At 64.0% G+C, this 56,090-nt stretch carries 54 protein-coding genes and 1 other RNA gene (2 of these 55 running past the window's edge); 35 read left to right on the top strand and 20 right to left on the bottom strand.

Annotation, left to right across the window (positions count from 1 at the left end; translation table 11 throughout):
* From aspS to NP825_RS11390, 5 genes are all read left to right on the top strand, one after another.
* Positions 1-771 carry the 3' portion of an aspartate--tRNA ligase gene (gene aspS / locus NP825_RS11410; RefSeq protein ID WP_257543473.1) on the top strand. Its footprint begins 1,011 nt before the window's first position, so 771 of the gene's 1,782 nt are visible here — the last part of the coding sequence; its start codon lies off the left edge, out of view; its stop codon occupies positions 769-771.
* 113 nt (positions 772-884) lie between these two features.
* The gene (locus NP825_RS11405; protein WP_257543471.1) at positions 885-1,757 is read left to right on the top strand and encodes an alpha/beta fold hydrolase; all 873 of its coding nucleotides are present in this window, start codon (positions 885-887) and stop codon (positions 1,755-1,757) included.
* 77 nt (positions 1,758-1,834) lie between these two features.
* A complete protein-coding gene (locus NP825_RS11400) occupies positions 1,835-2,620 on the top strand; it encodes a polyphosphate kinase 2 family protein (protein ID WP_257543469.1) in 786 nt (261 codons plus the stop codon).
* 55 nt (positions 2,621-2,675) lie between these two features.
* A complete protein-coding gene (locus NP825_RS11395; protein WP_257543467.1) occupies positions 2,676-3,212 on the top strand; it encodes a J domain-containing protein in 537 nt (178 codons plus the stop codon).
* A gap of 298 nt (positions 3,213-3,510) precedes the next feature.
* Positions 3,511-3,768: a hypothetical protein gene (locus NP825_RS11390; protein ID WP_257543465.1), complete on the top strand. Its 258-nt coding sequence runs from the start codon at positions 3,511-3,513 to the stop codon at positions 3,766-3,768.
* A 23-nt stretch (positions 3,769-3,791) separates the two neighbouring features.
* Here NP825_RS11390 and mtgA read toward each other — a convergent pair whose 3' ends face one another.
* Positions 3,792-4,469, bottom strand: coding sequence for a monofunctional biosynthetic peptidoglycan transglycosylase (gene mtgA, locus NP825_RS11385; protein WP_257543463.1), 678 nt, complete (start codon positions 4,467-4,469; stop codon positions 3,792-3,794).
* Between the two features lie 100 nt (positions 4,470-4,569).
* Between mtgA and NP825_RS11380 the strand changes: the two genes are divergently transcribed.
* Entirely contained in the window at positions 4,570-5,364 is a 795-nt protein-coding gene (locus NP825_RS11380) for a transporter (protein ID WP_257543461.1), read from the top strand.
* Between the two features lie 88 nt (positions 5,365-5,452).
* Here the strand turns inward: NP825_RS11380 and rpoH are convergent, their stop codons facing one another.
* A complete protein-coding gene (rpoH, locus tag NP825_RS11375; protein WP_257543459.1) occupies positions 5,453-6,355 on the bottom strand; it encodes an RNA polymerase sigma factor RpoH in 903 nt (300 codons plus the stop codon).
* 80 nt (positions 6,356-6,435) lie between these two features.
* Entirely contained in the window at positions 6,436-7,392 is a 957-nt protein-coding gene (locus NP825_RS11370; RefSeq protein ID WP_257543457.1) for an RluA family pseudouridine synthase, read from the bottom strand.
* Between the two features lie 270 nt (positions 7,393-7,662).
* On the opposite strand from NP825_RS11370, the gene NP825_RS11365 reads away from it, so the two are divergent.
* The 7 genes from NP825_RS11365 to NP825_RS11335 all read left to right on the top strand — a co-directional run bounded on the left by NP825_RS11365 (position 7,663) and on the right by NP825_RS11335 (position 14,433).
* Positions 7,663-8,307 (top strand): histidine phosphotransferase family protein, encoded by a 645-nt coding sequence (locus NP825_RS11365; RefSeq protein WP_257543455.1) that lies wholly within the window; start codon positions 7,663-7,665, stop codon positions 8,305-8,307.
* Between the two features lie 111 nt (positions 8,308-8,418).
* Positions 8,419-10,803, top strand: coding sequence for a chemotaxis protein CheA (locus NP825_RS11360; protein WP_257543453.1), 2,385 nt, complete (start codon positions 8,419-8,421; stop codon positions 10,801-10,803).
* Positions 10,800-11,237, top strand: a complete 438-nt coding sequence (locus tag NP825_RS11355; RefSeq protein ID WP_257543451.1) for a chemotaxis protein CheW — start codon at positions 10,800-10,802, stop codon at positions 11,235-11,237. The genes NP825_RS11360 and NP825_RS11355 overlap by 4 nt, the downstream gene beginning before the upstream one ends.
* 72 nt (positions 11,238-11,309) lie before the next feature.
* Positions 11,310-11,684 carry a response regulator gene (locus tag NP825_RS11350; protein ID WP_257543449.1) on the top strand — a complete coding sequence of 125 codons (375 nt, stop codon included), beginning with the start codon at positions 11,310-11,312 and terminating at the stop codon, positions 11,682-11,684.
* Positions 11,685-11,694: 10 nt separating this feature from the next.
* Positions 11,695-12,807: a chemotaxis-specific protein-glutamate methyltransferase CheB gene (cheB, locus tag NP825_RS11345; RefSeq protein ID WP_257543446.1), complete on the top strand. Its 1,113-nt coding sequence runs from the start codon at positions 11,695-11,697 to the stop codon at positions 12,805-12,807.
* Complete coding sequence (locus NP825_RS11340) at positions 12,804-13,676, top strand: protein-glutamate O-methyltransferase CheR (RefSeq protein ID WP_257543444.1); 873 nt, start codon at positions 12,804-12,806, stop codon at positions 13,674-13,676. The genes cheB and NP825_RS11340 overlap by 4 nt, the downstream gene beginning before the upstream one ends.
* A gap of 67 nt (positions 13,677-13,743) precedes the next feature.
* Positions 13,744-14,433, top strand: a complete 690-nt coding sequence (locus tag NP825_RS11335; RefSeq protein ID WP_257543442.1) for an N-acetylmuramoyl-L-alanine amidase — start codon at positions 13,744-13,746, stop codon at positions 14,431-14,433.
* Between the two features lie 30 nt (positions 14,434-14,463).
* Here the strand turns inward: NP825_RS11335 and NP825_RS11330 are convergent, their stop codons facing one another.
* Positions 14,464-14,982, bottom strand: a complete 519-nt coding sequence (locus NP825_RS11330; RefSeq protein WP_257543440.1) for an energy transducer TonB — start codon at positions 14,980-14,982, stop codon at positions 14,464-14,466.
* A gap of 403 nt (positions 14,983-15,385) precedes the next feature.
* On the opposite strand from NP825_RS11330, the gene rnpB reads away from it, so the two are divergent.
* Both rnpB and NP825_RS11320 read left to right on the top strand, forming a co-directional pair.
* Positions 15,386-15,785: RNase P RNA component class A (gene rnpB, locus NP825_RS11325), an RNA gene on the top strand.
* Between the two features lie 72 nt (positions 15,786-15,857).
* A complete protein-coding gene (locus tag NP825_RS11320) occupies positions 15,858-16,013 on the top strand; it encodes a hypothetical protein (RefSeq protein ID WP_257543438.1) in 156 nt (51 codons plus the stop codon).
* 6 nt (positions 16,014-16,019) lie between these two features.
* Here NP825_RS11320 and NP825_RS11315 read toward each other — a convergent pair whose 3' ends face one another.
* The 3 genes from NP825_RS11315 to NP825_RS11305 form a co-directional block, all read right to left on the bottom strand.
* Positions 16,020-16,670, bottom strand: a complete 651-nt coding sequence (locus NP825_RS11315; RefSeq protein WP_257543435.1) for a hypothetical protein — start codon at positions 16,668-16,670, stop codon at positions 16,020-16,022.
* Between the two features lie 103 nt (positions 16,671-16,773).
* A complete protein-coding gene (greB, locus tag NP825_RS11310; RefSeq protein WP_257543433.1) occupies positions 16,774-17,256 on the bottom strand; it encodes a transcription elongation factor GreB in 483 nt (160 codons plus the stop codon).
* Between the two features lie 5 nt (positions 17,257-17,261).
* Positions 17,262-19,289, bottom strand: coding sequence for a lytic transglycosylase domain-containing protein (locus NP825_RS11305; RefSeq protein ID WP_257543431.1), 2,028 nt, complete (start codon positions 19,287-19,289; stop codon positions 17,262-17,264).
* Positions 19,290-19,389: 100 nt separating this feature from the next.
* On the opposite strand from NP825_RS11305, the gene dapA reads away from it, so the two are divergent.
* The 11 genes from dapA to NP825_RS11250 all read left to right on the top strand — a co-directional run bounded on the left by dapA (position 19,390) and on the right by NP825_RS11250 (position 32,807).
* Positions 19,390-20,265: a 4-hydroxy-tetrahydrodipicolinate synthase gene (dapA, locus tag NP825_RS11300; protein ID WP_257543429.1), complete on the top strand. Its 876-nt coding sequence runs from the start codon at positions 19,390-19,392 to the stop codon at positions 20,263-20,265.
* Positions 20,266-20,275: 10 nt separating this feature from the next.
* Positions 20,276-20,761: an SsrA-binding protein SmpB gene (gene smpB, locus NP825_RS11295; RefSeq protein ID WP_237838242.1), complete on the top strand. Its 486-nt coding sequence runs from the start codon at positions 20,276-20,278 to the stop codon at positions 20,759-20,761.
* Positions 20,758-21,384: a DUF2062 domain-containing protein gene (locus NP825_RS11290; RefSeq protein ID WP_257543424.1), complete on the top strand. Its 627-nt coding sequence runs from the start codon at positions 20,758-20,760 to the stop codon at positions 21,382-21,384. Before smpB ends, NP825_RS11290 begins: the two co-directional genes overlap by 4 nt.
* An 86-nt stretch (positions 21,385-21,470) precedes the next feature.
* Positions 21,471-23,525 (top strand): M13 family metallopeptidase, encoded by a 2,055-nt coding sequence (locus tag NP825_RS11285; RefSeq protein WP_257543422.1) that lies wholly within the window; start codon positions 21,471-21,473, stop codon positions 23,523-23,525.
* Positions 23,526-23,620: 95 nt separating this feature from the next.
* On the top strand, positions 23,621-25,993 hold the full coding sequence (locus tag NP825_RS11280) for a response regulator (RefSeq protein ID WP_257551382.1): 2,373 nt from the start codon (positions 23,621-23,623) through the stop codon (positions 25,991-25,993).
* Positions 25,986-26,339 carry a response regulator gene (locus NP825_RS11275; RefSeq protein ID WP_257543419.1) on the top strand — a complete coding sequence of 118 codons (354 nt, stop codon included), beginning with the start codon at positions 25,986-25,988 and terminating at the stop codon, positions 26,337-26,339. Before NP825_RS11280 ends, NP825_RS11275 begins: the two co-directional genes overlap by 8 nt.
* Positions 26,340-26,550: 211 nt before the next feature.
* Positions 26,551-27,624, top strand: coding sequence for a recombinase RecA (recA, locus tag NP825_RS11270; RefSeq protein ID WP_257543417.1), 1,074 nt, complete (start codon positions 26,551-26,553; stop codon positions 27,622-27,624).
* 626 nt (positions 27,625-28,250) lie between these two features.
* On the top strand, positions 28,251-28,877 hold the full coding sequence (locus NP825_RS11265) for a glutathione S-transferase family protein (protein WP_257543415.1): 627 nt from the start codon (positions 28,251-28,253) through the stop codon (positions 28,875-28,877).
* Positions 28,867-29,460, top strand: a complete 594-nt coding sequence (locus tag NP825_RS11260) for a hypothetical protein (RefSeq protein WP_257543413.1) — start codon at positions 28,867-28,869, stop codon at positions 29,458-29,460. Before NP825_RS11265 ends, NP825_RS11260 begins: the two co-directional genes overlap by 11 nt.
* 210 nt (positions 29,461-29,670) lie before the next feature.
* Positions 29,671-32,337: an alanine--tRNA ligase gene (gene alaS / locus NP825_RS11255; protein WP_257543411.1), complete on the top strand. Its 2,667-nt coding sequence runs from the start codon at positions 29,671-29,673 to the stop codon at positions 32,335-32,337.
* Positions 32,334-32,807 (top strand): SRPBCC family protein, encoded by a 474-nt coding sequence (locus NP825_RS11250; RefSeq protein ID WP_257543409.1) that lies wholly within the window; start codon positions 32,334-32,336, stop codon positions 32,805-32,807. Before alaS ends, NP825_RS11250 begins: the two co-directional genes overlap by 4 nt.
* A gap of 315 nt (positions 32,808-33,122) precedes the next feature.
* On the opposite strand, the gene NP825_RS11245 is transcribed toward NP825_RS11250, so the two are convergent.
* Both NP825_RS11245 and NP825_RS11240 read right to left on the bottom strand, forming a co-directional pair.
* The gene (locus NP825_RS11245; RefSeq protein ID WP_257543407.1) at positions 33,123-33,536 is read right to left on the bottom strand and encodes a holin family protein; all 414 of its coding nucleotides are present in this window, start codon (positions 33,534-33,536) and stop codon (positions 33,123-33,125) included.
* Between the two features lie 54 nt (positions 33,537-33,590).
* Complete coding sequence (locus tag NP825_RS11240) at positions 33,591-34,166, bottom strand: glycoside hydrolase family 108 protein (protein WP_257543405.1); 576 nt, start codon at positions 34,164-34,166, stop codon at positions 33,591-33,593.
* 72 nt (positions 34,167-34,238) lie between these two features.
* On the opposite strand from NP825_RS11240, the gene NP825_RS11235 reads away from it, so the two are divergent.
* Positions 34,239-35,216, top strand: a complete 978-nt coding sequence (locus NP825_RS11235) for an NADPH:quinone oxidoreductase family protein (protein WP_257543403.1) — start codon at positions 34,239-34,241, stop codon at positions 35,214-35,216.
* Between the two features lie 98 nt (positions 35,217-35,314).
* Positions 35,315-35,656 carry an EF-hand domain-containing protein gene (locus tag NP825_RS11230; protein ID WP_257543400.1) on the top strand — a complete coding sequence of 114 codons (342 nt, stop codon included), beginning with the start codon at positions 35,315-35,317 and terminating at the stop codon, positions 35,654-35,656.
* Positions 35,657-35,695: 39 nt separating this feature from the next.
* On the opposite strand, the gene NP825_RS11225 is transcribed toward NP825_RS11230, so the two are convergent.
* Complete coding sequence (locus NP825_RS11225; RefSeq protein WP_257543398.1) at positions 35,696-36,439, bottom strand: sulfite exporter TauE/SafE family protein; 744 nt, start codon at positions 36,437-36,439, stop codon at positions 35,696-35,698.
* 203 nt (positions 36,440-36,642) lie between these two features.
* Here NP825_RS11225 and NP825_RS11220 point away from each other — a divergent pair, with 203 nt between their 5' ends.
* Positions 36,643-38,025, top strand: coding sequence for an oxygenase MpaB family protein (locus tag NP825_RS11220; RefSeq protein WP_257543395.1), 1,383 nt, complete (start codon positions 36,643-36,645; stop codon positions 38,023-38,025).
* A gap of 13 nt (positions 38,026-38,038) precedes the next feature.
* Here NP825_RS11220 and NP825_RS11215 read toward each other — a convergent pair whose 3' ends face one another.
* Positions 38,039-39,013 (bottom strand): Coq4 family protein, encoded by a 975-nt coding sequence (locus tag NP825_RS11215; protein WP_257543393.1) that lies wholly within the window; start codon positions 39,011-39,013, stop codon positions 38,039-38,041.
* Positions 39,014-39,113: 100 nt separating this feature from the next.
* On the opposite strand from NP825_RS11215, the gene NP825_RS11210 reads away from it, so the two are divergent.
* The gene (locus tag NP825_RS11210; RefSeq protein WP_257543391.1) at positions 39,114-39,752 is read left to right on the top strand and encodes a TetR/AcrR family transcriptional regulator; all 639 of its coding nucleotides are present in this window, start codon (positions 39,114-39,116) and stop codon (positions 39,750-39,752) included.
* A 51-nt stretch (positions 39,753-39,803) separates the two neighbouring features.
* Here the strand turns inward: NP825_RS11210 and NP825_RS11205 are convergent, their stop codons facing one another.
* Positions 39,804-41,243, bottom strand: a complete 1,440-nt coding sequence (locus tag NP825_RS11205) for an MFS transporter (protein ID WP_257543389.1) — start codon at positions 41,241-41,243, stop codon at positions 39,804-39,806.
* Positions 41,244-41,252: 9 nt separating this feature from the next.
* Positions 41,253-43,748, bottom strand: coding sequence for a TonB-dependent receptor (locus NP825_RS11200; RefSeq protein ID WP_257543387.1), 2,496 nt, complete (start codon positions 43,746-43,748; stop codon positions 41,253-41,255).
* A 511-nt stretch (positions 43,749-44,259) separates the two neighbouring features.
* On the opposite strand from NP825_RS11200, the gene NP825_RS11195 reads away from it, so the two are divergent.
* From NP825_RS11195 to NP825_RS11180, 4 genes are all read left to right on the top strand, one after another.
* Positions 44,260-45,711 (top strand): alpha-L-fucosidase, encoded by a 1,452-nt coding sequence (locus NP825_RS11195; RefSeq protein ID WP_257543386.1) that lies wholly within the window; start codon positions 44,260-44,262, stop codon positions 45,709-45,711.
* A 372-nt stretch (positions 45,712-46,083) separates the two neighbouring features.
* Positions 46,084-47,322 (top strand): tyrosine-type recombinase/integrase, encoded by a 1,239-nt coding sequence (locus tag NP825_RS11190; protein WP_257543384.1) that lies wholly within the window; start codon positions 46,084-46,086, stop codon positions 47,320-47,322.
* Positions 47,323-47,363: 41 nt separating this feature from the next.
* A complete protein-coding gene (locus NP825_RS11185; RefSeq protein ID WP_257543382.1) occupies positions 47,364-47,723 on the top strand; it encodes a type II toxin-antitoxin system RelE/ParE family toxin in 360 nt (119 codons plus the stop codon).
* On the top strand, positions 47,716-48,060 hold the full coding sequence (locus tag NP825_RS11180) for a helix-turn-helix domain-containing protein (protein WP_257543380.1): 345 nt from the start codon (positions 47,716-47,718) through the stop codon (positions 48,058-48,060). Before NP825_RS11185 ends, NP825_RS11180 begins: the two co-directional genes overlap by 8 nt.
* Before the next feature lie 63 nt (positions 48,061-48,123).
* Here NP825_RS11180 and NP825_RS11175 read toward each other — a convergent pair whose 3' ends face one another.
* The 3 genes from NP825_RS11175 to NP825_RS11165 are packed head-to-tail and all read right to left on the bottom strand — an operon-like array spanning position 48,124 to position 51,482.
* Complete coding sequence (locus NP825_RS11175) at positions 48,124-49,017, bottom strand: plasmid partitioning protein RepB C-terminal domain-containing protein (RefSeq protein WP_257543377.1); 894 nt, start codon at positions 49,015-49,017, stop codon at positions 48,124-48,126.
* Entirely contained in the window at positions 49,014-49,907 is an 894-nt protein-coding gene (locus NP825_RS11170) for a plasmid partitioning protein RepB C-terminal domain-containing protein (protein WP_257543375.1), read from the bottom strand. Before NP825_RS11170 ends, NP825_RS11175 begins: the two co-directional genes overlap by 4 nt.
* Before the next feature lie 3 nt (positions 49,908-49,910).
* Positions 49,911-51,482 (bottom strand): recombinase family protein, encoded by a 1,572-nt coding sequence (locus NP825_RS11165; RefSeq protein ID WP_257543373.1) that lies wholly within the window; start codon positions 51,480-51,482, stop codon positions 49,911-49,913.
* 77 nt (positions 51,483-51,559) lie between these two features.
* Here NP825_RS11165 and NP825_RS11160 point away from each other — a divergent pair, with 77 nt between their 5' ends.
* Positions 51,560-51,910: a hypothetical protein gene (locus tag NP825_RS11160; RefSeq protein ID WP_058457432.1), complete on the top strand. Its 351-nt coding sequence runs from the start codon at positions 51,560-51,562 to the stop codon at positions 51,908-51,910.
* A gap of 119 nt (positions 51,911-52,029) precedes the next feature.
* Here the strand turns inward: NP825_RS11160 and NP825_RS11155 are convergent, their stop codons facing one another.
* The 4 genes from NP825_RS11155 to NP825_RS11140 form a co-directional block, all read right to left on the bottom strand.
* A complete protein-coding gene (locus NP825_RS11155) occupies positions 52,030-52,932 on the bottom strand; it encodes an ArdC family protein (protein ID WP_257543369.1) in 903 nt (300 codons plus the stop codon).
* 412 nt (positions 52,933-53,344) lie between these two features.
* Complete coding sequence (locus NP825_RS11150) at positions 53,345-54,268, bottom strand: Kiwa anti-phage protein KwaB-like domain-containing protein (RefSeq protein ID WP_257543367.1); 924 nt, start codon at positions 54,266-54,268, stop codon at positions 53,345-53,347.
* An 8-nt stretch (positions 54,269-54,276) separates the two neighbouring features.
* Complete coding sequence (locus tag NP825_RS11145; protein WP_257543365.1) at positions 54,277-54,855, bottom strand: hypothetical protein; 579 nt, start codon at positions 54,853-54,855, stop codon at positions 54,277-54,279.
* A gap of 11 nt (positions 54,856-54,866) precedes the next feature.
* Positions 54,867-56,090, bottom strand: partial view of a DEAD/DEAH box helicase family protein gene (locus tag NP825_RS11140; protein ID WP_257543363.1) — the 3' portion only. Its footprint extends 1,350 nt past the window's final position; 1,224 of the gene's 2,574 nt are visible here — the last part of the coding sequence; its start codon lies beyond the right edge, outside the window; it ends in the stop codon at positions 54,867-54,869.

Genomic DNA, 56,090 nt, shown 5'->3' with positions numbered 1-56,090 from the left:
AGCCGCAAATTCTTCGACGACATGAACAGCTGGGCGCAGGGCGAGGGTTTTGCCGGCCTTGGCTATGCGACGCGCAAGGGCGGCGAATGGGGCGGCCCGATCGCCAAGAACCATGGCCCGGAGAAGATGGACGCGCTTGCCGCCGAACTCGGCCTCGGCCCCGACGACGGGCTGTTCTTTGCCGCGGGCAAGGAAGCCGTGGCGGCGAAGCTCGCGGGCTTTGCCCGCACTCGCGTCGCCGAGCAGCTCGACCTGATCGATGCGAACAAGTTCGAGATGTGCTGGATCGTCGACTTCCCGATGTTCGAGGCCGACGAGGACACCGGCAAGATCGATTTCAGCCACAACCCGTTCAGTATGCCGCAGGGCGAGCTCGAAGCGCTCGAGACGAAAGACCCGCTCGATATCCTCGCCTGGCAATATGACATCGTCTGCAACGGCGTCGAACTCTCGTCGGGCGCGATCCGGAACCATCGGCCGGACATCATGTACAAAGCGTTCGAGATCGCGGGCTATAGTCAGGCCGATGTCGACAGCAATTTCGCGGGCATGATCAACGCCTTCAAATATGGCGCGCCGCCGCACGGTGGTTCGGCGCCGGGGGTCGATCGCATCGTCATGCTGCTCGCCGACGAGCCGAACATCCGCGAGGTCGTCGTCTTCCCGATGAACCAGAAGGCCGAGGATCTGATGATGGGCGCCCCGGCGCCGGTCAGCGAGAAGCAGCTCAAGGAACTGAGCATCCGCCTGGTGGACGGGCCGAAGGGCTGAACTTGGGTCAAGCGTCTGCCTCATTTTTTCGTCATCCCGGCGAAGGCCGGGATCTTGCCGGTGCGTCCGGTCGAGACGGTGAGATCCCGGCCTTCGCCGGGATGACGATTTAGATGGGGCAACCTCGGGAACACCGGATCGCGACGGCGGGCGGCGATATCTGCTGGTTCGAGTGGGGCGCGCCGGGGGCGGGGGCTTCGGTGCTGCTGCTCCATGCGACCGGCTTCCATGCCCGGCTGTGGGATCAAGTCGTTGCCGCCCTGCCCGCGGGAACGCACGTCATCGCGCCCGATCATCGCGGCCATGGGCGCAGCTTCAAGCCCATCTCGCTCGCGGACTGGACCGGCAATGCCGCGGCGCTGCTGCCGCTTGTCGATCGTTTCGCGGGGACGCCGCTGGTCGGCTGCGGACACAGCATGGGGGGATATGTGCTGACCCGGCTCGCCGCCGAGCGGCCTGATGCCTTTCGCCATCTGATTCTCGTCGACCCGGTGATCATGGATCCCGGCCTCTATCGGGGGCAGGATGCGCTGCCGGTACCCGATCCGGCCGAGCATCCGGTCGCGCGCCGCCGCAACATATGGGCGAGCGCCGGGGAGATGCGGGCGCGTTTTGCCGATCGTCCGCCCTACAGTCGCTGGGAGCCGCAGGTACTCGCCGATTATTGCGACCATGGCCTGCTGCCTGCAGCGTCGGGCGAGGGCTATGAACTCGCCTGTCCGCCGGCGCTCGAAGCTTCGATGTACCAGAATGCGCTGCGCACCGACCCGCACGCCTGGCTCGACGATGTGGCAACACCGGTGACGCTGGTCCGCGCGCCGACGGGCGAGCGCGGCGACGCGATGGATTTTTCGCAGAGCCCGACCTGGACCGGCCTGGGTCCGGCGCTCCATGCCGAGCGCGACGAACTCTGGGACGAACACAGCCATTTCATCCCGATGGAAGCGCCGGGGCGCGTCGCCGAGCTGATCGCCGCCACGCTTTGACGCGTCCGGCTGTGCCGGAACCGGACATAATGCATCGCCCGCTTGGTTCGGCGCCCGCGACTGGATAGGAAGGCGCGATGACCATCTCGCTCTCCGACTATGAAACCGGCGCCAAATATGACGGCGACTATGGCAAGGATCTCGCGGCGCTCGAGGATCGGCTCGAACGATTGCAGGCGGCACATATCACCCACCGCCAGCGCAGCGTCATCATGCTCGAGGGCTGGGACGCGGCGGGGAAGGGCGGGATCATCCAGCGGCTGACCGCGTCGCTCGACCCCCGCTATTTCGAGGTATGGCCGATCGGCGCGCCGAGCGAGGAGGAGAAGGCGCGTCATTTCCTCTGGCGCTTCTGGAAGCGATTGCCCGGCAACCGCGAAATCTCGATCTTCGACCGGAGCTGGTACGGCCGCGTCCTCGTCGAACGCGTCGAGGGCTTCGCGACCGAAGCCGAATGGCGCAAGGGCTATGACGAGATCAACGAATTCGAGGCGCAATTGACCGGCAGCGCCACGCATCTTGTCAAGCTGTTCGTCCACATCACGCAGGATGAGCAGGACAAGCGCTTCGCCGACCGGCTGAACGACCCGTGGAAGCGCTGGAAGACCGGTGCCGAGGATTATCGCAACCGCGCGAAGCGCAAGGATTATCTCGCCGCGATGGACGAGATGTTCCAGCAGACCGACACGCGCTGGGCGCCGTGGAAGGCAATCGACGGCAACAACAAGAAGGCCGCGCGCATCGCCGCGCTCACCCATATCGCCGAAACGCTGGAGGCCGCGGTGCCGATGACGCCGCCCGATCTCGATCCCGCGGTGGTCAAGCTGGCGCACAAGGCGTTCGGTTACGAGGCGAAAGACTAGCTTTTTGGGCCGCCCTGCCTAGCCATCGCGCCTCCCAATCGCTACATGCACCCGCATGAGCCGCGCCAAGAGATCCGACGACTGGGGTTTCCCCCGCTGGCGCCCCTATGGTTCGTCGCGTGAAACGCAGAAGGTTCGGCTGTGCGACCGCCACGGTTGTACCAACCCCGGCAACTGCCCCGCGCCCAAATCGCCGAACAGCCCCGAACGCTGGTATTTCTGCGAAACCCACGCTGCCGAATATAATCGCGGCTGGGACTATTTCGCCGGCCTGTCCGCCGAGGATGCCGCCGAACGCGCGGCGGAGGAAGCGCGCGGCGCGCGCAGTTACGCCCGCGCGCAGCATTATGCCTGGGGCGGATCGGGCGACGGCAGCCGCAGCGCCGACGAGATGCGCGCACTGGAAATACTCGACCTCGAGCCCGACGCTGATTTCGAGGCGACGAAAAAGGCGTGGCGTAACCTGGCAAAGGAATGCCACCCCGACGTCAAACCCGGCGATGCCGAGGCCGCGAAGCGTTTCGCCGCGGGGCAGGCAGCGTTCGAGGTGCTCAAGCAGGCCGAAGAGCGGAAGAGCTGGAAGCCGGCCTGACAAGTCGCGCGCTGAGTGTCGCGGCGCTGGTCGTTTTCCGAAAAAAATTTGACGGGCTGTCACGTTCATCGGTCATCGGCATCCAATTCCCCGTTCCACGACGTGGACAGCGCGTGAAGCTGAAGGGGAAGGAACTATGCGAAAGACCATTGCGGTGCTCGCGGGCGCAATATTGACGACATCGGCTCTGGCGGAACCTCCCGCATTTCGGGATGGCGGCCCGAGCCGAGTCGAAGGCGTCGTTGGCTTGGGATTGACGATTCCGCTCGGCGGTGTGCGACACAGGGAGCCGCCGCGCGTGGAACTGCGCGTTACGCGGGATCTCGTGGGCCTCGATGGTCGCCGCCATTCGAATCTGGCCGATTTTCGCCCTATCGAAAGCCGGATCGGCTTCTCGCTGGAGCGCGGGAGCAAGCTGTTGGTCAACGGTCGTCAGATCGACGAAAGGCAGCGGAACAATATGTCGACGGTGGGTTGGGTTGCCGTCGGCGTTGGCGTCACGCTGATCGGCGCTTTCCTGCTCGTTGCGGATGCCGCGCGCGACGCATCGGACTAAGGCCGATCGATCTCGCAGATCGTCTAGCGATAAACGCATCCATCCAGCCCGTCGCGCCCGACAACGCTGATCCGCGCGCGGATCGAGTTGCCATAGCGGCGGGTGAAGCCTGAGGGGCTGATTGCTTCGCGCTTCTTGGGCAGCGGCAGGATCGCGGCGATGCGCGCGGCCTCCTGCGGGGTCAGCTTGCTTGCGCCATGTTTGAAATAGCGCTGCGCCCCCGCCTCGACGCCATAGGTGCCGAGACCGGTTTCGGCGACGTTGAGATAGACCTCCATGATCCGCCGCTTCCCCCAGATTTTTTCGATCAGGAAGGTGAACCACACTTCCGGCACCTTGCGGAGGTAGCGGGTCCAGCCGCTGCCCTGCCACAGGAAGACATTCTTCGCGGTCTGCTGGCTGATCGTCGAGCCGCCGCGCATCCGCTTGCCCTTCGCGTTGCGCTCGATCGCTTGCTCGATCGCCTCGCGGTCGAACCCGTCGTGGCTGCAGAATTTGCCGTCCTCGGCGGCGATCGCGGCGCGGACCATGTTACGGTCGATATGGGAGAGGCCCGTCCAGTCCTTGGTGATGCCGTTGCCGTCGGTCAGCATGGTGATGGTCACCGGGGGCGGCACCACCGCGTAAAGCAGCACCCAGAGAACCGAGACGAGGATGAAGCCAAGGACGATCTTGGCCGTGGTCTTGAAAAGCCGTCCCATCGTGAATTTCGTGCGCGCCTTGCTTTTCCTTCGCATCAATCCGGCGTAGTCGAGCGGGATGCAAAGGAAAAGACCCGATCATCGCCCCAGGCTTCGCTCGATGGGCCGCGGCTTCGTTCTGCTCGTGGCGTTCGCCGCCGCTTGCCCGGCGATGGCCGACGAGGGGCGCGATCTTTGCCCCGATCGGCCCGGTCTCGGTACCCCGGCCTGCACCGTCGAGCCGGGACGGATCGTCTTCGAACTCGGGCTTGCCGACTGGACGCGCGAGCAGGACGGGTCTGAGCGCACCGACACGATCCTGGCCGGCGACGCGCTGCTGCGGATCGGATTGACCCCGTCGCTCGAGGCGCAGGTGGGATGGACCGCGATCGGCCACATCCGCGAGCGCGACGCGGCGCTCGGCACCGTGCGCCAGCGGACGCGCACGGGCGATGTGACGCTCGCGCTGCGGCAGAATCTGCGCAATCCCGACGGATCGGGCTTTTCGATCGCCGCCATGCCCTATGCCAGCCTGCCGACTGGCGGCAGCGGGGTGGGGGCGGGCGATTGGGGCGCGGGGCTGCTCGTTCCGATCGGGATCGGGGCGGGGCCAGTGTCGATCGGGCTGACGCCGCACGTCGATGCCGCGGTGGACGGCGACGGCGATGGGCGGCATCTCGCTTATGGCACCGTTGCGGGGGTGGGTTTCGACCTGTCGGACACGGTGTCCGTCTCGACCGAAATATCCTTCACCCGCGACCGTGATCCGGCCGGGCACGCGAGCGAGTGGCTGGCGGGGCTTTCGGCGGGGTGGCAGCCCGATGACGACAGCCAATGGGATGCGGGCGTGAACCTCGGGCTCAATCGCGACAGCCCGGACTTTCAGCTTTATGCGGGATATGTGCGGCGCTTTTAGAAGGCGCGCGTCATGGCGAGCGAAGCGAAGAAGTCCAGAGGGTCGTAGACCGCTCCGGATCGCTTCGCATCGCTCGCGACGATGATGCTCAGGCGTTGATGAGGCGGCGGTCGCCCGCGAGCTTGAGCATCGCCTTTTGCAGCTTCTCGAAAGCGCGCACCTCGATCTGGCGCACGCGTTCGCGGCTGACGTCATAGACCTGGCTCAGATCCTCGAGCGTCTTGGGGTCGTCGGTCAGGCGGCGTTCGGTCAGGATATGGCGTTCGCGCTCGTTGAGGGTCGCGAGCGCTTCGCTCAGCAGCGCGTGGCGCACGTCGCGTTCCTCGGCCTCGGCGACGCGTTCGTCCTGGAGCGGGCCCTCGTCGCCGAGCAGATCCTGCCACTGGCTGTCGCCGTCCTCGCCCATCGGCACGTTCAGTGACGTGTCGCCGCCCATCGCCATGCGGCGGTTCATGCTGACCACCTCGTCCTCGGTCACGCCGAGGTCGGTCGCGATCTTCTTCAGATTTTCGGGGCTGAGGTCGCCATCCTCGAACGCGTCGAGATTATTCTTCATCCGGCGGAGGTTGAAGAACAATTTCTTCTGCGCCGCGGTGGTGCCCATCTTCACGAGGCTCCACGAGCGGAGGATGAATTCCTGGATCGAGGCGCGAATCCACCACATCGCATAGGTGGCGAGGCGGAAGCCGCGTTCGGGATCGAACTTCTTCACGCCCTGCATCAGGCCGATATTGCCCTCGCTGATCAGCTCGCTGACCGGCAGGCCATAGCCGCGATAGCCCATCGCGATCTTCGCGACGAGGCGGAGGTGCGAGGTAACGAGCTGCGCCGCCGCTTCATTGTCGCCATGCTCCTGAAAGCGCTTCGCGAGCATATATTCCTGCTCGGGCGTCAGCAGCGGAAATTTGCGGATTTCGGCCAGATAGCGGTTCAGGCTCGCCTCACCGCCGAGCGCGGGCACCGTGGCCGGAACATTGCTTTTATGAGCCATTTTTAGCGTCTTCCCTAAATCTTCAGAGGAGAGAATGCCGCGGTTCAGTCCGTCGGTCGAGATAGATTTTCATTCGAAACTTAAACGCGCAATTCATCGAGCAGTTCCCGCATGTCATCGGGGAGTTCGCTGTCGAGTGCGATCGGGTTACCCGTCACCGGATGAATAAAGCCCAAATGGGCCGCGTGCAACGCCTGACGCGCGAAATTACGAGCTTTTAACAGTTCGGATAACGGCTTCCTGACCCGGCCATAGACCGGATCGCCGACCAGCGGATGACCGATATGCGCCATATGGACGCGCACCTGATGCGTGCGGCCGGTTTCGAGCCGGCATTCGACCAAGGTCGCGCCTTTCAGCGGTTCGATCGTCCGGTAATGGGTGATTGCATGCTTGCCGCGCCCTTCGGCGACCACCGCCATCTTCTTGCGGTTGGTGCTCGACCGGCCGAGTGCGGCGTCGACGGTGCCGTTCGTGGGCATCGGGCGCCCGGTCGCAAGCGCGAGGTAGCGGCGGTCGATGCTGTGCGCCGCGAACTGCCTTGCCAGACCTTCGTGCGCCTTGTCATGCTTTGCGGCGACGATCAGCCCGCTGGTGTCCTTGTCGATGCGGTGGACGATGCCGGGGCGAGCGACGCCGCCGATCCCCGAAAGCTGTCCCGCACAATGGTGAAGCAGCGCGTTGACCATCGTGCCGTCGAGATTGCCCGCGGCGGGGTGGACGACCATCCCGGCAGGTTTGTCGACGACGATCAGATGCTCGTCCTCATAGGCGATGACGAGATCGAGGTCTTGCGCGACGTTGTGCGCGGGGGCCGGGACGGGGAGCCGGATCGCGAGCGTCGCGGGAAGCGCGGCCTTGGCCGACGGGTCCCAGAGCACGGTTCCGGCGGCATCGGCGACGCGGCCGCCCTTGATCAGCGTCTTCAACCGCTCGCGCGAAAGGTCGGGAAGCGCCTCGGCGAGCGCCCGGTCGAGCCGCAGCCCGGCGGCGGCGTCCGAAAGCGTCACGGTCAGTATTTCGTCGTCCCCCAACATTGACAACAATGTGGGGCCGAGGGGCGGAATTTCAAGGCAGCTGGTGTAGCAAGACCGCCCCTCCATTCCGTCATCCCGGCGAAGGCCGGGATCTCGCCCGCTCGTTCTTCCGCACCGGCGAGATCCCGGCCTTCGCCGGGATGACGAAGTTGGTCCCCGGACGGGGCGCGGATAGTCGTCGGTGGGCTTCGCCCTTGCCCTTAACCATGTCCCTGCCTTAGGGAGCAGGCGCGAACCGGAAAGGTCCGGTCTGCGGGGAGCCTGTCCATCATGTCCGACGATCGCGTCGATTTCGCCTCCATGCTGGCCTCGCGGCTGTGCCACGATCTGCTGAGCCCGGTCGGGGCCTTCGCCAACGGCCTCGAACTGCTGGCCGACGAAAAAGACCCCGAGATGCGCGCGCGCTGCATCGAATTGCTCGAACAGAGCGCGCGGACATCGGCGAACAAGCTCAAATTCTTCCGCCTGGCTTTCGGGTCGGCAGGCGGGTTCGGCGAGCGCGTTCCCGCCGACGAGGCGAAGTCGGCGATCGAGGGCATCATCGGCGACCGCGCGATCGAACTCAACTGGATGATCGGCGCCGACCCGCTGCCCAAGCCTGCGGTCAAGATCATCCTCAACCTGTCGCTGCTGCTGGTCGATGCGCTGGTGCGCGGCGGACGGCTCGACATCGGCTGCGAAAATCAGGGGGCGGGGGGCATCGAAATCGCGCTGCATGTCGAGGCCGAGCGCCTGTTCCTCGACGCCGATGTCGAGCGCATCCTCGCCGAGGGCGAAGGCGCGAGCGCGATGACCTCGCGCACCGCGCCCGCGGTGCTGGTGCAGGCGGTCGCGAAGCAGAATGGCGGCACGGTGATGCTGGCGCGGGAAACGCCGACCTCGCTGTTGGTCGGGGCGGTGCTGAAGGAAGGCTGAGCGCCCGATTTTCGGGCGCGAAAATCTTTCATATTCTCCCAAGAGCAAACCCTCCATTAACCATTGTCGGCCATGGTGGAGCCTCGAATTTTTGGGGCGCGCCGATACGCGATGGACGATCTGCTGACTGATTTTCTTGCCGAAACGGCGGAAATCCTTGCCGAGGCCGGCGGGGCGCTGGTGGCGTGGGAGGCGGACCCCGCCGACCGCGCCCGGCTCGATGCGATTTTCCGCCTCGTTCACACGATCAAGGGCAGTTCGAGCTTCCTCGCGCTGCCGCGAGTCACGGCGCTGTCCCATGCCGCCGAGGATGCGCTCGATCAGGTTCGCCGCGGCAACCGCCCTGCGGACGCCGCGCTCGTCACCGGCGTGCTGGGAATCATCGATCGCCTGTCGCAGCTTTGCGCGATGCTGGGGCAGGACGGCGCCGAGCCTGTCGGCGACGATGGCGACGTGATCGCGGCTTTGGCGGCAGACGCTCCCCCAGCACCGATCGACGGTGGCGAAATCCAGCTTCGGCGTGAGGACGATCTGGCGACCGATGCGCAGGGATGGCGAACGATTCGCGTGCCGTTGCCCCTGCTCGACAGCGTGATGACCGGAGTCACCGACATCGTCCTCGCGCGCAACGAATTCGCGCGCATGCTTCGCGACGCGGGCGCCGACCCGTCGCTGATCGCCTCGTTCGACCGCCTGTCGGATTCGATCGCGGGAATGCGCCAGTCGGTCAGCCAGATGCGGATGCAGCGCATCGACAAATTGTTCGCGCCGCTGCCGCGCATCGTTCGCGACCTGGCGCAGGAGCTCGGCAAGAAAATCCGCTTCGCCACCAGCGGCGGCGAGGTCGAACTCGATCGCGAGATGATGGAGAATATCCGCGACCCGCTGATCCACATCGTCCGCAACGCGATCGATCACGGCATCGAGAAGCTCGACGACCGCGTCGCGGCGGGCAAGGATATCACCGCCAGCATTTCGGTTTCGGCGCGCCAGTCGGGCAACCAGATCGAGATCGAGGTGCGCGACGACGGGCGCGGCCTGTCGCCCGACGCGCTGGTCCAGAAGGCGATCGCGGCGCGGCTACTGCCCGCGGCCGACGCGCGGGCGCTGACCCCGCGCGAAAAGCTCGACCTGATCTTTCGCCCCGGCTTTTCGACGGCGTCGAAGATCACCGCCATTTCGGGCCGCGGTGTCGGCATGGACATCGTCAAGGCGAATGTCGAGAAGATCGGCGGCGTCGTCGATCTGCGCAACGATGAGGGCCGGGGCCTCGCGGTCGTGCTGCGCGTGCCGATGACGCTGACGATCATCTCGGGGCTGATGGTCCGCGCGGCGGGGCAATATTTCGCGATCCCGCGCGGCTCGGTGCGCGAAATCCTGCTCGAGACGAACGACAGCGTCCGCATCGAGCGCATTGGTGGCGGCGAACTCGTCACCGTGCGCGGCGAGCCTTTCCCGCTGCTCCGCCTCGAAACCGTCCTCGGCCGCGAGCGCGACCCGGGCGACGATGTCGAGGATCGCGCGCTCGTCCTCGTCCGGCCGGGACAGGGGCAAAGCTATGCGCTCAGTGTCGCGGCGATCCACGACCATGAGGAACTGGTGATCAAGCCCGCCGCGCCGATGATCATGGCGACCGGGCTCTATGCCGGGACGACGCTTCCCGACAATGGCCGGCCGGTGCTGCTGCTCGACGTCCAGGGGATTCTCGCCGCCGCGGCGATCGATGCGTCGGAAACGGGGCGCGGGATGGACCGCGCGGTCGAGGCCGACGCCAGCGCGGCCGCCGAACGCGGCGCCGCGCAGCTTCTCTTGTTCCGCGACGTCGGCGGCCGCACGCGCGGCGTCCGCCTGTCGGTCATCGAGCGCGTCGAGGAAGTGCCCGCGCTGGCGCTCTTCGAAAGCGCCGGCCGCATCCAGGTGCAGATCGGCGACGACATCTTCCCCGTCCACGCCGCACGGCTGCCCGAGGATCATGGCGCGCTGAAGCTGCTCCGCCTCTACGACGGGCAGATGGTGCTCTGCTATCCGATCGAGGCGGTGATCGACATCGTCCGCCTGCCCGACATGACTCAGCCGGCCGCCGCGCCGGGGCTGATCGCGGGCGTGGTGCTGATCGGCGGCGAGCCGGTCGAGATCGTCGACCCCTTCTGGCTGATGGAGCAATATGCGCCCGGTGTTGCCGCCGCCGCGTCGGCGGCGCGCCAGCCGGTGTGCCGCCTCGCCGACGACCGCGACGGCTGGGGCGACAATTTCCTGGCGCCGATCCTTCGCAGCGCCGGCTATCGCGTCGTGCCCGAACGTTCCGACGAGGCGGCCGACGTGCTGCTCTGCCTGACCGACGAAGGCATTTGCGCGCAGGGCGGCGGCGATGTGCCGGTAATCCGGCTGCGCGCTTCGGCAGCGGCGGCGGGCGCCGACGACGACACTGTCTATCGCTACGATCGCGGCGCGCTGCTCGACGCGTTGCGCCGCCATGTCGGGGGAGGGCGCCCATGATGGAAAAACTCTATCTGATCGCGCGCATCGCCGACACGCGCGTCGCGCTGCGCAGCCGCTCGATCCATTCGGTCGTCGCGGTCGGCACCCCGGTCGAGGTGCCCGCCGCGCCGCCGCATGTCGCGGGGCTGTTTGCGCTGCGCAGCCGCGTCTTCACGCTGATCGACCCGCATGTCGTTGTCGGCCTGGCCCCGGTTCCCGCGGTTGCAGGCCAACGCGTCGTCGTCGTCGATGTCGCCGAGCACGGTTATGCGCTGCTCGCCGACGCGATCGAGGATGTCTGTTTCATCGATGCGCCCGAGGCGCGGGTCACCGGCAAGCTGCTTCCGGGTTGGGCGCGCGTCGCCGAAGCGATGATCGAGCATGAGGGGCAATCCTTGCTCGTCGTCGACCCGGCGCATTTTATCACGCTGCCCGCGCTTAAGGCCGCGTGATGCCGGTCGTATTAACACCCTGCACACCCCTTCGCCCTAAGCTGGCGTCAACCCCGGGGGTCGGAGGCATAAATGTCTAAATCTTGTCTGGTCGTCGACGACAGCAAAGTCATTCGCAAGGTCGCACGACATATCCTTGAAAGCATGGCTTTTTCAGTGGAAGAAGCCGCCGACGGACAGGAGGCGCTGACCTTTTGCCGCGCCAACCGTCCCGACGTGATCCTGCTCGACTGGAACATGCCGGTGATGAGCGGAATGGAATTTCTCGGTGCCTTCAACGACCTCGATTTCGGGCGCGAGGATCGGCCGCGCGTCGTCTTCTGCACCACCGAGAACAGCATCGACCATATTCGTGCCGCGATCGAGGCGGGCGCCGACGAATATGTGATGAAGCCGTTCGACCGCGAAACGCTCGAAGGAAAGCTGCAACTCGTCGGCGTGGCCTGAGGCTCGGTCGATGGCGCGCTCCGCCCTTCTTCCAACCGATCCGCAGGGGACCGAACGCCCCGCAGGCCGCAGCGTTCGCGTGATGCTGGTCGATGACAGCCTCGTCGTCCGCAGTATCCTCGAACGCATCGTCGCCCAGACGCCGGGGCTGATGGTTTGTGCCTCGGTGGCCTCGGCGCATGATGCGCTGGCCTTTCTGGCATGCGAACCCGTCGATGTCGTCGTGCTCGATATCGAAATGCCGGGGATGAACGGCATCGACGCGCTGCCGCACATATTGGAACGCGCCGCCAATGCCCGCGTGCTGATCCTGTCGTCGAATTGCGTCGAAGGCGGCCCGGCGGCGATCGAAGCGCTCGCGCTCGGCGCCAGCGACACGCTCGCCAAGCCCGGCCGCGGCAGTTTCTCGGGCCGCTTTGCCGAAGTGCTGACCGACCGCATCCTGTCGCTCGGGCAGCTTGAACCCGTTCCCACGGCGGCGCGCATCGCCTTTCGCCCGCCGGTTCCCCCGGCCGCGGTTGCCGTGGATGCCGACCAGCGGCTCGAATGCATCGCGGTCGCGGCGTCGACCGGCGGCATTCCGGCGTTCGCCAATTTCCTCACCCATCTTGATCTCCGGATCACTGCGCCGATCCTGCTCACCCAGCATCTGCCCGACGCCTTCATGGAATTTTACGCGCGGCAGATCGCGACGATGACCAAGCGCAAGGTGTGCGTGGCCGAGGCGGGGATGGCGGTCGAACGCGACCATATCTATCTTGCCCCCGGCGACGCGCATCTGATGGTGATTGCGAACGGCGCGCGCCGCGAGATTGCGCTCGACCGGCGGCCGGTCGAGAATGGCTGCTGTCCGTCGGCCGACCCGATGCTCGCGTCGGTCGCCGAAGCCTATGGCGCCGGCGCGGTCGCGGTCGTGCTGAGCGGCATGGGCCGTGACGGCGCGCAGGGCGCCCAGCGACTCAAGGCGGCGGGCGGGACGATCTTTGCCCAGGCGCCCGAAAGCTGCGTGATCTGGGGAATGCCCGGCGCGGTGGCGAAGGCCGGGCTCGCGGCGGCGACGCTCAACCCCGACGCGATCGCCCTGATGCTGCGCGGCTATCTTCCCGGGCGCCGTCCGTCATGATGGGCGGGACCGCGAGCGAGTCGGCCTATCGCGTGCTGATGGGTGTGCTCGAATCGCGGACCGGCCAGACGCTGTCGCCGAACCGCATCTGGCGCATCGAAATGTCGCTGAAGCCGGTGATGCAGCGGCACGGCATCGGCGATCTCGACGCGCTCGTCGCCGCGCTCGTGACCTCGAACAGCCGTCAATTGCTCGACGACACGGTCGATGCGATGCTCAACAATGAAACTTATTTCTACCGTGAACATAGTGTGTTCGATGATATTGCTAACAGCGCGCTTGAATATATCCATCGCATCAACCTGCGCGAGCGGCGGCTGACGATCTGGCATTGCGGCGTGTCGACGGGGCAGGAAGCCTATTCGATGGCGATGCTGCTTGCCGAACAGGACAGCAAATGGGCCGGGTGGCGCGTCGATATCGTCGGCACCGACGTCAGCTATCACGCGGTCGGCCGCGCCCGCGTCGGGCTTTACAGCCAGTTCGAGATCCAGCGCGGCCTGCCGGTGCAGCGGATGGTGCGCTGGTTCGACCAGACCGAAGCGGGTTGGCTCGCCAAGGCGGATCTGCGCCGCCGCGTCGATTTCTCGGTCCAGAACATGCTGATCGACCGGCCGCCGCTCGCCGCGCCCGCGGACCTGATCTTTTGCCGCAACCTTCTCCTCTATTTCTCGCTGCCGATGCGGCAAAAGGCGTTTGCGCGGTTGCGCGCGGTGGCAGCGCCGCAAAGTTTCCTCATCCTCGGTGCGGGCGAAACGGTGCTCGGCCAGACCGACCAGTTCGTCGCGAGCCCGCGGCTGCGCGGCCTTTACGAGCCCGCCGACCAGCAGGTCCGCCATTCGCCTATCGCGTCGCAGGCGGCCGCCTGACCTTGCTTTTTTCCGCCCGCTGGCGCAGGGGAAAGGCAGGGCAGGGACAGGATGGACCGCAAAGCGCATGAGCGATTTTATCGAACGCTGGTCACCCAATTTCGACGAGCGCGCGCTGCCCATATCGATGATCGTCCTCCATTATACCGGTATGAAGACCGGTACCGAAGCCCTTGATCGGCTTGCCGATCCCGAGGCGAAGGTGTCGGCGCACTATGTCGTCAGCGAGGACGGCCAGATCACGCACATGGTGCCCGAAGACAAGCGCGCCTGGCACGCTGGCAAGTCGCACTGGCGCGGCGTGAACGACATCAATTCGGCGAGCGTCGGGATCGAGATCGTCAATCCGGGGCACGAATGGGGCTATGTGCCCTTTCCCGATCCACAGGTGGCGTCGGTCGTCCGCCTCGTCCACCAGATCAAGGATCGCTATGCGATCACGCGCGGCAATGTCGTCGGCCATTCGGACATTGCGCCGACCCGCAAGCAGGATCCGGGCGAGCTTTTTCCGTGGGAAGAACTCGCGCGCCGCCGCCTCGCGCTGCCGCGCCCGACCAGGAAACTGACCGACCCCTTGTGGACCGATGCGGGCTTTCTGCTCGCGCTTGAGCGCTTCGGTTACGACGTGACCGACGGTTTCGCGGCGACCGTCGCGTTTCAGCGGCGGTTCCGGCCCGAACTGATCGACGGCACGATCGACGGCGAATGCCGCGCGATCCTGCTGGCGCTGCTGCTGCCGCAGCCCGAGGGGAATTGATCGGCGGCTGGCGACCGATTGCGGCGGCTCCTATTTCTTGAAATTTATCGTTGACGGTTGTGGATACACGGGAAAGTCCGGCTGCACCTTCCAACTCGGTACCCAAATTACTCGACCATCAACACCAGACCGTGTGGAATCGACAGATTCCGCGGAAAACGTCGCTCGCCTTTTCAATAGCTTGCACGTCTCTTTGTCGAGATCCTCATGGCCGCTGGAGCGAACAATTCTACAATCTCCGGCACCGTATCCGTTCGCAGGAAGCCCTTTCAACGGCTTCGAAGTATCGGCAAGCAGGCGAAAATAGACGACCCCTCCGCGCTGCTGTCGATTTGCGCGTGCTGGATAGTCGTAGAAACTGATTAGCTTCGTCGTTTCGCCCTGTATCGCTGCCTGCGTGCTGCATTCCGGTATAGACCGCTCTTTTTCAGGAGAGCACACCAGCAACTGAACAGTCACATACTCTGGATGTATAACTTCAGCGCTGACTGACCCAGCGCCCAGCAAGGCCAAAATGCTTAGCGCATTTATGGGTGCGGCAAGTTTCATCGACATTTCGCACTTCGCTTTCTGTCGATCACGTTAGAGCTTCTTTGACCGCTTTCCACCCCAAAACAGGCATCGCCGTCAAATAGGCCTTTCATACATTATTCGGCTGTGCCAGCCTTTATCCGGCTCTTTCATTCGGTGGATAAAAGCGATGGCGGTCTCGCTTGCGAGCGCGGCCACGACGAGGCGTGCCGAGTGCGTTCAGCACGCCGCGAGGCCCACATCGGGGCGATGCATAAGGCTGAACTTTCCTGAACTTTGACATTCCCATGCGGTCCTTGCGCCGACCAGCCCCCGGACCCAAGCCGCGATGATGAAAGAAGGCGGGGCAGATTTCCACCCCAAACAGCCGTTCCGCACAATCGCTCGTAATGGCCGTCCATTCGCGCTATAATGCGCTTCGCCAGAGGGTCGGGCGATCGCCGCCGCGCGTAGGCGCGGGGGAGGAAAGTCCGGGCTCCACGGAAACCACGGTGCCGGATAACGTCCGGCGGCCCCCGCGAGGGGGTCAGGGAAAGTGCCACAGAGAAGAGACCGCCAAAGGCTTCGGCCCGGCGAAAGGTGAAAGGGTGCGGTAAGAGCGCACCGCGCGGACGGTAACGGACGCGGCACGGCAAACCCCACCGGGAGCAAGGTCGAATAGGGATGGCACGAGTTCGCTCTTCGGGGCAACTCAGGGCTGGTTCCGGCCCCGCCGTCCGGGTTGACTGCTTGAGCGTTCGGGCAACCGCACGCCTAGAGGAATGATCGCCCATCCCCGGCAACGGGGTGGACAGAACCCGGCTTACAGACCCTCTGGCGCCTCTCCCCATCCCGTGCGCGGAACCGCGCATAGCCGCCCCGCGTTTCATGCGGACCAGAAAGGGAGACGAGCCATGCAAGTCGTCGATGACCATGTCGAGGTGACCGAAACCGAAGCGAGCGGCGGGGTGAAGGAGCAGGGCGTGCGCTATGTCCTGGCGATTTCGCTGGTGGCCGTGATCGTCGTGCTGTCGGCGATCTGGATCGTGCCGGCGCTGCTGCGCGGCTGATCCGGCTCATTTGCCCTTCATCGCCATGTCGAGCGTCTCTTCTGCGTTCGGCGTGTCTTCCATATACAGCGCCGTGACCGGTCGCTTGAAACGCTTGACCGCCGATTTGTCGTAATTCGCGTTCTCGCCGCTGCCGACGAGTTTCATCTTCGTCGCGATGACGTCGCCGGTCAGCAGGTTCCAGCTCATTTCGGCGCCGTCATGAGCATAGGTCCGGCTGTAGAGCGTCGCGTCGAGCCCGATCAGCCGCATCTTCGGCCGTGCCTTGTCGCCACGGAAGCGATAGGTCGCCGACACCGCCGTGGTGCCGCCCGTCAGGTCCCTGACGACCAATACGCCCTTGCTCACCCTCATTTCGGCGGGTCCCAGCGGAAAGGCGTCGAGTTCGACGCTCCCGGCGGGTTCGTGATACAGATCATATTCGCCCCGCGCGGCAAAGCGGACGTGGAGCCAGCGCGTATCTTCGCCGCGGACGATATAGGCCGTGTCGATAGCGCCGTCGCCGTTCATGTCGCCGTCGACGCGGGTTTCGATATCCTCGTCGTTCTTGAGGCCGGCGCGGATTTCCTCGTCGGTCAGAACCGGAATCCCGGGCGGCTGCATCGCCTGCACCGGGCCCGATGCCGCCAAGGTCGCCGCCAGGACCAGCGTCCGCATTTCGCTTCCCCCCCCTGTCTTTATCCCGCCTTTATCCCGTCTTTAGTATCATGGCGTGCCGTCGTTTATGATCGCGCTCACAGTCCGGCGGACAGGAAACCCGTCAAGGATAGCGGATCGTCATGACCTCCCATGGCTTCGGCCCCGCAGGAAGCTGTACCGTGCGGAGGTCGCCGACCGCGGCGCCGCGCAGCGCGCGGGCGAGGGGGCTGTTCCAGCCGATCCGGCCGGCGCCGGCATCGGCCTCGTCGTCGCCCACCAGCGTGACGATGCGGCGCGTATCGTCGTCGGCGGCGAGTTCGACCGTCGCGCCGAACCAGACGCGGCTCTTGTCGGGCTGCTCGGCCGGGTCGACGACGCGCGCCGCCTTCATCCGCCGCGCGAGGAAACCCAGCCGCCGGTCGATCTCGCGCAGCCGCTTGCGGCCATAGATATAATCGCCATTCTCGCTGCGGTCGCCATTGCCCGCCGCCCAGCTGATCGTCTCGACCAGCTTGGGCCGCTCCTGCCCGAACAGCGCGTCATATTCGGCGCGCAGCGCGGCGAAGCCTGCCGGGCTGATGATGTTGGTCTTGTCCCCCGCCATGGGGCCTACCCCGGATTGCGTTTGCCGAGGTAGAAGCTCAGCGGGGCCTGGGGCAGCGTCCGCCCCTCGCGCAGCGTGTCGTAGACGACGGCGTTTTCGAGCACGCGCTGGACATAGTTGCGCGTCTCGAAGATCGGGATCGCCTCGATCCAGTCGACCATGTCGATGCCGCCGCCGCGCGGATCGCCGTTGGCGCGCAGCCATTTGTTCACATTGCCCGGTCCGGCGTTATAGGCCGCGACCGCGAGCGGGTAGCTGCCGCCGAAATAGCTCAGCATCTGCTGGAAATAGGTCGAGCCGAGCGTGAGATTGTAATTGGTGTCGCTGGTCAGCGAGCCCGCGTCGTAGCTGAGACCCAGCTTGCCCGCGACTTCGCGTGCGGTGCCCGGCATGAGCTGCATCATCCCGCGCGCGCCGGCGTGACTGATCGCCTGCCGGTCGAACTGGCTTTCCTGCCGCGTGATCGCATGGATGAAGGTCCAGTTGCCTTCATGGCCCGAGGGCACGCGCACGGTCGGGAAGCCCGACACCTCGACCGCGTCGAGGCTGTTCGCCTGCGCGCTGCGGCCGATCATCACGCCGAGGTCGGGGCGGCCGATCGATGCGGCGAGCTGGCCGGCGAGGACATGGTCGGCGGGCGTGGTCGCGCGCTGTGCGATGGCGCGCAGGAACTGCGACTGCTCGCGCCACGCGCCGATCTCGCCCAGCGCGCGGGCGGCGCGCACCAGCCGGTTGTCGTCGAAGGCCCGCCGCTCGTCGCCGTTGACCGCGATCGTCGGGTTCGGCGTCGGCTTGGGCTGCGGCCGGCCGAGCCGTTCGAGCGAAAGCTGGCCGTAGAACTGGTCGTAATGCTGCGCGGCGTCGTTGAAATAGCGGTTCGCGGTGTCGCGGTCCCCCGCGGCGAGCGCGGCGCGGCCCGCCCAGTAGAACCCCTTGGTTCGCGTCTGCGCCGAGCGTGCGGCTTCGCCATAGGCGGCATAGAGCCGCACCGCCTCGCCGGGGCGACCGAGGCTCTTGAAGGCGAGCTGGCCGGCGAGCCAGGCGAGCGAGGTATAATCGTCGCGCACCCCGAGCGGCGCTTCGCGGATCACCACGCCGGGCGCGAAGCTGTCATCGATCTGCTTCGCGATATTATAGGCAGTGAGCTTGTCGCCCGCGGCGTCGGCTTGCCGCGCATTGGTCAGCAGCGTTTCGATCCATTCCTCGGCGTCGGTCGGCGCCTTCGCCAGCGAGCGCGGGGCGGCGAGCAGCGACCGCGCCTCGCCGACGCGGCCCGCCTTGCGCAGCCAGGTGGCCTTATCGGTGATATATCCGGCATCGGTGCGGGTAAGCGACGGGTTGGCGCTTTCGACCGCAGAGGCCTGCAGCGCGGCGTCGACCGCGCCGCTGCGCATCGCGAGGCGCGCCGCGAAGACCGCGCGCTTTTCGGGCGACACATAGGGAAGCTGGCGGCCCGCGGCGATCGTCGAGCCCGTCCACAGCAGCCGGTCCATGCGTGCATCATGGTCGGCGAGGCTGAAGGCGCCTGGGAAGAAGCTGAGCGCGCGGCTTACCTCCATCTCGTCGACGATGCCGCCGGTCCAGGCGCGGCGGGCGGCGGCATTCGCGTCTTCGCGGCGGCCGGCGGCGTTGAGCGCGAGCGCGTAGCGCAGCTCGCCGCTCGGTGTGCGCGGCGGATAGGTCTGGAAGAAGGCGAGGGTGCGCTGCGGATCGTAGCTGTCGAGCGCGATCGCCTTTTCGGCGCGCACGCGCAGCTTGTCGGCGTCGGGCCAGTCGCGGTTCGCCATCAGGAAGCGCGAAAGCTGATCGAAGGAGGCGGTGTTGGTCGCGGTCAGGCGCCGCCACTCGAGCACCGCATCGCCGACCGAGCTGGTCGACGGCGGCGTCCCCGACTGGGCCGCGAGCCCCATCTGGGCGCGATACCAGGCCATTTGTTCGGGGGTGAGTTCGCTCGCATGAGCAGCATTGGGGAGGAGAAGGGCGGCGGCGAGCGCCAGACGGGAAATGCGGGTCAGCGAAATCATGCCGGCCATGGTAATGCCAAACTCCTTGCGGGGCGCTGAATAGACGTTCAATAGCGTGCGCGCCGGCCGATCCTATGGCCGCGCCGGAGTCTTTGTAAAGGAGCGGAGCATGTTTTCGGGGTCGATTCCCGCCTTGGTGACGCCATTTCGCGACGGTGCGTTCGATGCGCCGGCGTTCAAACGGCTGGTCGAATGGCAGATCGACGAGGGAACGAGCGCGCTCGTGCCGTGCGGCACCACCGGCGAAAGCCCAACCCTGGGCTTCGACGAACATTATCAGGTGATCGACGCCTGCATCGAAGCGGCGGCGGGGCGCGTGCCCGTGATCGCCGGTTGCGGATCGAACGACACCGCGACCGCGATCCGCCATATGCGTTACGCCGAGAAGTCTGGCGCGACCGCGGCACTGGTCGTCGCGCCTTATTACAACCGGCCGACGCAGGAAGGGCTGATCGCGCATTTCAAGGCGCTCGCCGAAGCGAGCAGCCTGCCGATCGTCGTCTATAATGTTCCCGGCCGCACCGTCACCGACATCAGCGCCGAGACGATGTGCAGGCTCGCGGAAATCCCTTCGGTCGTCGCGATCAAGGATGCGAGCGGCGACCTCGCCCGCGTGACGGTCCAGCGCGCGGGCACGCCCGCCGATTTCTGTCAGCTTAGCGGCAACGACGATCTGTGGCTGCCGCATGCGGTGCTCGGCGGCGTCGGTTGCATTTCGGTTACCGCCAATGTCGCGCCGCGCCTCTGCGCCGATTTCGCCGCGGCCTGTGCATCGGGCGACTGGACCGGCGCGCTGGCGCTGCATGACCGATTGTTCGACCTGCACAAGGCGATGTTCTCCGACGCGTCGCCCGGCCCGGTCAAATATGCGCTGTCGCGCGTCCATGACTGGTTTTCGCCCGAAGTGCGCCTACCTATCATCGATGCGTCCGAGGCATCGCGCCAGGCCGTCGATGCCGCGCTTTCCGCGGCGGGAGTAATCTAGGTTCCGTTTCATGGCCCGTCCGCAGTCCGCAGCCGAATTCGACAAGAAGAAGGTCGTCGCCGAGAACCGGCGCGCGCGCTTCGACTATGCCATCGAACAGGTGTTCGAGGCGGGCATCGCCTTGCAGGGGACCGAGGTCAAATCGCTGCGTTTCGGCGAGGGGACGATCGCCGAAAGCTATGCCGAGGTGACCGGCGGCGAAGTATGGCTGATCAACGCCAACATCCCCGAATTCAGCCACGGCAACCGTTTCAACCATGAGCCCCGGCGGCCGCGCAAATTGCTGCTCAACGGGCGCGAGATCAACAAGCTGCACGCGGGCGTGATGCGGCAGGGTATGACGCTGGTTCCGCTGTCGGTCTATTTCAACAGCCGCGGCCGCGCCAAGGTCGAGCTCGCGCTCGCCAAGGGCAAGAAGGCGCACGACAAGCGCGAGTCGATCAAGGAGCGCGACTGGAAGCGCGACAAGGAACGGCTGATGAAGGATCGCGGATGAGCGGGGGAGGTCAGCCGCGCGACAAGGCGTTCCTGATGAACTGGATACGCCGGAACTCGCCGACGCGCGAGGAGCTGCTGGCGAGCCGCTTCGTCAAACCCTTCGCGCACCGCGTCGCGCACAGCCATTTGTGGCGCTTTACGCGCACCTCGGTGCGGCGCGGCACCGCGCTGGGGCTGTTCGTCGGCATCTTCTTCCTGATTCCGGGCGTCCAGATTCTGGGCGTCGCGCTGCTCGCGCTGCCGTTTCGTGCCAATATCCCGATCGGGGCGGCGATGACCTTTTTGTCGAACCCGGTGACGACCCCGCTGATCCTCGCCGCCTCGGTGTGGCTCGGCAATGTGCTGTTCGGGATGCACACCAATATGGCGGGGCTTTACGCGCTCTACGAGCGATCGGCCTCGCTTTCGGATTGGTGGCAATGGTTCACCGCGAATGCCGGGCCGGCGCTGCTCGGCGGGCTCGGCGGATTGTTCGTGATTTCGGCGGTCTCGGCGATCGTCGGCTATATTCTGGCGTCGGTCATCTGGGACAATTGGATTCGCCTGCGCTGGCGGCGCAAGATTCGCCGCGCGCGCGACCAACGACTTGAGGCATCGACGAGCGACACTGCCGCCGGTTGAACCGCGGCGGCCCGCGCGCCTATAGCTGTTCCCATCGCAAGATCGCGCCCCGGCGCGTTCTTCGCACTATCTATCTGGGGAACATCATGACTTTGAACCTTTCTTCGCGCCTGATGGCGACCGCTGCGCTTGGCGCGATGCTGATGGCGGCAACGCCCGTCTTCGCTCAGGAAACCGCTGCTACGACGCCCGCGACTGATACCGCCAAGCCCGAAATCGGCGATTTCGGCTTCGACTTCTCGGGCATGGACAAGAGCGTTCAGCCCGGCGACGATTTCTATGCCTATGCCAACGGCACCTGGGCGAAGGACACCGCGATCCCGGCCGACAAGTCGAACTACGGCATGTTCACCGCGCTCGCCGACCTGTCGCAGAAGCGCACGCAGGAAATTCTCGAGGCGGCCAAGGGTGATCCGAACAGCATGATCGGCCGCGCCTATGCCTCCTATCTCGATTCGGCGGCGGTCGAGGCGAAGGGGCTGGCGCCGATCGAGCCGTGGCTGAACAAGATCCGCGCCGTCGACAAGGCCGGGCTCCCCGCGCTGCTCGCCGAGGCCGATCGCAGCGGCGTGTCGCATTTCTTCGGCGGCTATGTCGGGCAGGACGACAAGAATCCCGACGTCTATATCTACACGATGTTCCAGGGCGGCATCGGCATGCCCGACCGCGACTTTTACCTGAAGGACGGCGAGCGCAACCTGAAGTTGCAGGCCGCCTACCTCAAGCATCTGGAGAATGTCCTGACGCTGGCGGGCGAACAGGATGCCGCGGCACGCGCCAAGGCGATCTATGACTTCGAAAAGCAGGTCGCGACCGTCCACTGGGACAAGAACGACAGCAGCGACGCGACCAAAGTCTATAACAAGATGACGATCGCCGACCTGACCAAGGCCGCGCCCGGCTTTGACTGGACGACCTTCATCCGCGGCGTCGGGGTCAAGGAGGATGCGATTCTGGTCGCGCAGCCGAGCGCGCTGACCGGCGAGGCGAAGCTGATCGCCGACGCGCCGATCGGGGTGCTGCGCGATGCGTTGCTCGTCCGCAGCCTCGACGGTTTCTCGGGCGAGTTGCCCGACGCGGTCGCCCAGGAGGCCTTCTCCTTCTATGGCACCGCGCTGTCGGGGACGCCGCAGATGCAGGAACGCTGGAAGCGCGCGGTCGATTTCACCACGGGCAATCTGGGCGAAGCGGTCGGCCAGGACTATGTCGCGAAATATTTCCCGCCCGAAACCAAGGCGGCGATGGATGTCCTCGTGAAGAACGTCCTCGCGGCGCTGGACGCGCGGATCGGCAACCTCACCTGGATGCAGCCTGCGACCAAGGTGAAGGCGAAGAAGAAGCTCGCCAATTTCACGACCAAGATCGGCTATCCCGACCGCTGGAAGGATTACAGCAAGCTGGAAATCAAGGCCGACGATCTGTTCGGCAATGCGTTGCGATCGAACCAGTTCGCGCACGACGACAATATCAGCCGTCTCGGCGGACCGATCCGTCGCTGGGAGTGGGGGATGACCCCGATGGAGGTCAACGCCTATGCCAATTTCGGGATGAACGAGATCGTCTTCCCCGCCGCTATCCTGCAGCCTCCCTTCTTCGACCCGAAGGCCGACGCGGCGATCAACTATGGCGGGATCGGCGCCGTTATCGGCCACGAAGTCAGCCACCATTTCGACGACCAGGGCGCGAAATATGACGAGACGGGCAAACTCGCCGACTGGTGGACCCCCGCCGACGTCAAGGCGTTCGAGGCCGCGGGCAAGGCGCTCGTCGCGCAATACAGCGCGTATGAAGTGCTGCCCGGCGAACATTTGGACGGCGAGTTCACGCTCGGCGAGAATATCGGCGATCTCGCCGGTCTGACGATCGCCTATGACGCCTACAAGAAGTCGCTCGGCGGCAAGGAGGCGCCGGTGATCGACGGGCTGACCGGGGATCAGCGCTTCTTCCTCGGCTGGGCGCAGGTGTGGCGGCGCAACTATCGCGAGCAGAATCTGTCGCAGCGCATCACGACCGACCCGCATTCGCCGTCGATTCAGCGGGCTTGGGTCTCGCGCAACCTTGACCCTTGGTATAAGGCCTATAACGTCAAGCCGGGCCAGAAACTCTATCTGGCGCCCAAGGATCGCGTCCGCATCTGGTGATGCGCCCATAGAAGAGAGTGTCGTTGACTGCGCAAAGCCTGCCTGCCGCTGATGCTGATTTCAGTCGGGGGGCGGGCTCCGCGGGGCCGGTTCCGGTGCGCGCGGTGCTGTCACGCGTCGATGTCGCGCTGATCGGCGGCCTGGCCCTGCTGTCGGTCGCGCTGCTGTTCTGGGCGACGGGCAGCGGAGCGCTTGCCGCGGGCTTCCTCGCCGGGATCGCGCTCGCCGTCGGCGGCGTCCTTCTCGCGCGCCGGCTGTTTCCGGCCGCCGCCGTCGGCGAGGCGGCGCTGCCCGACTGGACGATGCTGCGCGCGGCGGTCAACCATGACGATGTCGCGATCGCGGTGACCGACCGCGCGGGCCGCCTTGTCTGCGCCAATGATCTGTTCGCGACGTGGATGGGCGGTTTCGTGACTCCGCCGGGGCTGCCGCTCGACGGTCGCGGTGCCGATTTGCTGAAGAACGCCGGGCGCGCCGCGTGGCGCGATGGCGAGGGACACGTCAGCGACATCGCGGTCGGGCCGCTGCAATTGCAGGCGCAGGTGACGCGCACGGGGCAGGCCGAGGATTATCTCGTCTGGCGTTTCGCCGCGCTCGAGCGGATTGATCTGGCGAACGAGGTGATGCGCCATCTCGACGGACCCGCCGGCCGCACCCTCGGGCACGCGGGGATCATGGCGGCGCTGGTCAGCCCCGAGGGGCGCTTGCGCACCGCCAACCAGGCCTTTCTGCTCCGCGCGTTCGACGAGGGCGGGCAAGCGCATTATGCCGGGCGCGACGTCGCCGCGCTGCTCCGGCTCGACGATGCGGGGACGCTCACTTTCGCGCGCGAAGGCGATCGCGCGACGCCGGTGCGGATGCTCCACATCCCGCTGACGCCGGCCGACGGCCATGGCCCGGTGCTGCTCGCGATGCTCGACGAGGAGATGGGTCCCGCCGATCGCGGCGCCGCGCAGACCTATGTCGAGACCTTGCTGTCGCTGCTGCCTTTCGGGCTGGCGCTGGTCGATCGTGACGGGCGCTTCCTTTACATGAATCGCGCCTTCGTCCGCGCCGCTGGGATCGGCGATGGGCGCCCGCCGCGCTATCCCGGCGATTTGGTGGTCGGAGAGGATAAGGGACCGCTTGCCGATATGATCCGGCGCCACAGCAGCGGCCAGCAAGTCGGCGGCGATTTGTCGATCCGGCTGATCGGGCAGGGCGACGATCCGGTGTCGATGCGCGTCGTCGGCGTCCGCGGGCTCGGCGAGGCGGCGGTGCTGCTCAGCCTCAAGGATTCGAGCGAGGAATCGCGCCTCAAGCGCCAGGTTGCGCAGGCGTCCAAGATGCAGGCGGTCGGCCAGCTCGCGGGCGGCGTTGCGCATGATTTCAACAATATCCTGACCGCGGTGCTCGGCGCCTGCGACCTGATGCTGATGCGCCACACGCCGGGCGACAGCGATTATGACGACATTCAGCAGATTCGCAGCAATGCCAATCGCGCCGCGAGCCTGACGCGGCAATTGCTCGCCTTCTCGCGCCAGCAGACTCTGCGTCCGCAGATATTGCAGCTTCCCGACGTGATTTCGGAAGTGTCGCACCTGCTCAAGCGGCTGATCGGTGACACCATCCAGCTTACGGTCCATCACGGCCGCGGGCTTGGCGCGGTGCGCGCCGACCCGGGGCAACTCGAACAGGTGATCATCAACCTCGCGGTCAATGCGCGCGACGCGATGGCGGGGGCGGGGACGCTGACGATCGAGACCTATCCGGTGTCGGCCGCCGACGTGCGCCAGATGGGCAATGAATTCATGCCCCCCGCCGACTATAGCGCGCTGAAGGTCAGTGATACCGGCAGCGGCATTCCCGCCGACGTGCTGCCGAAAATCTTCGAACCCTTCTTCACCACCAAGGATGTCGGCAAGGGAACCGGACTCGGCCTGTCGACCGTCTATGGCATCATCAAGCAGTCGGCGGGCTTCATCTTCGCCGACAGCCGGCCGGGTGAAACGAGCTTCACCATCTATCTCCCCGTCCACCGCGCCGATGCCGGGGCGCCCGCGGTGCCCGCGACGCCGACGAAGCCCAAGAAGAGCCAATGGGGCACCGGCACGATCCTGCTCGTCGAGGATGAGGATATGGTGCGCGCGGTCGCGGAACGCGCGCTGACCCGCGCGGGTTACAGCGTCGTCACCGCCGCGCAGGGCGAGGAAGGGCTGGAGCGGTTCGCCGGGATGGAAAAGATCGACCTGATCGTCAGCGATGTCGTGATGCCGACGATGGACGGCCCGGCAATGGTGCGCGCGATGCGCGCGAAGCGCCCGGCGCTGCCGGTGCTCTTCATGTCGGGTTATGCCGAAGAGCAACTCCGCCAGTCGATCGACATCGCCGACGTTGCCTTCCTGCCCAAGCCCTTTTCGGTCGCGCAACTCACCGAAGCGGTGTCGGCGGCGCTCGACGAGGCCGCGCATCGGGCGGACCATGGCTGACGCGCCGCGCATCCTGCTCGTCGAGGACGATGTGTTGATCGGCATGATGCTCGCCGATATGTTCGACGCGCTCGGTCTGCCCGAGCCCGCGCAGGCGACGACGAACGGCGAGGCACTGGCGGTGATCGCCGCCGAATCGCTCGCCGGCGCGTTGATCGACATCAACCTCGGCGACGAAAAGGGCTGGCCGATCGCCGACGCGCTCGCGGCGCGGGGCATTCCCTTTGCCTTCACCTCGGGTGGCGGCGACGTGATTCCGCCCGCGCACGCGCATCGGCGGCTGGTGACCAAGCCGTTCCGCCTCACCGATATCGAGGCGGCGATCGGCGAGTTCGGGGCGGGTTAGGAACCCTCGACGACGATTTCACACTTCGTCATTGCGAGCGAAGCGAAGCAATCCAGGGCGGTTTACGCCTGCTCTGGATTGCTTCGCTTCGCTCGCAATGACGATTTCAGGATATTGCATGTTCCCCTCTTGTTCCATGAGAACAAATGTGGCACATGAGGCAGGCGTTGCGATGCTTCCGCGGTCGCTCTAGAGCAGGAAAGGGACGGCAATGGCCGGACAATTGTCACTCGTCGAATCGGGGAAATCAGTGAACGGAACGGACAGGCAGAAGGCGCTCGACGCCGCGCTCGCGCAGATCGATCGCGCGTTCGGTAAGGGCTCGGTGATGAAGCTGGGCTCGAAGGAAGCGATGCAGGTGGAGGCGGTTTCGACCGGCTCGCTTGGGCTCGACATCGCCTTGGGAGTCGGCGGCCTGCCGCGCGGCCGCGTCATCGAAATCTATGGCCCTGAAAGCTCGGGCAAGACCACGCTCGCGCTGCACTGCATCGCCGAAGCGCAGAAGATGGGCGGCACCGCGGCCTTCGTCGACGCCGAACATGCGCTCGACCCCGTCTATGCGAAGAAGCTCGGCGTCGACATCGACGAACTGATCGTGTCGCAGCCCGACACCGGCGAGCAGGCGCTGGAGATCGTCGATACGCTGGTGCGCTCGAACGCGATCGACGTCCTCGTCGTCGACTCGGTCGCCGCGCTCGTCCCGCGCGCCGAGATCGAGGGCGAGATGGGCGACAGCCACGTCGGCCTCCAGGCGCGCCTGATGTCGCAGTCGCTCCGCAAGCTCACGGGATCGATCAGCCGCTCGCGCTGCATGGTGATCTTCATCAACCAGCTTCGCATGAAGATCGGCGTGATGTACGGCAATCCCGAGACGACGACCGGCGGCAACGCGCTCAAATTCTACGCCTCGGTTCGCCTCGACATTCGCCGCACCGGCCAGATCAAGAATGGCGACGAAATCGTCGGCAACACGACGCGCGTCAAGGTCGTCAAGAACAAGGTCGCTCCGCCGTTCAAACAGGTCGAATTCGACATCATGTACGGGCAGGGCATTTCCAAGATCGGCGAGATTCTCGACCTTGGCGTCAAGGCCGGGCTGGTCGAGAAATCGGGCGCCTGGTTCAGCTATGACTCGATCCGTATCGGCCAGGGTCGAGAGAATGCGAAGACCTTCCTGACCGAGAATCCCGAGCTGATGCAGCGCCTCGAAAGCGCGATCCGCACCCGCACCGACGCGGTGGCCGAGGAAATGATGACCGGCCCCGACGACGACGGCGACGATTGATCGATTCTGAACGCCATCCGGCCGGTTTCCTCTCCCACGGACCGGCCGGCCGACGGCGGCGGGCCCCGCAGCCTCCTTGCGGCTGCATCGCACCTGCACCTGTCCCTCTCGCAGGTCGGCCCGCCCGCCGTTGATTCCTCGCTGCCGGTTCCGCGGTATATGATGCGGCGGCGGCATTGGGGTGGGGAACTGCCCCTCCTCACCTTCGTCATTCCCGCGAAAGCGGGAACCCAGTGTGGGGTCAGCCGACACACGCCCTGGGTTCCCGCTTTCGCGGGAATGACGAAGATTGAGAGTTGCTGCGCGCGACTTTCAGACTCTCGTCATCCCGGACTTGATCCGGGATCCATCCTCTCGGCGCCGGATGAATGGATCCCGGATCAAGTCCGGGATGACGATGCAAGATAGGTCCGCTTCCGGTCGAAACCCGCCATTCCTCCAAAATCGGGCGAATGGCGCGAATAAGGGAGAAATCGTTCGGCATCTTGCATTCTGCGGGCGATAGCTTGTTTCTCGAATGCGTTGAAACCTGCCTACTCTCGCCATCTTTGCGTGAATTGTCTTCCTTTCTGCGCATGAGCGCTTCAAATCGTCATCCGACCCGATGCGAGCCGAAGGAAAGCGCAATGAGCCTGATCGTCCATCACCTGAACAACAGCCGATCGCAGCGCATATTGTGGCTGCTCGAGGAAATCGGCGCGCCCTATGAGATCAAATTCTACGACCGCGATCCGGAGACCAATCTCGCCCCGCCCGAACTGCTCGCTGTGCATCCGCTGGGCAAGTCGCCGGTGATCGAGGACGACGGCAAGGTGATTACCGAATCGGGCGCGATCGTCGAATATCTCTGCGAGCGCCATGGCGGCGGCGCTCTGGTTCCCGAACGCGGCACCGACGATCATATCCGCCACCTCGAATGGATGCATTTCGCCGAGGGGTCGGCGATGACGCCGATCCTGCTGCGCCTCTACACCGCGCGGCTCGGCGCGGCCGCGGCGCCGCTCGAAGCGCGCATCGCGCAGCAGCTCGATTCGCATTTCGCCTATATGGAAAACCGGGTGAGCGATGCGGGTCATTTCATCGGCTCCGGCCTGTCGGCGGCCGACGTGATGCTGAGCTTTCCGGCCGAGGTCGCGATCATGCAGGGCATGGCGCCGCGCTATCCAAAGCTCGCGAATTTCGTGAACGCCTGTCACGACCGGCCGGCATGGCGGCGCGCGCGCGACAAGGGCGGGGCCTATTATGGCTATTGAACGCCGGGGTCTTGTCGCTGCTGCTGCGGCGCTGCTGCTCGCGGGCACTTCGGCTGCGCTCGCCGCGCCGCCGACGCTGGGGCCCGAGGTCGAGCGCAATATCGTCGTTCCTGACGGCAGGGCCTTCGCGCCGACTGCGGCCGACGAGGAGGGCGCGATCGACCGCTTCGCCACTTATACCGCGGCGCTGGCGCGGCGCGACTATGCCGCCGCCTATGCGATGCTGCGCCTGTCGTTCCAGGCGTCGAACCCGCGGCTCGAATGGGAAATGAACATGCGCAAGCGCTCGGCGCTGTGGGCTGACGGCAAGCTCCGCATCCTGCGGCTGAGCTGGTATCCCGATCCCGCGGGCCAGCCGCCGGGGCTTTACGCGGCGTTCGATTTTCGCGGCGACCGTCAGGACGGCACGATGGATTGCGGCTATGTCGTCGTCCACCGCACCGATCCCGCGAGCCCCTTCACCGTCGTCCGCACCGACACCTCCGAAGTGCCGCCCGAACTGATCGAGGACGGGGTGCCCAAGGCCGACGTGCTGCACCAGCTTCCCTGCTATCTGGGCAAGGGGATCGCGACCTCTTTTTGAGCAACGGCCGACGGGTGTCATCCGCTTCCCCGAGCGAAGCCGAGGGGCTCTGCCGAGCGAAGTCGAGGCTGCGACGGTGCGGGTTCTCGCTTCGCTCGAACGCGCCCCTCGGCTTCGCTCGGGGAAACGGTGAGGGTTTCGGAAAATCCGATCACCGTCATCGCCACTAATCGACTTGTCGCACCGCGACAAAACCCCTAATTCGCGCGCATGACATCGACCAACGACATTCGCCGCTCTTTCCTCGACTATTTCGGGGAGGCGGGACATCATATCGAAGCTTCGGCGCCGCTGGTGCCGTACAATGATCCGACGCTGATGTTCGTCAACGCGGGCATGGTGCCGTTCAAGAATGTCTTCACGGGGCTGGAGAAGCGCCCCTACAGCACCGCGACCTCGTCGCAGAAATGCGTGCGCGCGGGCGGCAAGCACAACGACCTCGACAATGTCGGCTACACGGCGCGGCACCATACCTTCTTTGAAATGCTGGGGAATTTCTCCTTCGGCGATTATTTCAAGGAGCAGGCGATCACGCACGCCTGGACGCTGCTGACCAAGGATTGGGGGCTGCCGGCGGAGAAGCTGACCGCGACCGTCTATCATACCGACGACGAGGCGTTCGACCTGTGGCGCAAGATTTCGGGGCTGCCCGAGGAGCGCATCATCCGCATCCCGACCAGCGACAATTTCTGGTCGATGGGCGACACCGGGCCGTGCGGTCCGTGCAGCGAAATCTTCTATGACCACGGCGACCATATCTGGGGCGGCCCGCCGGGATCGCCGGAGGAAGACGGCGACCGCTTCGTCGAGATCTGGAATCTGGTGTTCATGCAATATGAGCAGCTTCCGGGCGGCGAACGGCTCGACCTGCCGCGGCCGAGCATCGACACCGGCATGGGGCTGGAACGCATCGCGGCGGTGATGCAGGGTGTTCACGACAATTACGACACCGATACCTTCAAGGCGCTGATTGCGGCGTCGGTCGACCTGACCGGGGTGCCCGCCGAGGGCGCGACGCAGGCGAGCCACCGCGTGATCGCCGACCATCTTCGCGCGTCGAGCTTCCTTGTCGCCGACGGGGTGCTGCCGTCGAACGAGGGGCGCGGCTATGTGCTGCGACGGATCATGCGCCGCGCGATGCGCCACGCGCACCTGCTCGGCGCCAAGGATCCGCTGATGCACCGGCTGCTGCCGTCGCTGACTGCCGAGATGGGCGTCGCCTATCCCGAGCTCATCCGCGCCCAGCCGCTGATTGCCGAGACGCTGGAGCGCGAGGAGACCAAATTCCGCCAGACGCTCGACAAAGGGCTGCGCCTGCTCGATGAGGCGACGGTGGGCATGGGCAAGGGCGACACGCTGCCCGGCGAAACGGCGTTCAAGCTCTACGACACCTACGGCTTTCCCTATGACTTGACCGAGGATGCGTTGCGCACGCAGGACATCGCGGTCGACCGCGCGGGCTTCGATGCGGCGATGGCGCAGCAGAAGGCGGCGGCGCGCGCGGCGTGGAAGGGCAGCGGCGACAAGGCGTCGGACGAAATCTGGTTCGACCTCGCCGAAGCGAACGGCAGCACCGAATTCACCGGCTATACCTCGACCGCGGGCGAGGCGACGGTGATCGGGCTGGTGCGTGACGGCAAGCCGGTCGACGCGGCGCAGGTCGGCGACGAGGTCGTCGTGCTCACCAACCAGACGCCTTTTTATGGCGAGAGCGGCGGCCAGATGGGCGACGCGGGGACGATCGCGACGCTGGAGGGCGCCAAGGCGAGCGTCAGCGACACCGGCAAGCCGCTCGGCCGCCTGCACACGCATCAGGCGAAGCTGGAAGCGGGGACGCTGAAGGTCGGCGACACGGTGCAGCTTACCGTCGACGCCGCGCGGCGCGACCGCATCCGCGCCAATCACAGCGCGACCCACCTGCTGCACGCGGCGCTGCGTAATCGGCTGGGCGGGCATGTGACACAGAAGGGCAGCCTGGTCGCCGAGGATCGCTTCCGCTTCGACTTCTCGCATCCGAAAGCGCTGACGCCCGAAGAAATCGCGACGATCGAGGCCGACGTCAACGCGCAGATCCGCGCCAACGAAGCGGTGACGACGCGGCTGATGACGCCCGAAGACGCGATCGCGGCGGGCGCGATGGCGCTGTTCGGCGAGAAATATGGCGACGAGGTGCGCGTGCTCAGCATGGGCAAGGCCGACGACCACAGCTATTCGGTCGAACTTTGCGGCGGGACGCACGTCCGCGCACTCGGCGACATCGCGCTGTTCAAGATCGTCGGCGAAAGCGCGGTCTCGTCGGGCGTTCGCCGCATCGAGGCGCTGACCGGTGAGGCGGCGCGGCAATGGTTGAATGCTCGCGACGAAGCGCTGAAAAGCGCGGCGGCGGCGCTCAAGACCTCGCCCGACGAGGTGCCGGCGCGCGTCGTGGCGCTCGCCGAGCAACTCAAGAAGGCCGAGCGTGAACTCGCGGATGCGAAGAAGGCGCTGGCGCTCGGGGGTGTAGGGGGCGGCGGCGGAGCGGCGAGCGGCGCGCCGGCGGTCAAGCAGGTCGGCGACACCGCCTTCCTCGCGCAGGTCGTCGACGGGCTCGACCCCAAGGAATTGCGCGGCACGGTCGACGGGCTCAAGAAGCAGGTCGGCAGCGGCGTCGCGATGCTCGTTGCGGTCAACGACGGGCGCGCGTCGGTCGCGGTCGGGGTGACCGACGACAAGACCGGCAGCCATAATGCCGTCGATCTCGTCAAGGCCGCGGTCGCCGCGCTCGGCGGGCAGGGCGGCGGCGGACGGCCCGACATGGCGCAGGGCGGCGGACCCGACGGCAAGGCCGCCGACGATGCGGTCGCGGCGGTGATCGCGGCGCTGGCAGCGACCATTTGAAACCGACGAAGAAGACGCGGCGCACCGATCACGCCGAACGACTGATCGCGGCGGCGCTGCCCGATGTGTTCGCGGCCTTCACCAGCGCCGCGAAATTGGCGCGCTGGCTGCCGCCCGAGGGTGCGACCGGGACGTTCGATCATTGCGACCTTCGCGCAGGGGGCGGGTTCCGGCTGCGGCTGACGTTCGACGATCCCGATATCGAGACCAAGAGCGACGACGACAGCGACATCGTCGAGGTGCATATCCCGACGCTCGACGACGGGCGGCTGATCGTGTGGGAAGTCGAGTTCGAGTCCGACGACCCGCGCTTTTCTGGGACGATGGCGATGCACTGGTATCTGTCGCGAAAGGGCGGCGGCACGCTGGTGACGATCGATGCGCATCAGGTGCCGCCTGGGATTTCGGCGAAGGATCATCAGGCGGGGCTGAATTCGTCGCTCGCCAATCTGGCGGCGGTGGTGGAATAGGATTCGCGCAGAGAGCGCGGAGGATCTGGTTCACGCGGAGACGCGGAGACGCGGAGGAAAAAGGAGATGGGCGGCTTTGCCGCCCTTTCTTTTTCTCTGCGATCTCTGCGTGAATATTTTCTTCTCCGCGTCTCCGCGTCTCCGCGTGAACATTCAAAGATCGTGTCCCCGCCCTTCGACGCCGCCTGCGGCGGTGCTCAGGATAAACTGCCCCTTCGGGGCAGGCGGGGACCCATCTCCTGTCGGTTCAAAATAGCGCCGTTCGGTGATGGGCACCCGCCTTCGCGGGTGCGCACGGCTATTTCGGTGGTGCTTTCAGCCGTTCACGCCCTTCGCCTGACCCCATGCCCGCGCGGCGGTGTAGCCGAGATAGCCGGTGCCGAAGAGTGCGTAGAGCGGTTCGGGGATGCCGGCGAGATAGGCGTTCATGCCCTCCGCGATGCTCTTTGCCATGTCGGGGCGCGCGGCCGCGATCAGGCCCATCGGGATCGCCCACAGCAGCAGCGCATACATGACATAGAGGAAGCTCGGCCGCGCGCGGCTGGTCCAGGGGTCGGCGCTGTTCGCCTCGGCGACGATCGCGGTCATTTGCGTCTTGATCGCTTCCATTTCCTGGCTGCCCTCGAGCTTCAAGAGTTCGAGCTTGGCGCGGTCGCGTGCTTCGGGGTCGGGGATGATCTTGTCAATCAGCTTGGCGATGGGGCCGATCAGGCCTTCGATGATGCTCATTCTGATGCTCCTGTGTTTTCAAAGTGCAGTAAAGTTCAGCCCAATGGCGCGCCTTCAGGTGCCGTCCGAACCGATGCGGTTGGCCAGCCAGCCGTAGAGGAAAGCCTCCTGGCTCGGGCGGCGCTCGGCAAGCGCGATGTAGCGTTCGCTCTGCAGCGCCTCCATCGCGCGCAGGAGGACGGTTTCGCCGCCCTTGCCGCGTGCCCGAAGGAAGCCGTCGAGCGCGGACAGCGTGCGCGGGCCGATCTCGCGGTCGACCGCGATGTCGGGATAGTCACGCGCGGCGCGGTTGAGCGCGTTGAGCGCGCGCTGAAGGAAACCCGCGGCGGTGCCGGTGCCCATGTTGACGCCGGTATCGAACAGTTCGGCAGCGATTTTCGGGGCGCGGAGCGCGACCTTGTCGAAACCGGAGCGCAGCCAGTAGATGCGGCGATAGATCGATGCCGCCTCGGCGCGCGACAGGTCGCGCATCGCGCCCGCATAGCCCTGCGACCGCGCGACCGCTTCGGTAATTCCCCAGCAGGTCGGGCCGCCGCGATCGGCGGGATGGTTTACATAGCGGCCTTCGCGGTCGATGACGGCATCGATCAGTGCGTCGGCGTCGCAGCTCGACGGGTCGGGTCGTGGCATGATTCGCTCCTTTGGGTTCGTTGGACAGGCATAGCGAACCATATGGGAACAATGTAGGAAAGGCTTTTCTCCATGCGGGCTTTGCAGGTGCGCGAACTTCTGCCCGGCCATGCGGGCGCCGCGCTCGCCGACCTGCCGGTTCCCGAGCCGGGGCCGGGCGAGGTGCGGGTGCGGGTGCGCGCGGCAGCGATCAATTTCCCCGACCTGCTGATGACGCGCGGCGACTATCAGTTGAAACCCGACCTGCCGTTCGTGTCGGGGCTGGAGTTCGCGGGCGAGGTCGATGCGGTGGGTGAGGGCGTGTCCGGCTGGCAAGCGGGCGACGCGGTCGTCGGCGGCAATCGCTTCGGCGCCATGGCCGAATATGCTGTCGTTCCGGCGGCAGCGCTGCGGCGTAAGCCCGAAGCGCTGGGTTGGGACGAAGCCGCCGCCTACCCGGTCGCTTATCTGACCGCTTATGTCGCGCTTGTCCGCTGTGCGCGGATCGAGCCGGGCGAAACCTTGCTCGTCCACGGTGCGGCGGGCGGCGTCGGGCTGGCGACGGTCGACCTCGCCAAAGCGCTCGGCGTACGGGTGATCGCGGCGGCGAGCAGCGCGGCCAAACGCGATGCGATCACGAGGTCCTACGCCCCCGATGCCATGATCGCGGCCGAGCCCGGTTTCCGCGAGGCGGTGAAGGCGCTGACCGGCGGCAAGGGGGCCGATGTCATCTTCGATCCGGTCGGCGGCGACGTCTTCGACGAATCGACGCGCTGCATCGCCTTCGGCGGGCGCCTGCTGGTGATCGGCTTTGCGTCGGGGCGCATCCCCGAGGTGTCGGTGAACATACCGCTGATCAAGGGCTTTTCGGTCGTCGGGGTGCGCGCTGGCGAATATGGCCGGCGCTTTCCCGAGCGCGGCGCGGAGAATGTCGCGGCGATCGACGCGCTCGCGGCCGCGGGACGGATTCGCCCGCACGTCCACGCCGCGCTCGACCTCGCCGACTGGCGCGAGGGCTTCGCGATGCTCGAACGGCGCGAGGTGGTGGGAAAGGTCGTGCTGCGGCCGTGACGGGCCGTTTCCGGCTGCCATAATTTTGCGACATTCGCGCCCCCATCTCCGCGCCGGGGTGCCCCGGCGGTTTCGCCGAACGAGATGAAGGATGGGAAATGAAGAGATTGATGATGATGGCTGTGATGGTCGGTGCGGCGCTGCCGGTCGCGGCCTCGGCGCAGCCGCCGCACGACGGCGGCCGCATGTTCGACATGATGGACGCCAATGGCGACGGCAAGCTCGACAAGGCCGAGATCACGAAAATGGCCCAGATGCGCGCCGAGCGGCAGGGCGATCCGTCATTGGCCTCGCCGGAACGGGTCGACGCTTTCTTCAAGCATCTCGACGCCAATGGCGACGGTTTCATCGACAAGAACGAAATGGAATCGATGCGCAAGGCGCGCGCTGCGCCGCCGCCGCAGGACGAGCCGGAGAATGCGCCCGACGACGCGAGCTGAACGCAGGCTCACCCCCCTCCCGCCGGCGGGAGGGGGCCATCAAGCCAGCGCGATCCGGATCGCCTGCAAGAGGAAAGTGGCGCCGATCAGCGTCAGCAGCCAGCGGCGGCTGGCGCGGAAATGCGCGTCGCTGATCCGGTCGAGCAGCACACCGCCGACCATGATCCCGGCCATCGAGCCAAGGATCGCGATGACGGTCGCCCCGAGCGGCATCGCCGTGCGCGCCGTGCTGCTCAGCAGGACGCCGCCATAGACGAAAATCTTCGACGCATGGCCCATCGCCTGCATCACCGCCTTGGTCGCGACGATCTGATGCCGGCCGAGCCGTGTGTTGATGAACAGCATGTCGGTGACCGGGCCTGAGACGCCCGCGACAAGGGCGATGCCCGTCGAAACGAAGCCGCCGCCGAGCGCGTGCCAGCGGTTCGCGGCATCGAGCGGCAACCAGCGTTCGGGCAGCCAGACGAGGATCGGCATCAGACCGAGGCCCAGGAAGACATAGAATTTCGACGGCGCGAACAGCATCGCCGAGAAAAAGCCGACCGCGGCCGCGGCGCCGAGCCCGAACCAGATCAGAACCGGCCAGACGATATGCGCGCGGTGCAGGAAGGCGCGCCAGCCGTTGGATGCGAACTGGATCGTGCCGTGGAGCGCCAGCGCCGTCGCGACCGGCAGCAGCCAGGCGAGCAGACCCATGAAAACGAGCCCGCCCGCCATGCCGAACAGGCCCGACAGGATCGAGGTCAGAAAGGCGGCGATCACGATCAGGATGCTGACCTGCATTGTCGCCCCTTAGCGTGACCAACGCGTTGGGGCCATCCGTCCGAACGGGCTGCGCTCCAAGCACGGATTATAGATGCGGGCGCCGATTTCCTCGCGCTTGCGATACGCGTCAGAGGCGGTGCGGATCGGGGCGAGCGGATTTGTCGGGTGGCGCGTCGGCACGGTTTCATGCGTGCCGCTTGAATTTGTATCAATTGATACATATGATCGTTGCCATCTCGTCGAAAGGGAGACGAACATTGATCACACGCGCGGGGCTCGACAATCTGTGGGCGAAGGTGGAATCGCAGCGGGAGCGGATTCCCGCCATGTATGGCGAGGTCGATTTTCGCGCCGTTCCCGAACGCTTCACGGCGACGCCCGGCGATCCGACCGCGCTGTCGGGCAAATATGATCGCGACCGCGATGCGCTGCTTGCCGACCCCGATCGGATCGAGTTCATCCGCGCCTATACGATGATCGGTGACCTGACCGCCGACGCCTATGCCGCGCTGATGCGCGAGCATGGTTTCCGCGCGCTCGTCGATATGCTGACGCGCGCTTGCGACGAAGGTGTCGAGAATGTGCCGGAGGCGCCACCCGAACTGGTTGCTTTCATCCGCGATATGGAACGGATTCCCGACTGGCTCGACATGAAGCTGGTCGAGGAGGGGGCGCGGATCGACCGCAACTCGGCGGCCAATTTCGGCCCGTTCATCATTCGCGGCGCCTTCATCGCGACCTTCATGAACAAATATGCCGCGCTGCCGATGGCGATCACCGGCACGCTGTCGCGCCAGACCGCGGCGCGCCGCGTCAAGGATACCGCAACCTTCTTCACCACCTCGCTGCTGCCGGGGGCGCTCGAACGGCACGGCCCCGGCTTCAAAGCCGCGGCTATGGTCCGGCTGATGCATTCGATGGTCCGCGCCAATGTCCTGCGGCGTCCGAAGGACTGGGACATGGACGTGTACGGCATTCCGATCCCGCAGGTCGACCAGATGCCCGCCGGACTGATCTCGGTCTTTTTGCTGTCATACAGGATGATAGAGGAAGGGCGTCACGAATTCACCCCGGCGGAGCGCGCTACGGTCGAACTGGCGCGCTATCGCTGCTTTCTGCTCGGTCTGCCCGAGGAATTGCTTGCCGACACGCCGCAGGGGATCGTCGATCTGATGAACGCACGAAGCGGCACGCTGCTGAGCGGATATGACGACGCCACCTGCGGCGAGTTGCTGCGCGCGACGATGGCGGCGGATCTTCGTCCCGACGATTCCCTCGGCGCGCGCATCCACGAGACATTCGAGCGCGCCTTTGCCAAGCTGTTCTTCGTCAAGAGCTTTATGGGCGGCGACAAGGCAAAGGCCGCATCGATCGGCGTCAAGCTGACCGCCGGCGATGTCGCACTGGCCGCCGCCGCCGGGCTGTTCATTTATGCCCGCATCCGGCTTTATGCGCTCGCGGCGCATATTCCCGGGCTGCGCGGGATCGCGGATCGCCGGTTGATCGCGAAGCTCAAGGCCCAGCTCACCAGCTATGGCCATGCCGACTTCACGACCGATGCTGCGCACTATCGCCCGTCGGCCACGCCGGTGCCCGCCGAGTGATCCGGGGCGCCGATCAAGGCGCCCCCTGTTCTTGCATCGTCGGAGTGAAGGCCTCCATCATTCGCACCGCCGCGCTGTCGAGCGGGCGGATGCCGAGGTCGGCGCGGACGCGCTCGATCGGATCGGCGATGCGATGGTGCCAGGGAACCGCGATCAATTCCCTGGTCGCGCGCCCGTGCCGCCAGCCGTCGAACGTCACGGACAGCAGCATGTCCAGCAGCGCGGGCATATCGACCGCCGCCTTGGTCGCCACCGTCGCGAGGAAGCGCGTCGAATAATTCTGCCCGAACTGCGCCATCTGAAAGCCCGAGATCGCCACTTCGCCTGCGGGGGTGAAGCCATATCCCCCGACCAGGTGCCAAACGTCGTGGAGCTGGAGAATGCGCCGGTTCGTGCGGTTCTGCGCCGGATAGTCGCCAGGCAGGACCACGGTGTCGGCGTCGATCACCTCGATATCGTAACCGTTGGCGGTCAGCATCGACAACAGGTCGTGCGCCAGGCTGTCGGCCGCGTGTCGTTCCAGATCGGCGGTGGTCAGCCGCACCTCGGGCTGCGCGATCAGTTCGTGCACGCCATCGAATTCGAGCAGCGCCGCCTCGCAAGCGTCGATCATCCGCCGGTCATAATGATTGCCGAGCGCGACGACCGCGAGTGTCAGGTCGAGCTCGCTATCTCCAGGCGACGGCGGCCGGGCGATGATGTCCCAGAAGCCGTCCCACAAGGCGCGCGGGAGGGCGACGCGCGGCTTGCCGTCGGTCGTCCAGGGCAGCGCGTCCGCGATCCGTGCGGCGCGTTCGGCGGGATCGCTGCTCGCGCCGGTGGCATCCGAAATCGCGTCGAAGATCGGCACCTGGGCGACAGGATCGACGAAAGCGGCCGTCGTCATCAGCGCGGCGAGGCCCAGTGCCGGCTCGTCCGCCAACGGCGGTCGGGCCGTTTCGACCCATTGTTCGAATTCCTTGCGCAACGACATATCGATCATGGTCATCAATCTCCCGATTTCTGCTCGGTTCGGAGATTATCCTATAAGAATATAATGATCAACTTATATAGCTAGCACTTCGTGCGACAATGGCTATAAGCGGCGCATGGACGAACCAACCAAAGTCAGTTTCCCGCGGCGGACTGCGGCAAAAGCGCGGACGCGCCAGCGTATAGAGGAAGCGGCGCGGCGCCTATTCGTCACGCTGGGCTATGCCGACGCGACGATGGCGGCGATCGCAGAGGCCGCGGACATTCATATCACGACGCTGTTCACGCATTTCGCATCGAAGCGCGATCTTGCGGCAGCGATCGCCGCCACGGCGGGCACGCGGTTCGAGGCCGTGGTCGCGACGCAACGCGCGCAGGGCGTGCCGGTTCTGACGTTCTGGCGCAATCAGGTGGTGCGGCTCGCGCATGCGTATGAGCGTGACGGCGATGGCCAGATCAACCTTGGCCGCGCGCTGGCCGGGGAGCCCGAACTGCTCCCCGTGTGGTATGGGCATCAGCGGCTCCAGATCGAACTGATGACCGATTATATCGCCGACGAACTGGGGGTCGATCCCGCAAAGGACCGCCGCCCGCAGATGGCGGCCGCGATGCTCGTCGCGGGTGGACGGATGGCGTTCGACAGCTGGATCGAAAGCGGCCGGGCCGGCGATCTGGTTGCCGAGAACGAACGGCTGCTCGACGCCGCCGAAGCGGTGCTGGCCGGCGGCCTGCCACTGGCGCGTCCCGGCGCCTAGGGACAGATCAACTGCGCGGAATTGCGGCACCGCCGGCCGCGACCTGCTCGATCATTCGGCCGGGGCGGCGCCCAGCCGCCGGATATTCTCCTGATGGCTGGATCGGCTGATCGGATAATAGGCGAGACAGATGATCGCGATCGCGGTCGCAACCGTCAGCGCCGCGATATAGATGGTCGCCAGCCCGTGCAGGGCGCCCGCGCCGACCCGGCCGGGCTGCGCATTGTCGGGGAAGCCGACGAAGGACAGCAGCAGCCCCGCCAGCATGATCCCCATGCCCGATATGGCCTTGTTGACCATGGTCGCGGCCGAAAACAGCAGGCCTTCGGAGCGGCGGCCGGTTTCGAGCTGGATCTGGTCGGTCACGTCGGCAACCATCGACACCGCCAATATGCCGCCGGCGATGGTCGTCATCATGTTGAAGGCGAATTGCCCCATCAGCAGCCACAGCAGCAGCGGGTCGCCATTGGCGGGAAACAGGCCGGCAAGGCGTAACGCCAGGGGAAGTATGCTGGAGACCAGCGACAGGCTGAACATCAGCATCGCCGCGGGCTTCTTGCCGAACCGCGCCGACAACGGCAGGACGACGACGAAGGCGAGCAGGATGCCGACGATCGCAGTGGAGGCGACCGTCGCGATCTGGCTGGCGCTGAGTTCCCAGAAATAGGTCGAGAAATAGACGCCGAGCGACAGGCTGAGTCCCGATGCCACGGCAAAGAAGAGGCTGGCGAGCAGGATCGAGATATAGGCGGGGTGAACCAGCACGCCGAGCATCTCGCGCAGCATCCGTCCGATCGGGACCTTGACGACCGGCGGCGGCGGCGGGCGTTTCAGCACCTCCTTCTGCGTTCCCAGCGACGAGATCAGGACCGACAGCATCATGATCGCCGCCGCCACCCAGGCATAGGTGACATAGCCGCTCGCGTTGAGATGGCCGACCGGTTGGGCTGGTGTCGGCCGCAGGAAATAGCCGAACGTGACCACCGTCATCGCGATTCCGCCGCATACGCCGAAAAAATAGCGCGCCGCGACCAGCTTGGTGCGTTCGTCATAGTCGCTGGTGAATTCGGCGAGCAGCGCCGTCGAGGGTATTTCGTAGAGGCTGATCGAGAAACGCACGAGGATTGCGGTGGCGACGAGCCAGGCGAACTGCGCGCCATGCGCCATCTCCGGCGGCGTCCAGAGCAACAGGTAGAAAAGCGCAACGGGCAGGGCAGCGGCATACATGAAGGGATGCCGCCGCCCCCAGCGCGTGCGGACATTGTCCGAATATTGTCCGAGCAGCGGATCGAACAGCGCGTCGGCGACCATCGCTATCATGATCGCCGACCCCACCCAGGCCGCCGGGAGCCCGACGACCTGGTTGTAGAACAGCATCAGGAGTGCGTTGAAGCCGTGATCCTTGATGCCAAAGGCGATGGTGCCCGAACCATAAAGCAGCCGCGTCCTGAACGGCAGGACGTCGGCCGGACGCGGTTCGCTCTTGCTCACGCGCGCGGCCTACCGGAACCGGAATTCGAGCTGGAGGCCATAGGTTCGCGGCGGCGTCAGCGAATAGGACTGCGCAACTTCCAGCGTCGGCGACGATGCGAGCAGATTGCCCTGCGCGCTGTCAAATCCTTTGCTGTCGAACAGATTCTTGACGAAGGCGATGACGCGATAGCGGTCGTCCCTGCCGGTCCAGATCGCACGCAGATCGACCTGATCCCACGACGGCATCCGGTTGTAGGGGCGATTGAAGATGTTGCTGTAAGCCGAACTTCGCAGCACATAATTGCCCGACAGCGACAAGGTCCCCGGTTCGAAGTCGATGCTGTACATCGCGTTGAGCGCCAGCTTGTGGCGCGGCGTGTCGGACAGCCGGGCGCCGGCAACGCTTTGCGGTTGCTGGCCGTCCACCGCCGGGCCCGACGGCTGCGCGCCCGGCTGCACCGCCAGCGGATCCTGTCCGTCGACGAAGCAGCATCCGCTGTCGATCCGCGAATGGCCATAACCATAGTTGAACGACAGTTGCAGCGCGTCGGCGGGTTGCCAGGCGAGCTCGAACTCGGCGCCATAGCTTTGCGAGCTCTTGAGGTTGAAGAATTGGGTGAGCTGCGCGCCGCCCGGCTGCGATACCGTCAACGGTACCTGAAGTCCTTGATAATCATAATAGAAGCCGGCGAGATTGATGCGCAGCCGCCTGCCGATCGAATATTTGTAGCCCGCCTCGAAGGCGTCGATATGCTCGGCGCCGGTCTGCGGCAGCACCGAAATGCCGCCGGCATTGAAGCCGCCCGACTTGTAGCCACGGCTATAGCGGAGGAAAGCAAGCTGATCGTCGCTGGGTTGCCATTCGACCGCTACGGTGCCGGTCAGTGCATTCCAGCTATTGGCCAGTCCGCGCCGGGCAATGCCGGTCGCGGGATCGATCGTCACCGCCGACGCGACGCCCGGCGCATCGAGCGTCGAAATCTGGGATGCGGTGATATCGAGGGCGGGTGTCGCCGAGCCATAAAGGTCGGGTGAGAAACCGCCGCAGCCGAAGCAGAGGATGCGGAAATATTCGGCGCCGCTCTTTCGGTCATGCGTGTAGCGCAAGCCGGCCGTGAAGCGCAGCGAGTCGGTGAGGCGATAGTCGATCTGGCCAAAGACTGCCGACGACTTGGTGGTCAGCGTCGAGGCGGCATAGACGAAATCGCCCAGCGGGTTGGCGGGGCCGTTGGCCGGCGCACGGAGCTGCGGCTGGTTGGGCGCGTTGAAATGCGATTCCTGCGCCAGCGTTTCCTGATAATAATAGACGCCCGCGACCCATTGCAGCGGCCCGTCGGTATTCGACGTCAGGTTGAGCTCGCCGCTGCCGAAGCTCTTCTTGTTATACAGGTTGAGCTGCGTCGACGGAAAAGCGGTGAGCGGTCCGCAGCCGGGAATGAAGGTGCAGATCCCGCCGCCGGGCGCGAGCGGGAAGGGATAGGAAATTACGCTCGTCCCATCGAGTTCGTAGCTATTGTCGAGGCGATACTTCTGAAAGCCGCCGAGCAGGCGGACATCGAAGGTCGGCAGCGACCATTTGATGTCGCCGGTCGCCCCGAAGTTGCCGCGCAGGCGTTCGGTCTGCGTCGTGTCGGCGCTGAAATGCCGAATGTCGGTCGCGCCGGGCGGCACCGGATTCGGGTCGAGCGCGACGACTCCGGGGATCAGATAGCCGAAGGCCGCGCCCGGCGTGATCGCTCCCGTCGAATAGGGAGAAAAGTCATACGCGCCCACGCGGTTGAGCGGGTGCGGATTGAGATCGCTGCGGCCTGAAAAGATTTTGGCCCAGGCCGTCACATCGGGTCCGAGATCGGCCTCGAGCTGCAGCTCGATATAGCGGCGCTCGCCGCGGCCGCCCTCGCTGACCCCGCCAGCCTCATTCTTGAAATAGCCGCGCTCCTGTTTGTAATATCCGCCCGCCAGCCGAGTGCGCAGTCCCTTGGTCAGCGAGCCCGAGGCCGACGCTTCGATCGTGTAGAGGCCATAATTGCCCACCGCGCCGCGCAGGTCGGCGCTGAAGTCCTCGGTCGGTCTTTTGGAAATCGCATTGATGGCGCCGCCGATCGAATTGCGGCCATAGAGCGTGCCCTGCGGGCCGCGCAGCACCTCGATGCGGTCGATGAAGAAATCCGACGCCGCGATCGACGTGGTCGAGGCATCATAGATGCCGTCGGTATAGGTCGAAACGCCCGGATCGCTGCCGTTGGTGTTGGTCTGGCGCCCGATACCGCGAATGAACACGCGGTCATTGCCCGCCGAATAGCTCAATCCGGGGGTGAAGTTGGCGAAATCCTGAAGCGTGTTGATGCCGGCGAGCTGGCGGGCATCGGAGGTATAGGCCGATATGGCCAGCGGCACTTCCTGCAGGTTGGCGGTCCGTTTTTCCGCCGTCACCACGATTTCGGTCAGGCCCGAGCCTTCCGCTGCCGCCGGAGACTGATCCCCGGCGGCGGCCTGCGTCTGAGCCGCAGCCGGCATCGCCATGAATGCGACGCTCGCAAACATCCAAGATATATTTCGCATACCACGCCTCTCCCGCCGCCAGCGATCCTGCTGGTCGATTATTGGCGCGATGGGCCCGCTGGTGCGGATCCCACGCTATGTGCGGTGAAATGCCGTTGCGACATCCCCCGGGCATCATCGTTAGAGGTGTTTTATATATTAGTCTATAATCATATATCGAACATGCGGGATTTGCGGCGAGGGGCGGCGGTGCTGGCCTGTCCGCACGATTTTCAGCGCCCAGCGTGATTCGCTTATCCATATGGAAAATAGAGAATTATTTTCTCCTGCGATTTCGGCTGCCGCCGATATTGTCATTGCATAATATATTTTTCTATCACTATAGAATAATCATGATCGACGCGCCGCCGTGCGTCACGGAAGTCGTCGCCACGAAGAGGGCGGGCCTGGGGAGACATGGGATGGCAGGATATTCACGCGCCACGGATCGATTGACGGGATCGATGGGCGGCATCGGTGGAGGGCGCGGCTGATGGCCTCCAACGCCCAGGCGCTCGCCGAACTCAACGCGCGCGGCGTTCCCGACTGGTATCAGGACGCGAAGTTCGGGATTTTCATCCACTGGGGCGCCTTTGCCATCCCGGGCTTCGCCCCGCGCCTCGGCTCGATCGGCGAGGCCTTCGCCAAGGATTATGACCGGGCGGTTACGATGGTTCCCTATACCGAATGGTATTGCAATGCGATCAAGGTGCCCGGAACCCCCTCGGCCGAATTCCACCGGGCGCATTATGGCGATGCGCCCTATGAGGATTTCAAGCAGCCGTTCGAGGCGGGACTCGATCACTGGGATCCTTCGGCCTGGGCGGAGGCATTTCGCGATGCCGGTGCGCGCTATGTCGTGCTCGTCACCAAGCATCACGACGGGCTTTGCCTGTGGCCCAGCGGGGTCGCGAACCCGCATCAGGCGGGATGGACGACCAGGCGCGACATCGTCGGGGAACTTGCAGCAGCGGTGCGGGCTGCGGGGTTGCGGTTCGGGGTCTATTATTCGGGCGGGATCGACTGGACCTTCAACCGGCGCCCGCTGCGAACTCTCGGGGACTTCCTCTCTTCGACGCCCGGCGGCGATTATCCCGCTTATGCGATGGCGCAGGTGCGCGAACTGATCGACCGCTACGAACCATCGGTGCTGTGGAACGACATCAGCTGGCCGACGCGGCCGGGGCCGCTATACCGGCTTTTCGCCGACTATTATCGGGCCGTGCCCGACGGCGTCGTCAACGACCGCTGGGTGGCGGCGAGCCTCCAGCGCGATCTGCTCAAAATCCCGCTTGTGCGGCGATATGTCGATCGCAAGATCAGGGCCGCGGTTGCCAGGCAGGGCGCCGATGCGTCGAAGGGGATCATCCCGCCGGAAATTCCGCACAGCGACTTCCGGACTCCCGAATATGCGGCCTTCGCCGAGACCCAGGCGAAGAAATGGGAAGCGACCCGCGGGATGAGTCACAGCTTCGGTTTCAACCGCAACGACGATGAAAGCGATTACGCCAGCGCCGAAACCTTGATCCATGATTTCATCGATGCCGTGTCGCGCAACGGCAATCTGCTGCTCAACGTCGGGCCGCGCGCGACCGACGCCGCTATCCCCGACGAGCAGCTTCGCCGCCTGAAACGCTTCGGCGCCTGGCTTCGCGCAAATGGCGATGCCGTCTATGGCACGCGGCCGTGGACACGATCGGATGGCGAGACCGAATGCGGGCTGGCCGTACGCTTTACCGCCGGACCGGGGCGCGTGAACCTGATCGTCAAGGGGGCGGTGGCGCACACGCGGCTGGTGGTCAGGAATCTGGCCCTCTCGGGCGAGGGCGTCCGTCTCGGCGATGGCAGCCCGGTCAAGCTCGAGGCACGCGGTGCCGATCTGCAACTGACCTTCGCGTCTCCCTGCTTCGACGCGGTTGGCACGGCTGTCGCCGTTGCGGTTTAGAGTTGATGCTTGTCGCCACGGCGTAGAAGCGCCCGAGATGTCTCGCATAGCGAATATTCGGCAGGCGCCGGAGCGGGTCTGGCACCTTTGTCGTCGGGCCGTATTCCCGTATTCATGTATTTGATTTATAAGGAAAATTGGTCGGGACGAGAGGATTCGAACCTCCGACCCCCACACCCCCAGCCGCTTTTTTTGGGGGTTCATGGTGCAACGCAATTGCTCCGATAATTCTTGATTTTCCCTAAGAAATCAGCCACTTTTTGATAACTTAGGGCGTTGCGCGCGGTGCCATTTTGATGCGCCTTGTTTCACCAAGTTGCACCACCAGCGCACCACCAGAATGATTCGCGGACCAAGCAAAGGCGGTAGACGATGCGTGCGGCACTTACCCAAATGGCAATCGACAAGTTGCCCGTTCCGGCTTCCAAAGTCGAGCATCGCGACACGAGGCTAAAGGGGTTGGTGCTGCGAGTGATGCCATCGGGCGTTAAATCTTGGTATTGCGAATACGGGCGTGGGAAGCGGGTCTTCCTCGGACGGGCAGATGTGCTCGGCGTTGCCGATGCGCGTGAGAGCGCCCGCACGATCCTTGCTGATGTTTATCGCGGGATTGACCCTATAGAAGCACGCAAGCCAAAGCCGGGCGTCCCGACCTTTCAAGACTTCCTTGATGGCGACTATAAAATCTGGGCGAAGGCCAATCAGCGGGCGCACGCGCAGAACCTCAAGCGGCTGGCGACGGCTTTCAAGTCCTTGCTGAATAAGCGGCTGGATGAAATCACAGGGCTGGATGTCGAGAAGTGGCGCGCCAGTGAGATTGAGCGAGGCCTCAGTCTGGAAACCATCAACCGCGATATTTCGTCGATCAAGGCAGCGCTCAATCGCGCTGTCGATTGGGAACTGATTTCGGCCAATCCTCTCGCCAAGGTCAAGAAGTCGAAAACGGACGACTGCCTCAAGGTTCGGTTCCTAAACGACAATGAAGAGAAGAGGCTTCGCGCTGCGATGGATGCGCGTGAGGAGCGCCGTCGCGCCGAACGCGATTCTGCCAATCATTGGCGGCGTGAACGCGGCTATGTTCTGCTCCCCAGCCTGCGAACGGTAATGTTCACCGATCATGTGAAGCCGCTCATCCTGCTGTCGATCAACACTGGCTGCCGTCGCGGTGAATTGTTCGATCTCACATGGTCCAACGTCGATCTCGACCGGCGCATTCTGACCGTGACAGGAGCTACCGCCAAATCCAAGCGGACGCGCCATATTCCGCTAAACCGTGAGGCAACTCTGGTCCTGCAGGGTTGGCGTGCACGGGCAGAAGAAGCGGACGGGTTGGTGTTCCTCAATGAAGCGGGGGAGCGGTTTGATCGCGTGAACTTCTCTTGGCGTCGTTTGCTCAAGGATGCCGACATTGCCGCATTCCGTTGGCATGACATGCGCCATCACTTTGCATCGCGGTTGGTGATGGGGGGTGTCGATCTGAATACCGTTCGCGAGCTGCTCGGCCATAGCGACTATGCCATGACGTTGCGCTATGCCCATCTCGCTCCCGAACATAAGCTGAAGGCGGTTGAGGTGCTTGATCGCCGAACGTCCCTTGCAGCGGCGGCATGACGGTTATCGTAGATTGACTTTGTTGGCAGATATGACTACATATGACGAAATCGCGTAACACCCTTCGCACAATCTCTTGGATTAAGGCGGCGCGGAAGGATTTTGAGGCGTTTCCCGACCGGGCCATGAATCGGGCGTTTGATGCCCTGACCGTCGTGGCAGATGGTGGGACACCGGAAATCGCCAAGCCGCTCGCTGGACTTGGGGCAGGTGTGTGGGAACTGGCGATCAAGGAGCGCGGCGACGCCTATCGCGTCGTTTACGCGCTGCAAGTGGGCGACGACATCTGGGTGGTTCATGCCTTCCAGAAGAAATCGACCAAGGGAATTTCGACGCCGCGCCACGAAATCGACCTCGTGCGCGAGCGTATCAAGCGGTTGAAGGAGATGCTCGATGGCTGACCATGATGACGATTTCGAGCTGGTCCGTGGTTCCGGCAACGTCTTTGCCGATTTCGATGTGCCCGACGCGAACCTTCGTCAGTTTCGCGCTATCCTTGCCGCTGAAATCGTCAAAACGCTCGATAGCGAGGGACTGACGGTGCGCGATGCCGAGGCGCGCACCGGCATCGCGGCTGCGGATTTCTCGCGCATCCGCCAGGTCAAACTCGACCGTTTCACCATTGACCGGCTGATGCGTATTCTCGACCGGCTCAACCGGGATGTCCGCGTGAGGATTTCCGTCGCACCTCGTGCGCGTCCGGCGAAGGGGCCGATGGCATCGCCGCTTGCTGCGTGAAGTCCGAGGCCCGACATTGGCGAAGGGCGTGAATGCTGCGGGTGTTGTAGGCGATTTGAACGGTTACGCTGCTTCGCGGAGTTGCACGATCCGCTGGAACTCGGCCAACAGTTCGGGGTGACAGCGGGCAAGGTGGTGAACCACGCGCACGTTTTCCGTCATGCGGGCCAGATAGCCGGTCGCCAAAACCAAATCGAGATGGTCGGTTCCGTAACTCTGCTCGATCATGCGGAACTCGCGGTCGATGTTTGTCGCTTCCCGTTCCATGTGCTCGATCTGCTCATCGCTGAGACCCCGCACGGTCTTGCGTTTTTCGCTGGTCAACAGATGCTGCGGCGTGGCGGCAACAAGCGACTTGGCATAGGGCCATGAAAACCTGTTCATTGCGATCATGGTTTCGGCGACTTCGATCTGCCGCATGGGGCGCAGCTTTTTCATCTCGCGAAATGTGTTGAGAGGCACCATCCGGTCTTGCAACAGCTTTGCTACCTCGTCGCAAATTCCGTCCAGCAAGCGTCGTTTGCTGCGAATACTCGAAATGTTGACGTTGAGCGCCCGCGCAAGGCGCTCCTCTGAAACGCCCTTCTCAAGAGCCTTCAGGATCATTTTATGTTCCTGAACGATAGCCATGCGGCTGATGCGCTTGTTGTAGGTGATGGCCTCGTCGTCGGTCGCCACTAGGCATACAACATCCTTGTCCCCGCGCGCCTTCAGAATGTCGATGCGGATATGCCCGTCTAGCAGCCGGTATCGCTCGTCCTTCCCCGGCACGCGAACGACGACGGGCGGCTCGATAATGCCGACTTCGGTGATTGATGCCGCGATCTGGCCGTATTTGGGCGATTTCCGGGTCGATTCTGGCATCGCGCGTAGAAGCTCGATCTCGCCAAGCTGAATCCGCAAACTGGTCTGTTCAAAGGCCAGCTTGATTTTTCGCTGCCGATTGCTCCGGGTCACTGGACGCTGATCCTGACTTTGTGAATCCGATCCGCAAGCCGGGCCGGAATCGTTGCAAGCCCTTCATCTTCAAGGATCGCCACGAAAGTTTCGTCGTTCGATAGCTGGCTCAGCGCTTCGACGATGAAGACGAGGCGATTGCGGGTCGCCTCTGTCTTGCGGATCATCATGCGCTTTCGTTCGGTGTCCTCCTGAAAGGCCTTCACCAGCCCCTCGGGTGTTGTCGCTGCATCTTTGCCTACCAGCTTGGTGAGTTTGGCGGCCTTGCCAGACCGCTTTCGCACGTCCACCAAACGGCGTGCGGCGATCAGCGCGCGGCCGCGCAGGAGATTGTCTTCATAGGCCTTGTGCAACGCGGCCTGCACACCCTGATCGTCGGCTTCGCAGATTTCGAGGGCGACGGATATGGGGAGATAGCCCGCCTCCACGGCAGCGACTAGACGCCGCTCGCCGCGTTCCAAAAGCCTTCCCACGATATAGACATAATTGGCGGAAAGCCCGGTCATGGCGGCGATTTCGTTGTCGGAATAGCCGCGCCCGCGCATCCCGAGGATGTCTTGCAACAAGTCCACGGCCTGATGCTGACGGCGGGCGCAATTCTCGACGAGGCTGGCGACGAAACAATCTTCCTGATCGGCGGTCACGATCAAGGCAGGCACTTCTAGCTGGCCAAGTTGCCGGAAGGCCTCAAGGCGGCCCTGACCGCAGACAAGATCATAGAGCGGTCCATCCTCGCCATGGCGACTAGTGACGGTGATCGGGCGTTTGAGGCCAACTTCGGCGATGTTCTCGACGATGCCCTTGAATACCTTCTTGTTGCGCAGGCGCGGATTGACGACGGTGATCCGGTCAATCGGGATCATCTCGACGCGCTGGGCGGGCAGCGCCACGGCTTATGCTGCCTGCCGAAATGGCACGCGCTTCGCCAAGGTGAACAATCCATCCAGCGCGTCGAAGCGGAATGCGTCAAACGACAGGCCGTTGTGGTCGGCCAACCGCAGCACGCTTTCCTCAATGGTCATGCGCGGCAAGATATAGAAGTCGTGCGCGGTCATATTGTCCTCGTCCATTCTGACGCAGATTGTGAGGTCAGGGCGCAAGGTCTCGTCGAGCCTGATTTTCCAGCGGCGGAGGCCGCCGCGTGTCAGCTTGCACCGGGCGATAACGATGGAGGCGGTGATCTCGTCGTTGATTGTCAGCGTGTCATCTTCGAGATTCTGGATCGCGGTGCCGCCTGCGGCACGCACGCCCTCGATCACGTCCCTGACAATCGACGGGTGCATCCGGCGCAATTCGCGGTTGATCTCGATGTAGCGATAATCGTGGTCGGGGCTGAAGCCGATAAGTGAATAGGCGCGCAACAGGCTGCCAAAGCGGGACTGGTAGGCACTGCTGGACGGCCCATCCTCGAATTCGTCGATTATAAGGCCGGACAGGTAGCCGTTCTTTTTCAAGGCTTCTGACAGCAGCGCGAGCATGTCATCGTCGGTCAGACGCTTTGACCGCTCCTCGATGATGCGGCGGGCTTGCTCGAACAACTCCTGCGACACAATGGCCGGAAATGCTTGGTCGTGCCTGATCCAGTCCGATGGGTCATTGCGAACGTGCCGGGTTTTCAGCTTGAAGGATGTGCGGCCCCAAACGTTGTGACCGGCGTATTTGTCGTTGATGAGAATTTGGTGGACCGCACCGCGCGTCCATGCACGCCCTAAGTCGGAGCGGATGCCTTGGGCATTCAGCCAATCGGCGATTTGCCGTTCCGATCTGCCGTCCTCGACGAACTGGCGGTAGATGTCGCGGACAGTCGCGATTTCTTCATCCGGCCCCCGCACCAGCACGATCCGATCCGTAGCGATGCTCTTGTGCTCGCCACGGGCCAAAATGCCCTTGTGCTGGCCACGTTCATCGACAAGCATCCGGCGCAGCCCGAAGCCAGGTGCGCCACCTTGGCGATAGCCAAGGCCGATAAGGCGGCATTGCCCCGCAAACACCTTAACCGACAATTCGCGGCTGTATTCACCGGCCATCGCCCGCTTGACGGTTTTGATGATCGACGAACCAATGGTGCCGTCGTTCTCGAACTGTTCGGCGATATAGTGAACGGTGATCCCGGCGCGTTTGCAGCGCAGCTCATAATAGGCCGCTTCATCCGGGTCTTGGAAACGCCCCCACCGGCTAACGTCATAAACGAGAACGGCCTCGAAATCGACGTTGCCGCCGTCGATGTCCGCGAGAAGCTGTTGCAGGGAATCGCGCCCGCCAATTTGAAGGCCACTTTTGCCTTCATCGGCATAGGTGCGGACAATCTCGAATCCCCGCCTCTCGGCATATGCGCGTATTGCTGTCGCCTGATTGTCAGTCGAATATTGCTGATGATCGGTGGACATACGGACATATTCAGCGGCCCGCTTTGGTGGCGAGCCGTCTGATCGGAATTCATCGTCTGTTTTCCACTCAATGACCATCGTGGTCGCGCCTTGATGTTGCCCGGATGCTTCTCCGCTGCCTGCTCTCTCCTCTCTAACAGCAAAGGGAGGGCAACATGTTTCCGAAGAAGGGAAGTTCATTTCCGGTCGGTCGCGACAGACTGACGGATGCCGAATTCGCGCAGGTGATCGCCTCGGCCTTGAAGGTCGAGTTTGGATCGACGCGCAACGGCACGAAGATGATCATGAAGTGGACAGGCGTCAGTGATCGCACCGCGAAAAACTGGCTGAATGGCACCAATGCCCCAAGTGGCGTGCATTTGATTCTGTTGGCGCGGGAATCCAACGCGGTGCTGAAGGCCATGATGTTGATGGCCGAAAGGCCGGAAATGTCGCTGGGCGCAAGCCTCCTTTCGCTGAGGCGCGTGCTTGGCGAAACGATCGCCGCGCTCGATCAAATGATGTGATCTCGCAATGCTTCTCTATCGCAGGCTGCGACCGAAGGGAGCGGCCCGCTTATGGGATCGGGTGGGCGGGTCAAACGAAGTGGCCGCCCCAGACCGGGGCGGCCTCAATCATTGGCGGGCTATGCCGCCTCTTTGATCGCTTCGGGGTTCGCTAGTTGATGCAGGAAGGCGACGGCGCGTTCGGCATGAGCTGCGGCCTGCACAATGGCGCGGGTGTCGTTTTGCAAGATCTTGATCCAGCTCGCGATATAGCTGGCATGATCAGGGCGCGGCTCCAGGGCAATGCCAAGGTCGGCGGCAAGGAATGCCGCGCCAAGCTCTGCACACAATTCTTCGCGGGCGTATCCTTCATCACCCCATTTCTCGCGGCCAAAGCTGCGATCAAGACGGCTTTCATGGCGGGTCCAATGCACGGTTTCATGGCCCCTTGTGGCGTAATATCCATGGGCATCATGGAAAGCCGCGAAGGGCGGAAGCTGGATGCGGTCGGCTGACGGCATGTAATATGCCTTGTCGCCGCCGTGGTTTACGGTCGCGGGGATGCTGGCAAAGAACGCCTCGGCGGCTGCGATGCGCTCAGTCTCCGGTGCGGGTTCTGGCACGATTTGGAACCGTTCCGGTAAACCGTCTATCTGGGCCACGTTGAACACGGTGTAGGTTTTGAGGAAGCGGAAGCCCTGTTCCCGATCCTCGCCGGTGGTATCGTCATGCACAGTCTTGGCGCTGTCGCCGTAGTAGACCACGGTTGCACCGCGCTCGCCTTTACGCACCTGCGCACCCAAGGCTTGCGCCTGCCGGTAGGTCATCCATGACGGGCAGACAAAGCCGGACGTCTGGGCCTCGATCCACAACAGAAGGACATTGATCCCGCGATAGGGCTGGCCGGTGGCGCGCAAGGGGCGGGGCTGGCCTGATGCGGCCATATCGCCGCCGCTCCACGGCTTCAGCCATGGGCGGGTGCCTTGTTCCAGCTCGGCCAGAATGCGGTCGGTGATACGGCTATGGGGGTCTTGCTTGTTCATGGTGTTTGCTCCCTTCCAATCCGCGCAGCGGGTCATGCCGCGCATGACCCCTGCCGACCCGGCGAGGGGCGGAGAGAGTGGGGGCAAGGTCCGGTGCCGGGGGTGGTGCGGGCGCAACGCAGTGAGCCACGGCCCCAAAGCGGCACCTTGCAGGGAGAGAGAGGCCGAGCCTCTTTCTTCCTCCGGTCAGGGAAGGGGGCGCGCCGCTACGGCGCTCAATGCAAGGCGGGCTCGCCAGCACTATCTCGCGACAGGGATGGCAACCCGCATGGGCGGAGACGGCGGAGCCGGTTCCGTTGCGCTAGCGATACAGCCCGGCCTGAAAGGGGCGCCCTGAAATCTGTCAGGCAGGAGAGTCAGGCAGAAAAGGAAGCCGTGGTTGAACCCGGTCCAACCGTCGCAAGAGTCTGTGTCAGACCACAGCTACAGCATCGGGCACGTCGTATATGGCCTCCGAGAACGCGGAGGACAGCCGGTGGTCCAAGAGTGCGGTCATAATGTCGGCGCATGTCTCTGGCGTGGGCACAATTTTTCCGTTTGCATCGAAAATAATATTCAAACGGAGTTGCAGGAAGCGTTGCCGCAGCCGCAACATAAAGTCATTATCGCGGTAGTGCCCTTTCAGTTCGATTGCGCACGCTCTGCGAAGCTGGATTTTGTTCGTGCCTATGTAGGCTACAAGCGGTGCCATATCGGTGAAAATGGCATTGAAAGCTGGCTCGGCCTGTAGCGCGATGAACTGATTTGCGTGCGCCTGTCGATAACTGAGAACGGATTCAAAATGCCCTTTGTCCAGCATGTAGATCGTGCCATCGAAGATGAAGAAATCAACGTATGTCGACAATGAAAATGCAGGCGCAGGTTCGAGCGTCAAGGTTTCATCACGGAAGAGAGCGTCAATTGCTTTTGTTCTCTTTTTGGTATGCCATGATGAATCCGCTTTCCGAACCGCATAGAGCGTGACCCCACCACTAACCAATTTTATCACATAGAAGTCTGTGTTTTGAATATGGCGAAGAGTTGTTGCTCGCCGCTGTGGCAAGGGATCGGCTGTGGCGGCAACTATCCTATCGGCGTAGGTCTCATTTGCACCAATTGATAACGCGCTCGCTTCATTGTTTTGAGCCAACAGGCCGTAGGGATTGACCTCTTCGATAGCGGCGCGCCGTTGCTGGACTGCTGCTTTGACAGCCGCCTCCAAAGCGGGGTCGGTCGCAACCCAGTGCCCCGAAAAGGTTGGTGCGGCTCCTCCCGCCCCACCGGACTTTTTGAACGCCCACACGGTCATCGCCGCGCCTGCAATATCGAATGCTGCAAAGTCGGCGGGTATGGGCATTTAGTTCCTCACGGCTTAATGATCTGAATGGCTTGCACCAGAGACTGCTTAAATGGACCAGTGGTCAAATGTCCATATGCAAGAGCTTTACCGGAATGCTTGGCGTCGCTTCCGGGGAACTTGTATTCAACCTCATACATCCTCCATGACAGCGCGATGAGAACGGGATTGAGGATAATTTGCCCGGAACGATGACTGATCCAAAATATCCAAAGCAAAAACACCACAAACCCTACAAATTTCCCGGTATCTGAGTATTCTATGCTCATAAAAGAAACAATGTAAGGAAGGGTGTAGTTCATCAAATCTGTTGGAATATATTTTGCGGAAACCACCTCAATATCTTGAGTTGGCTTTATAAGATTCAATGAAAATATTGTAACTAAGAGGCAGAAAAGCGTCAAAGCCACCATGCTAATCGAAAATATTGGCGCACCCAGAGGGATTTCGCACTGCCCTTGCCGCAATGGCCAGCAAAATTGCCGACTGAGCATGGGATACTGAAAATTCTGCGCAAATAGGATGAGGCTCAGAGGGAAATATGATCCCAGAAATACTATCGCAGCCGTGCCTATCCTGAATTCCATAGCAGCCTCTTTCAGCCTTCTTTCGCCACGACCGTGTCGTAAAGGCCGTAGTGGGTAAGCCCCTGATGGCTATCGATCCCCGTATATCGCAGCGAGGCTTCTTCATATCGGCGGAACGCAAACACCGCTGCGTTCATACGCTCGGTGTTGAACACATTAAGTCGGACGAGAAGATGAAAATCCTCAATGGTCAGACCGGTTACGGTCATAAACAGCTCCGGTTCAAGCTTCCGGATAATGTCTTGCAGATTGTTTTCGCGATAATCGGTGAGATACATGAATGCCGGTATGCGGGTCGCAAATTTTATCAGTTTTTTCTGGACCTCTTTGCGGAGCGATTTGTATTCGCGCTCCTCGTCGCTCAATTCTTTCTTTTCCTTTTCTGTCTGCCCGCCATCCTTGGCCTTGTTTTTGAGGTCTTTGATCTTCTCGGCCTTGTTGATGATCGTCTCGATCACGTTGTCGCCTAGTTCGCGCCAACCTTCGATCCGCCCCACTGCCGCCATCGCCTGTTCGTTTGAAAGCACCCGGCGCAGCGTGTCGTTATCCACGTTCACCAGCATGGCAGATTCCCACTTGCGCGCGAGCAGCGTGCCGGTGGTGCCCGACATTGCGTAATCCAAGATTTCGCCTGCATCCAACTGCTTCAAGATCGCGCCGTCATGCGCGAGCACTGGAAGGAAAGAAACCAGATCACGCACAGCGTTTTCGGGGTTCGGCTCGCCGGGAGACAGGCCGATGCCATAATCCGAAAGCTGACGCAGGGCGCGCGTGGGCGCAAAATCGAAGACGAAACAGACTGGTTTCAGCACATCTTCCCGGCTCGGATCGTCGCCGTCGGGATTCTTGATCGACCAAGGGGACTGCACACGGAACGCCGCCTGAAAATAGGTTTCCGGCGATTTCAGGTTCCGCAACATCAGGATGGACGACCATTGCGGAACAGTGACCCCGGTTGCGAGTTTGCCGCACGAAAGCGTGATCGACTTGCTCTCGAAACCGCTGCTGATAGCATCCTTGACCGGCTTTAGAGCAGCCAATCCCATCCCGGCCCCACCTCCAGCGGCCATGATGACCTTGTATTCATGCCAAAAAACGTTCTGCTTCTCTTCAAGCAGGTTTGCCATGGCCTGACACGACGCGACATTGGGAAGAAACCAGAAGGCATGTTGGAGATAGGGCAGCAGCCGGGCATTTTCGTATGGAAATGGCGCTTTCGTGCCAGTTTTCAGGTT

Source organism: Sphingopyxis sp. DBS4 (assembly GCF_024628865.1).
In the GTDB taxonomy this organism is placed as follows: domain Bacteria; phylum Pseudomonadota; class Alphaproteobacteria; order Sphingomonadales; family Sphingomonadaceae; genus Sphingopyxis.
Note: the sequence above shows the minus strand (reverse complement) of the source record. Positions and strands in the feature narration are given on the sequence as shown.

What these genes read in the sequence shown, in the direction of transcription:
- NP825_RS11240 (WP_257543405.1), bottom strand. Translation starts at nt 34,166, where the DNA reads ATGCCACGACCCGACCCGTCGAGCTGCGACGCCGACGCACTGATCGAT.
- rpoH (WP_257543459.1), bottom strand. Translation starts at nt 6,355, where the DNA reads ATGGCTCATAAAAGCAATGTTCCGGCCACGGTGCCCGCGCTCGGCGGT.
- NP825_RS11235 (WP_257543403.1), top strand. Translation starts at nt 34,239, where the DNA reads ATGCGGGCTTTGCAGGTGCGCGAACTTCTGCCCGGCCATGCGGGCGCC.
- NP825_RS11185 (WP_257543382.1), top strand. Translation starts at nt 47,364, where the DNA reads ATGACGAAATCGCGTAACACCCTTCGCACAATCTCTTGGATTAAGGCG.
- NP825_RS11165 (WP_257543373.1), bottom strand. Translation starts at nt 51,482, where the DNA reads ATGGTCATTGAGTGGAAAACAGACGATGAATTCCGATCAGACGGCTCG.
- mtgA (WP_257543463.1), bottom strand. Translation starts at nt 4,469, where the DNA reads ATGGGACGGCTTTTCAAGACCACGGCCAAGATCGTCCTTGGCTTCATC.
- smpB (WP_237838242.1), top strand. Translation starts at nt 20,276, where the DNA reads ATGGCCCGTCCGCAGTCCGCAGCCGAATTCGACAAGAAGAAGGTCGTC.
- alaS (WP_257543411.1), top strand. Translation starts at nt 29,671, where the DNA reads ATGACATCGACCAACGACATTCGCCGCTCTTTCCTCGACTATTTCGGG.
- NP825_RS11180 (WP_257543380.1), top strand. Translation starts at nt 47,716, where the DNA reads ATGGCTGACCATGATGACGATTTCGAGCTGGTCCGTGGTTCCGGCAAC.
- NP825_RS11195 (WP_257543386.1), top strand. Translation starts at nt 44,260, where the DNA reads ATGGCCTCCAACGCCCAGGCGCTCGCCGAACTCAACGCGCGCGGCGTT.
- NP825_RS11260 (WP_257543413.1), top strand. Translation starts at nt 28,867, where the DNA reads ATGGCTATTGAACGCCGGGGTCTTGTCGCTGCTGCTGCGGCGCTGCTG.
- NP825_RS11275 (WP_257543419.1), top strand. Translation starts at nt 25,986, where the DNA reads ATGGCTGACGCGCCGCGCATCCTGCTCGTCGAGGACGATGTGTTGATC.
- NP825_RS11395 (WP_257543467.1), top strand. Translation starts at nt 2,676, where the DNA reads ATGAGCCGCGCCAAGAGATCCGACGACTGGGGTTTCCCCCGCTGGCGC.
- NP825_RS11400 (WP_257543469.1), top strand. Translation starts at nt 1,835, where the DNA reads ATGACCATCTCGCTCTCCGACTATGAAACCGGCGCCAAATATGACGGC.
- NP825_RS11160 (WP_058457432.1), top strand. Translation starts at nt 51,560, where the DNA reads ATGTTTCCGAAGAAGGGAAGTTCATTTCCGGTCGGTCGCGACAGACTG.
- NP825_RS11340 (WP_257543444.1), top strand. Translation starts at nt 12,804, where the DNA reads ATGATGGGCGGGACCGCGAGCGAGTCGGCCTATCGCGTGCTGATGGGT.
- NP825_RS11215 (WP_257543393.1), bottom strand. Translation starts at nt 39,013, where the DNA reads ATGACCATGATCGATATGTCGTTGCGCAAGGAATTCGAACAATGGGTC.
- NP825_RS11200 (WP_257543387.1), bottom strand. Translation starts at nt 43,748, where the DNA reads ATGGCGATGCCGGCTGCGGCTCAGACGCAGGCCGCCGCCGGGGATCAG.
- NP825_RS11315 (WP_257543435.1), bottom strand. Translation starts at nt 16,670, where the DNA reads ATGCGGACGCTGGTCCTGGCGGCGACCTTGGCGGCATCGGGCCCGGTG.
- NP825_RS11290 (WP_257543424.1), top strand. Translation starts at nt 20,758, where the DNA reads ATGAGCGGGGGAGGTCAGCCGCGCGACAAGGCGTTCCTGATGAACTGG.
- NP825_RS11380 (WP_257543461.1), top strand. Translation starts at nt 4,570, where the DNA reads ATGGGCCGCGGCTTCGTTCTGCTCGTGGCGTTCGCCGCCGCTTGCCCG.
- NP825_RS11405 (WP_257543471.1), top strand. Translation starts at nt 885, where the DNA reads ATGGGGCAACCTCGGGAACACCGGATCGCGACGGCGGGCGGCGATATC.
- NP825_RS11360 (WP_257543453.1), top strand. Translation starts at nt 8,419, where the DNA reads ATGGACGATCTGCTGACTGATTTTCTTGCCGAAACGGCGGAAATCCTT.
- NP825_RS11220 (WP_257543395.1), top strand. Translation starts at nt 36,643, where the DNA reads ATGATCGTTGCCATCTCGTCGAAAGGGAGACGAACATTGATCACACGC.
- NP825_RS11245 (WP_257543407.1), bottom strand. Translation starts at nt 33,536, where the DNA reads ATGAGCATCATCGAAGGCCTGATCGGCCCCATCGCCAAGCTGATTGAC.
- NP825_RS11350 (WP_257543449.1), top strand. Translation starts at nt 11,310, where the DNA reads ATGTCTAAATCTTGTCTGGTCGTCGACGACAGCAAAGTCATTCGCAAG.
- NP825_RS11330 (WP_257543440.1), bottom strand. Translation starts at nt 14,982, where the DNA reads ATGAAACTTGCCGCACCCATAAATGCGCTAAGCATTTTGGCCTTGCTG.
- greB (WP_257543433.1), bottom strand. Translation starts at nt 17,256, where the DNA reads ATGGCGGGGGACAAGACCAACATCATCAGCCCGGCAGGCTTCGCCGCG.
- NP825_RS11155 (WP_257543369.1), bottom strand. Translation starts at nt 52,932, where the DNA reads ATGAACAAGCAAGACCCCCATAGCCGTATCACCGACCGCATTCTGGCC.
- NP825_RS11225 (WP_257543398.1), bottom strand. Translation starts at nt 36,439, where the DNA reads ATGCAGGTCAGCATCCTGATCGTGATCGCCGCCTTTCTGACCTCGATC.
- NP825_RS11210 (WP_257543391.1), top strand. Translation starts at nt 39,114, where the DNA reads ATGGACGAACCAACCAAAGTCAGTTTCCCGCGGCGGACTGCGGCAAAA.
- dapA (WP_257543429.1), top strand. Translation starts at nt 19,390, where the DNA reads ATGTTTTCGGGGTCGATTCCCGCCTTGGTGACGCCATTTCGCGACGGT.
- NP825_RS11145 (WP_257543365.1), bottom strand. Translation starts at nt 54,855, where the DNA reads ATGGAATTCAGGATAGGCACGGCTGCGATAGTATTTCTGGGATCATAT.
- NP825_RS11355 (WP_257543451.1), top strand. Translation starts at nt 10,800, where the DNA reads ATGATGGAAAAACTCTATCTGATCGCGCGCATCGCCGACACGCGCGTC.
- recA (WP_257543417.1), top strand. Translation starts at nt 26,551, where the DNA reads ATGGCCGGACAATTGTCACTCGTCGAATCGGGGAAATCAGTGAACGGA.
- NP825_RS11305 (WP_257543431.1), bottom strand. Translation starts at nt 19,289, where the DNA reads ATGGCCGGCATGATTTCGCTGACCCGCATTTCCCGTCTGGCGCTCGCC.
- NP825_RS11265 (WP_257543415.1), top strand. Translation starts at nt 28,251, where the DNA reads ATGAGCCTGATCGTCCATCACCTGAACAACAGCCGATCGCAGCGCATA.
- NP825_RS11320 (WP_257543438.1), top strand. Translation starts at nt 15,858, where the DNA reads ATGCAAGTCGTCGATGACCATGTCGAGGTGACCGAAACCGAAGCGAGC.
- NP825_RS11285 (WP_257543422.1), top strand. Translation starts at nt 21,471, where the DNA reads ATGACTTTGAACCTTTCTTCGCGCCTGATGGCGACCGCTGCGCTTGGC.
- NP825_RS11335 (WP_257543442.1), top strand. Translation starts at nt 13,744, where the DNA reads ATGAGCGATTTTATCGAACGCTGGTCACCCAATTTCGACGAGCGCGCG.
- NP825_RS11150 (WP_257543367.1), bottom strand. Translation starts at nt 54,268, where the DNA reads ATGCCCATACCCGCCGACTTTGCAGCATTCGATATTGCAGGCGCGGCG.
- cheB (WP_257543446.1), top strand. Translation starts at nt 11,695, where the DNA reads ATGGCGCGCTCCGCCCTTCTTCCAACCGATCCGCAGGGGACCGAACGC.
- NP825_RS11365 (WP_257543455.1), top strand. Translation starts at nt 7,663, where the DNA reads ATGTCCGACGATCGCGTCGATTTCGCCTCCATGCTGGCCTCGCGGCTG.
- NP825_RS11190 (WP_257543384.1), top strand. Translation starts at nt 46,084, where the DNA reads ATGCGTGCGGCACTTACCCAAATGGCAATCGACAAGTTGCCCGTTCCG.
- NP825_RS11230 (WP_257543400.1), top strand. Translation starts at nt 35,315, where the DNA reads ATGAAGAGATTGATGATGATGGCTGTGATGGTCGGTGCGGCGCTGCCG.
- NP825_RS11370 (WP_257543457.1), bottom strand. Translation starts at nt 7,392, where the DNA reads ATGTTGGGGGACGACGAAATACTGACCGTGACGCTTTCGGACGCCGCC.